The organism is Vibrio sp. CDRSL-10 TSBA, assembly GCA_039696685.1.
Taxonomy (GTDB): Bacteria; Pseudomonadota; Gammaproteobacteria; order Enterobacterales; family Vibrionaceae; genus Vibrio.
On sequence record CP155565.1, the window covers coordinates 1,381,978 to 1,439,648 of the forward strand.

Annotated in this window: 45 protein-coding genes and 16 pseudogenes (2 of these 61 only partly in view); 31 read left to right on the top strand and 30 right to left on the bottom strand. The window is 50.9% G+C overall.

The window, feature by feature from the left end; all coding sequences use genetic code 11:
• Positions 1 to 477, bottom strand: partial view of a mannitol-1-phosphate 5-dehydrogenase gene (locus tag ABDK09_06770; GenBank protein ID XAW87827.1) — the 5' portion only. 669 nt of this gene lie to the left of the window's left edge; the window shows 477 of its 1,146 coding nt (coding positions 1–477); it begins with the start codon at positions 475 to 477; its stop codon lies beyond the left edge, outside the window.
• A 97-nt stretch (positions 478 to 574) separates the two neighbouring features.
• Positions 575 to 2,469: pseudogene (locus tag ABDK09_06775) on the bottom strand (PTS mannitol transporter subunit IICBA).
• A 932-nt stretch (positions 2,470 to 3,401) separates the two neighbouring features.
• Here ABDK09_06775 and ABDK09_06780 point away from each other — a divergent pair.
• From ABDK09_06780 to ABDK09_06790, 3 genes and pseudogenes are all read left to right on the top strand, one after another.
• Positions 3,402 to 4,350 (top strand): annotated as a pseudogene (locus ABDK09_06780) (M23 family metallopeptidase).
• The gene (locus ABDK09_06785; protein XAW87828.1) at positions 4,254 to 4,664 is read left to right on the top strand and encodes a polymer-forming cytoskeletal protein; all 411 of its coding nucleotides are present in this window, start codon (positions 4,254 to 4,256) and stop codon (positions 4,662 to 4,664) included. The pseudogene ABDK09_06780 and the gene ABDK09_06785 overlap by 97 nt, the downstream one beginning before the upstream one ends.
• A 125-nt stretch (positions 4,665 to 4,789) precedes the next feature.
• Positions 4,790 to 6,119 (top strand): annotated as a pseudogene (locus tag ABDK09_06790) (IS4 family transposase).
• A gap of 113 nt (positions 6,120 to 6,232) precedes the next feature.
• Here ABDK09_06790 and nagB read toward each other — a convergent pair.
• Complete coding sequence (nagB, locus tag ABDK09_06795; protein XAW87829.1) at positions 6,233 to 7,033, bottom strand: glucosamine-6-phosphate deaminase; 801 nt, start codon at positions 7,031 to 7,033, stop codon at positions 6,233 to 6,235.
• Positions 7,034 to 7,355: 322 nt separating this feature from the next.
• Here nagB and ABDK09_06800 point away from each other — a divergent pair, with 322 nt between their 5' ends.
• Positions 7,356 to 7,607, top strand: a complete 252-nt coding sequence (locus tag ABDK09_06800) for a DUF3081 domain-containing protein (GenBank protein ID XAW87830.1) — start codon at positions 7,356 to 7,358, stop codon at positions 7,605 to 7,607.
• A gap of 185 nt (positions 7,608 to 7,792) precedes the next feature.
• On the opposite strand, the pseudogene ABDK09_06805 reads toward ABDK09_06800, so the two are convergent.
• Positions 7,793 to 9,785, bottom strand: a pseudogene (locus ABDK09_06805) (flavohemoglobin expression-modulating QEGLA motif protein).
• A 73-nt stretch (positions 9,786 to 9,858) separates the two neighbouring features.
• Positions 9,859 to 10,218: a DUF413 domain-containing protein gene (gene maoP / locus ABDK09_06810; GenBank protein ID XAW87831.1), complete on the bottom strand. Its 360-nt coding sequence runs from the start codon at positions 10,216 to 10,218 to the stop codon at positions 9,859 to 9,861.
• A 150-nt stretch (positions 10,219 to 10,368) separates the two neighbouring features.
• Here maoP and ABDK09_06815 point away from each other — a divergent pair.
• Positions 10,369 to 11,254 (top strand): annotated as a pseudogene (locus ABDK09_06815) (LysR family transcriptional regulator).
• Between the two features lie 99 nt (positions 11,255 to 11,353).
• Here ABDK09_06815 and ABDK09_06820 read toward each other — a convergent pair.
• Together ABDK09_06820 and ABDK09_06825 are read right to left on the bottom strand one after the other, a co-directional pair.
• Positions 11,354 to 11,584, bottom strand: coding sequence for a DoxX family protein (locus ABDK09_06820; GenBank protein XAW87832.1), 231 nt, complete (start codon positions 11,582 to 11,584; stop codon positions 11,354 to 11,356).
• Positions 11,475 to 11,792: a DoxX family protein gene (locus ABDK09_06825; protein ID XAW87833.1), complete on the bottom strand. Its 318-nt coding sequence runs from the start codon at positions 11,790 to 11,792 to the stop codon at positions 11,475 to 11,477. The genes ABDK09_06820 and ABDK09_06825 overlap by 110 nt, the downstream gene beginning before the upstream one ends.
• 271 nt (positions 11,793 to 12,063) lie before the next feature.
• Between ABDK09_06825 and ABDK09_06830 the strand changes: the two are divergent.
• Both ABDK09_06830 and ABDK09_06835 read left to right on the top strand, forming a co-directional pair.
• Positions 12,064 to 13,435 (top strand): annotated as a pseudogene (locus tag ABDK09_06830) (AlkA N-terminal domain-containing protein).
• 34 nt (positions 13,436 to 13,469) lie between these two features.
• A complete protein-coding gene (locus ABDK09_06835) occupies positions 13,470 to 13,955 on the top strand; it encodes a methylated-DNA--[protein]-cysteine S-methyltransferase (protein ID XAW87834.1) in 486 nt (161 codons plus the stop codon).
• On the opposite strand, the gene nhaD is transcribed toward ABDK09_06835, so the two are convergent.
• From nhaD to hisC, 9 genes and pseudogenes are all read right to left on the bottom strand, one after another.
• The gene (nhaD, locus tag ABDK09_06840) at positions 13,937 to 15,376 is read right to left on the bottom strand and encodes a sodium:proton antiporter NhaD (GenBank protein XAW87835.1); all 1,440 of its coding nucleotides are present in this window, start codon (positions 15,374 to 15,376) and stop codon (positions 13,937 to 13,939) included. The genes ABDK09_06835 and nhaD overlap by 19 nt on opposite strands.
• Before the next feature lie 142 nt (positions 15,377 to 15,518).
• Positions 15,519 to 16,818: pseudogene (locus ABDK09_06845) on the bottom strand (dicarboxylate/amino acid:cation symporter).
• Positions 16,819 to 17,301: 483 nt separating this feature from the next.
• Positions 17,302 to 17,646, bottom strand: a complete 345-nt coding sequence (locus tag ABDK09_06850; GenBank protein ID XAW87836.1) for a hypothetical protein — start codon at positions 17,644 to 17,646, stop codon at positions 17,302 to 17,304.
• 234 nt (positions 17,647 to 17,880) lie between these two features.
• A pseudogene (locus tag ABDK09_06855) lies at positions 17,881 to 19,195 on the bottom strand (alpha/beta fold hydrolase).
• Between the two features lie 168 nt (positions 19,196 to 19,363).
• Positions 19,364 to 20,407: a DUF2955 domain-containing protein gene (locus tag ABDK09_06860; protein XAW87837.1), complete on the bottom strand. Its 1,044-nt coding sequence runs from the start codon at positions 20,405 to 20,407 to the stop codon at positions 19,364 to 19,366.
• Positions 20,408 to 20,419: 12 nt separating this feature from the next.
• The gene (locus ABDK09_06865) at positions 20,420 to 21,481 is read right to left on the bottom strand and encodes an HlyD family secretion protein (protein ID XAW87838.1); all 1,062 of its coding nucleotides are present in this window, start codon (positions 21,479 to 21,481) and stop codon (positions 20,420 to 20,422) included.
• A 15-nt stretch (positions 21,482 to 21,496) separates the two neighbouring features.
• A complete protein-coding gene (slyA, locus tag ABDK09_06870) occupies positions 21,497 to 21,973 on the bottom strand; it encodes a transcriptional regulator SlyA (protein XAW87839.1) in 477 nt (158 codons plus the stop codon).
• Between the two features lie 399 nt (positions 21,974 to 22,372).
• Entirely contained in the window at positions 22,373 to 23,146 is a 774-nt protein-coding gene (locus ABDK09_06875; protein XAW87840.1) for an ABC transporter substrate-binding protein, read from the bottom strand.
• A gap of 23 nt (positions 23,147 to 23,169) precedes the next feature.
• Positions 23,170 to 24,244: pseudogene (gene hisC / locus ABDK09_06880) on the bottom strand (histidinol-phosphate transaminase).
• Positions 24,245 to 24,397: 153 nt separating this feature from the next.
• Between hisC and ABDK09_06885 the strand changes: the two are divergent.
• Positions 24,398 to 25,313, top strand: a pseudogene (locus tag ABDK09_06885) (LysR substrate-binding domain-containing protein).
• A gap of 432 nt (positions 25,314 to 25,745) precedes the next feature.
• Here ABDK09_06885 and ABDK09_06890 read toward each other — a convergent pair.
• From ABDK09_06890 to ABDK09_06900, 3 genes are all read right to left on the bottom strand, one after another.
• Positions 25,746 to 26,366 (bottom strand): triacylglycerol lipase, encoded by a 621-nt coding sequence (locus ABDK09_06890; GenBank protein ID XAW87841.1) that lies wholly within the window; start codon positions 26,364 to 26,366, stop codon positions 25,746 to 25,748.
• A 315-nt stretch (positions 26,367 to 26,681) separates the two neighbouring features.
• A complete protein-coding gene (locus ABDK09_06895) occupies positions 26,682 to 26,993 on the bottom strand; it encodes a hypothetical protein (GenBank protein ID XAW87842.1) in 312 nt (103 codons plus the stop codon).
• A 524-nt stretch (positions 26,994 to 27,517) separates the two neighbouring features.
• On the bottom strand, positions 27,518 to 27,829 hold the full coding sequence (locus ABDK09_06900; GenBank protein ID XAW87843.1) for a hypothetical protein: 312 nt from the start codon (positions 27,827 to 27,829) through the stop codon (positions 27,518 to 27,520).
• A 248-nt stretch (positions 27,830 to 28,077) separates the two neighbouring features.
• Here ABDK09_06900 and ABDK09_06905 point away from each other — a divergent pair, with 248 nt between their 5' ends.
• From ABDK09_06905 to ABDK09_06970, 14 genes and pseudogenes are all read left to right on the top strand, one after another.
• The gene (locus ABDK09_06905; protein XAW87844.1) at positions 28,078 to 28,479 is read left to right on the top strand and encodes a TonB-dependent receptor plug domain-containing protein; all 402 of its coding nucleotides are present in this window, start codon (positions 28,078 to 28,080) and stop codon (positions 28,477 to 28,479) included.
• Between the two features lie 16 nt (positions 28,480 to 28,495).
• The gene (locus ABDK09_06910; GenBank protein ID XAW87845.1) at positions 28,496 to 29,632 is read left to right on the top strand and encodes a TonB-dependent receptor; all 1,137 of its coding nucleotides are present in this window, start codon (positions 28,496 to 28,498) and stop codon (positions 29,630 to 29,632) included.
• Positions 29,523 to 30,236, top strand: a complete 714-nt coding sequence (locus ABDK09_06915) for a TonB-dependent receptor (GenBank protein ID XAW87846.1) — start codon at positions 29,523 to 29,525, stop codon at positions 30,234 to 30,236. Before ABDK09_06910 ends, ABDK09_06915 begins: the two co-directional genes overlap by 110 nt.
• Positions 30,237 to 30,460: 224 nt before the next feature.
• A pseudogene (locus ABDK09_06920) lies at positions 30,461 to 30,916 on the top strand (Fe(3+) dicitrate ABC transporter substrate-binding protein).
• 94 nt (positions 30,917 to 31,010) lie between these two features.
• The gene (locus ABDK09_06925; GenBank protein XAW87847.1) at positions 31,011 to 31,301 is read left to right on the top strand and encodes an ABC transporter substrate-binding protein; all 291 of its coding nucleotides are present in this window, start codon (positions 31,011 to 31,013) and stop codon (positions 31,299 to 31,301) included.
• Complete coding sequence (locus ABDK09_06930) at positions 31,301 to 32,302, top strand: iron chelate uptake ABC transporter family permease subunit (protein XAW87848.1); 1,002 nt, start codon at positions 31,301 to 31,303, stop codon at positions 32,300 to 32,302. Before ABDK09_06925 ends, ABDK09_06930 begins: the two co-directional genes overlap by 1 nt.
• A pseudogene (locus ABDK09_06935) lies at positions 32,299 to 32,880 on the top strand (iron chelate uptake ABC transporter family permease subunit). The gene ABDK09_06930 and the pseudogene ABDK09_06935 overlap by 4 nt, the downstream one beginning before the upstream one ends.
• Positions 32,881 to 32,935: 55 nt before the next feature.
• On the top strand, positions 32,936 to 33,262 hold the full coding sequence (locus ABDK09_06940) for an iron chelate uptake ABC transporter family permease subunit (GenBank protein XAW87849.1): 327 nt from the start codon (positions 32,936 to 32,938) through the stop codon (positions 33,260 to 33,262).
• Between the two features lie 3 nt (positions 33,263 to 33,265).
• Positions 33,266 to 34,033 (top strand): Fe(3+) dicitrate ABC transporter ATP-binding protein FecE, encoded by a 768-nt coding sequence (fecE, locus tag ABDK09_06945; GenBank protein ID XAW87850.1) that lies wholly within the window; start codon positions 33,266 to 33,268, stop codon positions 34,031 to 34,033.
• A 586-nt stretch (positions 34,034 to 34,619) separates the two neighbouring features.
• Entirely contained in the window at positions 34,620 to 35,075 is a 456-nt protein-coding gene (locus ABDK09_06950) for a (2Fe-2S)-binding protein (protein ID XAW87851.1), read from the top strand.
• A gap of 27 nt (positions 35,076 to 35,102) precedes the next feature.
• Positions 35,103 to 36,404 carry a molybdopterin cofactor-binding domain-containing protein gene (locus tag ABDK09_06955; protein XAW87852.1) on the top strand — a complete coding sequence of 434 codons (1,302 nt, stop codon included), beginning with the start codon at positions 35,103 to 35,105 and terminating at the stop codon, positions 36,402 to 36,404.
• Entirely contained in the window at positions 36,331 to 37,299 is a 969-nt protein-coding gene (locus ABDK09_06960) for a molybdopterin cofactor-binding domain-containing protein (GenBank protein ID XAW88482.1), read from the top strand. The genes ABDK09_06955 and ABDK09_06960 overlap by 74 nt, the downstream gene beginning before the upstream one ends.
• Positions 37,300 to 37,362: 63 nt before the next feature.
• Positions 37,363 to 38,355, top strand: a complete 993-nt coding sequence (locus ABDK09_06965) for an XdhC family protein (GenBank protein ID XAW87853.1) — start codon at positions 37,363 to 37,365, stop codon at positions 38,353 to 38,355.
• Positions 38,356 to 38,394: 39 nt separating this feature from the next.
• A complete protein-coding gene (locus tag ABDK09_06970; protein ID XAW87854.1) occupies positions 38,395 to 38,994 on the top strand; it encodes a nucleotidyltransferase family protein in 600 nt (199 codons plus the stop codon).
• A 27-nt stretch (positions 38,995 to 39,021) separates the two neighbouring features.
• On the opposite strand, the gene ABDK09_06975 is transcribed toward ABDK09_06970, so the two are convergent.
• Positions 39,022 to 40,308 (bottom strand): hypothetical protein, encoded by a 1,287-nt coding sequence (locus tag ABDK09_06975; protein ID XAW87855.1) that lies wholly within the window; start codon positions 40,306 to 40,308, stop codon positions 39,022 to 39,024.
• A 251-nt stretch (positions 40,309 to 40,559) separates the two neighbouring features.
• Positions 40,560 to 41,277: pseudogene (locus tag ABDK09_06980) on the bottom strand (NUDIX hydrolase).
• A 302-nt stretch (positions 41,278 to 41,579) separates the two neighbouring features.
• Between ABDK09_06980 and pncB the strand changes: the two are divergent.
• The 4 genes and pseudogenes from pncB (at position 41,580) to ABDK09_07000 (ending at position 45,482) form a co-directional block, all read left to right on the top strand.
• Positions 41,580 to 42,888: pseudogene (pncB, locus tag ABDK09_06985) on the top strand (nicotinate phosphoribosyltransferase).
• A 322-nt stretch (positions 42,889 to 43,210) separates the two neighbouring features.
• Positions 43,211 to 43,973, top strand: a pseudogene (locus tag ABDK09_06990) (DeoR/GlpR family DNA-binding transcription regulator).
• Between the two features lie 7 nt (positions 43,974 to 43,980).
• On the top strand, positions 43,981 to 45,021 hold the full coding sequence (locus tag ABDK09_06995; protein ID XAW87856.1) for an oxidoreductase: 1,041 nt from the start codon (positions 43,981 to 43,983) through the stop codon (positions 45,019 to 45,021).
• Complete coding sequence (locus ABDK09_07000; protein XAW87857.1) at positions 45,018 to 45,482, top strand: heme-degrading domain-containing protein; 465 nt, start codon at positions 45,018 to 45,020, stop codon at positions 45,480 to 45,482. The genes ABDK09_06995 and ABDK09_07000 overlap by 4 nt, the downstream gene beginning before the upstream one ends.
• Before the next feature lie 108 nt (positions 45,483 to 45,590).
• Here ABDK09_07000 and tyrS read toward each other — a convergent pair whose 3' ends face one another.
• Both tyrS and ABDK09_07010 read right to left on the bottom strand, forming a co-directional pair.
• Positions 45,591 to 46,868 carry a tyrosine--tRNA ligase gene (tyrS, locus tag ABDK09_07005; GenBank protein XAW87858.1) on the bottom strand — a complete coding sequence of 426 codons (1,278 nt, stop codon included), beginning with the start codon at positions 46,866 to 46,868 and terminating at the stop codon, positions 45,591 to 45,593.
• 137 nt (positions 46,869 to 47,005) lie between these two features.
• On the bottom strand, positions 47,006 to 47,806 hold the full coding sequence (locus ABDK09_07010) for a LuxR C-terminal-related transcriptional regulator (GenBank protein XAW87859.1): 801 nt from the start codon (positions 47,804 to 47,806) through the stop codon (positions 47,006 to 47,008).
• Between the two features lie 184 nt (positions 47,807 to 47,990).
• Between ABDK09_07010 and ABDK09_07015 the strand changes: the two are divergent.
• Positions 47,991 to 49,137: pseudogene (locus ABDK09_07015) on the top strand (amidohydrolase).
• A gap of 314 nt (positions 49,138 to 49,451) precedes the next feature.
• Here ABDK09_07015 and ABDK09_07020 read toward each other — a convergent pair.
• Genes ABDK09_07020 through ABDK09_07030 form a run of 3 tightly spaced genes read right to left on the bottom strand, consistent with a single transcriptional unit; the run spans position 49,452 to position 50,785 of the window.
• Positions 49,452 to 49,880: a hypothetical protein gene (locus tag ABDK09_07020; protein XAW87860.1), complete on the bottom strand. Its 429-nt coding sequence runs from the start codon at positions 49,878 to 49,880 to the stop codon at positions 49,452 to 49,454.
• The gene (locus ABDK09_07025) at positions 49,864 to 50,223 is read right to left on the bottom strand and encodes a hypothetical protein (GenBank protein XAW87861.1); all 360 of its coding nucleotides are present in this window, start codon (positions 50,221 to 50,223) and stop codon (positions 49,864 to 49,866) included. Before ABDK09_07025 ends, ABDK09_07020 begins: the two co-directional genes overlap by 17 nt.
• Before the next feature lie 22 nt (positions 50,224 to 50,245).
• On the bottom strand, positions 50,246 to 50,785 hold the full coding sequence (locus tag ABDK09_07030; GenBank protein ID XAW87862.1) for a hypothetical protein: 540 nt from the start codon (positions 50,783 to 50,785) through the stop codon (positions 50,246 to 50,248).
• Between the two features lie 1,037 nt (positions 50,786 to 51,822).
• Here ABDK09_07030 and ABDK09_07035 point away from each other — a divergent pair.
• The 3 genes from ABDK09_07035 (at position 51,823) to ABDK09_07045 (ending at position 53,193) form a co-directional block, all read left to right on the top strand.
• Complete coding sequence (locus ABDK09_07035; protein XAW87863.1) at positions 51,823 to 52,074, top strand: hypothetical protein; 252 nt, start codon at positions 51,823 to 51,825, stop codon at positions 52,072 to 52,074.
• Entirely contained in the window at positions 52,049 to 52,795 is a 747-nt protein-coding gene (locus tag ABDK09_07040; GenBank protein XAW87864.1) for a hypothetical protein, read from the top strand. The genes ABDK09_07035 and ABDK09_07040 overlap by 26 nt, the downstream gene beginning before the upstream one ends.
• Before the next feature lie 101 nt (positions 52,796 to 52,896).
• The gene (locus ABDK09_07045; protein XAW87865.1) at positions 52,897 to 53,193 is read left to right on the top strand and encodes a hypothetical protein; all 297 of its coding nucleotides are present in this window, start codon (positions 52,897 to 52,899) and stop codon (positions 53,191 to 53,193) included.
• A gap of 342 nt (positions 53,194 to 53,535) precedes the next feature.
• On the opposite strand, the gene ABDK09_07050 is transcribed toward ABDK09_07045, so the two are convergent.
• Together ABDK09_07050 and ABDK09_07055 are read right to left on the bottom strand one after the other, a co-directional pair.
• Positions 53,536 to 53,910: a rhodanese-like domain-containing protein gene (locus ABDK09_07050; GenBank protein ID XAW87866.1), complete on the bottom strand. Its 375-nt coding sequence runs from the start codon at positions 53,908 to 53,910 to the stop codon at positions 53,536 to 53,538.
• Positions 53,911 to 54,274: 364 nt separating this feature from the next.
• On the bottom strand, positions 54,275 to 55,057 hold the full coding sequence (locus ABDK09_07055) for a helix-turn-helix transcriptional regulator (protein XAW87867.1): 783 nt from the start codon (positions 55,055 to 55,057) through the stop codon (positions 54,275 to 54,277).
• A gap of 112 nt (positions 55,058 to 55,169) precedes the next feature.
• Here ABDK09_07055 and ABDK09_07060 point away from each other — a divergent pair, with 112 nt between their 5' ends.
• Complete coding sequence (locus ABDK09_07060) at positions 55,170 to 56,123, top strand: DMT family transporter (GenBank protein XAW87868.1); 954 nt, start codon at positions 55,170 to 55,172, stop codon at positions 56,121 to 56,123.
• A 190-nt stretch (positions 56,124 to 56,313) separates the two neighbouring features.
• Here the strand turns inward: ABDK09_07060 and ABDK09_07065 are convergent, their stop codons facing one another.
• Together ABDK09_07065 and ABDK09_07070 are read right to left on the bottom strand one after the other, a co-directional pair.
• Complete coding sequence (locus ABDK09_07065; GenBank protein XAW87869.1) at positions 56,314 to 56,790, bottom strand: nucleotidyltransferase family protein; 477 nt, start codon at positions 56,788 to 56,790, stop codon at positions 56,314 to 56,316.
• Between the two features lie 235 nt (positions 56,791 to 57,025).
• Positions 57,026 to 57,671, bottom strand: the 3' portion of a protein-coding gene (locus ABDK09_07070; protein XAW87870.1) for an MFS transporter. It continues 536 nt past the right edge of the window; 646 of the gene's 1,182 nt are visible here — the last part of the coding sequence; its start codon lies off the right edge, out of view — the gene reads right to left on this strand; the stop codon is at positions 57,026 to 57,028.

Here is a 57,671-nt window from a genome sequence, read left to right on the forward strand (position 1 = left end):
GCGGTCTACGGCCGAATCGACAAAGCCAACCAGTTTTTCCACGTCGGCTTGTGCTTGTGCGGAGAGTTTTTCAAACACCGCCTCTTTCAGCTGGCTGGTACCACGTACCATGTTTTCACAGGCGATGATATTCAGCGGCGTAGTCACCCCCTGACTGAGGCGTTTTTCCAGCCCCTGAGCCAAGGTGCCAGCAATGATTTTCAGCACGGTCGGCCCGACAGCGGTGGTAATGATATCAACTTCTGCAATGGAGTCGACAATCTTTGCGTCAGTTGAGTTAATCGCATCCACACCGGTCACGGTTTCCACTACGCAAGTTTCACCCACTACTTTGACCGGATATTCGTGACGCTCGCTCAGTGCCTGAACCACCACGTCGTTGACATCGGCAAAGGTGACGTGAATATTTGCGTCTGCCAGTAGCTTACCAATAAATCCCCGGCCAATGTTGCCGGCGCCAAAATGTAACGCTTTCATAACTGTTCTTCCACCCAATAAAATTAGCAATCTAATAAATAAGGCCAGTCGGGGGAGACCGGCCTTCGTCTTAAAGGAGCATGGCTGTGGTTAGGGGTTAGCCATTCAGAATCCGCAGCACATCGTCCGGATTGGTTGTGTTTCTTGAGTAACTCGACGGCTTCTTCATCATCCAGTGCGTTGGTGATGGCAGTGATAACCTGAATATGTTCATCACCCTGAGCGGCGATACCAATCACCATTTTGGCGATATCGTCTTCGTCTTCACCCCACTGGATACCATCCGGGAACTGGCAGAAAACAATGCCGGTTTTCTTCACATACTGTTTGGCTTCGATAGTGCCGTGAGGGACCGCAATAGATTCACCCAGGTAGGTCGACACGAGTTTTTCGCGCTCCAGCATACCTTGTACATATTGAGGCTCGACGTTGCCCAGTTTCACCAGTTGCTCACCCGCAAACTTGATCACTTCTTCTTTGCTCTTTGGTTGCAGGCCAAGGAAGATGTTGTCGTTGGACAGTTTCAGTGTTGCGCCTTGCTCGGCTGCGTTTTCTTGCACTACCTCTTCCTGCTTGTTACCGCTGTCCATGGCTGTCATCAGTTTGGCAACCAGGTTGTCGTACAGTGAGTTGTCGAGGAAGTTGGTCAGCGAAATATGGTACGCGTTGGCGGCATGCTGGCGGGCACGGTCCGTCAGATCGCGGTGGGTGACAACGATGTCCACATCGCCAGGCAGGCTGTTGATCGCCAGATTAGTGACATCAATGTTGAGGTTAGCGGCCTGTACCTTCTTGCGCAGCAAGCTGGCACCCATTGCACTTGACCCCATACCTGCGTCACACGCGACGATGATTTTGCGTACGTTTGCCATGTCGATGTCTGCTGCCGGAGCGTTCTGACCTTTCGACGTTGCTTTCATGTCCTGCATCTGGTTGGTCGCTTTTTCCAGCGAGTCATCATCGTCCGCTGTCTGTTTCTGAGTTTTCAGCAGCAGAGAGGCAATCACACACGATACGGCTGCAGAGCAGATAACCGACAGAATCACACCAACGAAGGCTGACTTAGGCGTCATGAGCAGAAACGGCGAAAATAGAGCCCGGTGATGCAGGTGAAACCAGACCAGAGTTGAACATCACGTTGACGAATACACCGGTCATACCGCCGCCAATCATGGCCAGAATCAGACGCGGGTTCATCAGCACGTATGGGAAGTAAATTTCGTGGATACCGCCCAGGAAGTGGATGATAGAAGCACCGGCTGCTGATTGTTTCGCACTGCCTTTACCAAACATCATGTAAGCCAGCAGCAGACCTAAGCCAGGACCCGGGTTCGCTTCAATCAGGAAGAAGATAGATTTACCCATTTCTTCAGACTGCTGGATGCCCAGTGGTGAGAAAATACCGTGGTTGATCGCGTTATTCAGGAACAGAATCTTCGCTGGCTCAACAAAAATGGAAGTCAGAGGAAGGACACCAGTATCAACCAGAACGTTTACGCCCGCAGCCAGTGCTGTTGACAGCGTTTTCACCGCAGGACCGATAACCAGGTAGGCGATGATCGCACACAGCATACCGATGATGCCTGCTGAGAAGTTGTTCACCAGCATTTCGAAGCCGCTTTTCACTTTACCGTGGATAGCCGCATCGAATTTTTTGATCGCCAGACCGCCCAGAGGGCCTGCAATCATTGCACCCATAAACATAGGGATATCGGTACCGACAATGACACCCATAGTGGTGATGGCACCCACGACCGCACCGCGATCTCCGCCGACCATCTTACCGCCGGTATAACCGATCAGCAGTGGCAGCAGGTAAGTGATCATAGGACCCACCATGGATGCCAGTGTTTCGTTTGGCCACCAACCCGTTGGAATAAATAATGCAGTAATGAAACCCCAGGCGATAAACGCACCAATGTTCGGCATTACCATGTTGGAAAGGAACCGGCCAAAATTCTGTACCTTGACCTTCGCTTCTGGTGATAACATATGTTTTCCCCGTTCGATGTTCTGATTAAATTTTGTTGTTGTAACGGTTTCGCCAAAAACCGTTGATTAATGAGTACACAATTAATCTAACACACAAATTTCAGTCGGAATGCAGAACGGGTTTTTAGTGATCCTGATCACCAACTTTGGGTTGTCCAAATTATTTTTTAGTGATCGCGATCATTTAATTATGATGTAATTTTGCTACAAAATGCTGTAATTATGTTTTTCAACATATTTTTAATGCTTGATGTCACATTTTTATGAATCTATAAAATAAAAATAAAGTGACAAAGATCACGAAATGATTTGATTCTTAGTCTGGTTAAAAACGCTAAGTGATCTACATCACTCATTACTATTTATTTCAAAAGTCGAAATAAATAGGCAATAATCCTGTTGATGAAAGTGTAATTTAGATACGAAATTACGACAGGCAAGTTACAGTGATCGCAACCACCATGCTTAGGTGCTCAATAGTCCATTATTGGCCTATGGCAGGCTCTCTGAGCCAGCATGAGCACAGCGAGCAAAAAGCCAGAGGCTGTTTGACCGCATGGAATGGTTTCGGCTCATTTTCCGATAGCTTGCCAGTATCGGCAGGCGATTAAATCTACGCCCGAAACTGGTCGCCTTTAAAAGAGTGGCCGCAAGCTCTGCTTAGTCGATGCATATCAGATCACCATGAACCCTAACCCAGCCAATGCCGGTTGGGCGGGCAGGAAGCGGGTCGTAATATCAGTAAGAGTGTTAATCAGTTATTAATCTGAATTTAAAGGGTTTGGTTGACGGTGTGATCGGTTTTTGCGCTGCTTCTCAAACTGAACAATAACAGCGGAAGTGGCCTAGTACGGCAGGGGTAAAGAGTTCAGTCAATGACCGTTCCTTGCTAGTATTCTGCCACTTTCAATAATGACAATTAGAATTTGCACATGAAAGAAAACGTCATTGTTTCGGTTTCGTCTATTCACGGAACACGACACTTTCATCTTGGCAAATGGTATCGACACTGCCTCAAAGGGGCAGGTTACGCTCTACTCTGTGGCGCGTTGGCGACCGGCGGTGCGATTTACTATCTGGTCGGCGAAGTCGATTTTGCCAAATTGAAACAACAGGAGCTGGAAAGCCAGTCGATGTCTCTCAATGAAGAAGTCGTCTCGCTGAAATCGCTCAAACATAATCTGGAAAGCGACCTGCTGGAACGTGAAGAGAAAATGCAGCTGGTTTCTGACCGTCTGGGCGAAACTGGAAAAAGTCCTCGGCGTTGATGACAGTGGTGCTGAGCTTGAATCACGTCTCGACGCCGCCGCTATCACTTCTTCGGTCAGAATGGTGATGTTAACCCAAATCCCAAGTGGTGCGCCTGTTAACGAAGCAAGAATTTCGTCAGGATACGGTAAACGGGTCCATCCGGTAACGGGTAAAGTGAAGTTTCATCGTGGCCAGGATTTTGCTGTCAACATCGGCACTCCGGTGTATGCACCTGCGGATGGCGTCGTGTTGGTCACCCGGCCCAGCAATAAAGGTTCGGGTAACTTTCTGCGTCTGCAACACTCCTATGGCTTTACCAGTTCCTATTCACATCTGAGTAAGTTCGCAGTCAAAAGTGGTGAGTTTATCCAGAAAGGTGACCTGATAGGTTATTCCGGTAATAGCGGCCTCTCGTCGGGCCCGCATTTACATTATGAAATTCGATTTGTCGGCCGCTCATTAGACCCGAGACCTTTTGTGGATTGGGGCGTCAATGAGTTCGAGTCGGTCTTCAGCAAAGTAAGAGGTATCCGATGGGAATCTTTAGTAAACAAAGTCGAGCTAAGAGTCAGCACTCAGCTACAACTCTCATCGCAAAGGGTTGCTCAATTAGCGGACAACTCCGGTTAGAAAGTAATATTCAGGTTGATGGTTCAATCGAAGGTCAGATCCAGGTTGAGAAATCCCTGGTCATCAGTGAGTGTGGCTACGTCAGCGGCGATATCATGGCCGAACATGTCATCATTAATGGTGAGTTTGAGGGAACCTGCCATGCTGACAAAATCGAGATCCTGAGCAAAGGACGTGTCAACGGCCATATTTACAGCGATGATCTCAGTATTGAACAGGGCGGCCGTTTTAATGGTGTTACCCATTCGGCTTCCCAGCCGAGAGTGGCTGAGCTGGTCGATATCAGCGAAGTCAAAGTTGCTGCAGAGGGTTGATAAAAACAAGCCCCGCTTTGGCCTGTCTTTCCTACACAAATCCCTCGATGAAAGTTGAGGGATTTTTTTTTGAATTTTTGTCGATTTTTATGATCTCAACAAAAAACAAAGTGTTGAGGTAAAGTATGGTGTTTTTAACAGATGCAGAGCAATGGGCGACTGAGACTTTTTCACAAGCTAATCTCGGAGATCTTAGACGAACCAAACGTTTAGTTAAACTCACCGCATCTCTTGCTAATCACGTAGGGCAGTCTATTGTGCAATCTTTAAAATCTCCTTCTGACATTGAAGCCGCTTACCGTTTTACCCGCAATCACGCTATTGACTCTCAATCGATTGCAGAAGCAGGCTTTGCCGCAACGGCCGAACTGGCTCAATCTTATGACTGTCTACTGGCTTTGGAAGATACAACCTCACTGGACTTTACCCATCGAACCGTCAGGGATGAAATGGGATATACCACCTCTAGGAAAAGCGCCAAAGGCATGCATGCTCACTCCGTGTTGCTGTTTGCTCCCGAGGAGAAGCAGGTTGTGGGGTTGATTGAGCAGGAGCGCTGGATAAGGGACATGAGCTTATATGGAAAGAAAGCTCAGCGAGGTAACCGAGCCTATGAAGAGAAGGAAAGCTTTAAATGGGAACGTGCGTCGAGAGCCATGGAAAAACGTCTCGGCTCAGTGATAGACAAGGTTATCTCCGTCTGTGACAGAGAAGCCGACATCATTGAATACCTGACCTATAAAATGACCAACCGACAACGCTTTGTCGTCCGATCGATGCAAAGCCGGTGCATCGAAGAGAGTACAGACAAGCTGTACTCATTTAGTGATGCCTTACAGCCCGCAGATGAAAGAAAAGTTCAGGTTAAGCAACGAGGAGGACGTAAAGCTCGAGAGGCTATCTGCGAAGTTCGATATGCCCCAATCACCATCAAAATGCCAGCAAACAAACGAGGTGAACCCGTCTCATTGTACTATGTGGGCTGTCAGGAAACGAATCACGAGCAGGCCCTTTGCTGGCATATTCTCACGTCAGAGCCAGTGTTGAGTAAAGAGGATGCTAAGCGTATCTTGGATTACTATGAAAAACGCTGGTTGATTGAGGAGTTCCACAAAGCCTGGAAAAGTGGAGGAACACAGGTTGAGGAGCTCCGTATGCAAAATAAAGAGAATTTAGAAAAGATGGTCGTCATCCTAGCGTTCATAGCCGTTTCGTGTTCATCAACTGCGTTATCTTGGTCTGAACAAAAAAGAAGCGGAAAAACAGAGTTGTGAAACGCTCTTGAGTCCGGTTGCTTGGAAGCTACTTTGGTCAAAACAGGAAAAGACGCGCCCCCCTAAAAGAGCACCAAGTGTGTACTGGGCATACATCAATCTCGGCAAGCTCGCGGGATGGTATGACTCGAAACGTAATGGTCGTGTGGGTTGGGAGCGGTTATGGGAAGGATGGTTCTAATTACAAACCATCCTTGAAGGTTATCTGTTAGCCAAGTCTCTTGACCTATGAGATGTGATCAAGAGACAGGCTTTGGCGGGGCTTGTTGTATCTGCAACTGTCATCTGTCCGGCTTAAAAACCTTTAATGTTTTCCGCTTCCAGTTCAGAGAAGTATTTGACCGTTTTCACCTTCAGCTCCTGAGTCGCCGGCTCGTCACAGACCATGATGGCTTTGGCGTGCAGTTGCAGCGCGGATACGGTCCACAAGTGGTTGACGCAGCCTTCAACGGCGGCCTGTAGTGCCAGTGCTTTGTTGTGGCCGGTCACCAGAATCATCACCTCTTTGGCATCAAGCAGCGTGCCGACACCGATAGTCAGCGCATACTTAGGTACCTGTGAGACATCCCCGTCAAAAAAACGTGAATTGGCGATTCGGGTATCATGGGTCAGGGTTTTGATCCGGGTACGTGAAGAGAGCGATGAAGCTGGTTCGTTAAATGCGATGTGACCATCATTACCCACGCCGCCCATAAACAGATCAATCTTGCCGTAAGATTTGATCTTCTCTTCGTAACGCTGACATTCCAGATCGTGGTCATCGGTATTGCCGTTAAGCAGGTTGATGTTTTGTGGCTGGATATCAACATGATTGAAGAAGTTGTTATACATGAATGAGTGATATGACTCAGGATGATCTTTTGGCAGACCCACATACTCATCCATATTGAAAGTCACCACATGTTTGAAGCTGACATCGCCGGCTTTATACAGCTCAATCAGTGCCTGGTAAGTCAGTAGTGGTGTGCCGCCGGTTGGCAGACCGAGAACAAAAGGACGCTCCGCTGTCGGCTGGAAATCATTAATGCGTTTCGCAATGTGTGCGGCTGCCCATTTACCGACCTGGGCTGCGTTGTTTAATGGAATCAGTCTCATGTTGTAACCCTTACTGCAAAAATTTAGCTGTGATGAACTTGGTTAATTCACAGTATAAAAAAAGTATCGGGTTTTCGCTATCCTTTTAAGTAATTTTTGTCATTGATGTTTTGTTTTCTACCTTTCATCTCGCGAACAGCGTTATTTTTGAACCTGATTATCGGATTTTTTGCATTGATTTTTGTTTTTAATGTGTAAAATTTTACAGGTAAAAATAAGTAAGATTAAATGTGCGTGTTGTGACTGTTTTGCTGGCTTGGATTGGCGAAGCGCACAATCGTTATCCATACTTGATATGAACCAGGATAACGGAGCGGTAGCGATGAAAAATGAACTAGACCCGACCAAAATTTTGCACGCTTATGAAAAGGTTATGGCGAACGGAACCCCGACCGAATATGGCAAAATCTATGAGGGAATTGAAGCGTTCTCGGATTATGACGGCTACAACGTCTACATGCGCGGTAACGGGGTAGAGCTGAAAGTCGGCTTCCACAATACCTATCATCTTGAGTACGATCAGGAGCATTTACGTGACTCTTTCCTCAAGAAAGTTGCGATGCTGGGTAAGTGATGTCGGAGCCGTAAAACGGGGCAATGCTTATTCTCAGAAGAAAAGTGCTGATAAGCAAAAATGAGTTTTGGGCAGTAAAACAAAGCCCCGGGCACATTGCGCTCTGGGGCTTTGGGAGAAAGATTCGGTACACGGTGATTATGCCTGACGGCATCCTGCTGAACTGCGTTTAGCAGCCACAGGGATTAACGGTGGCGCAACGAGTCAATCAGATACTTGAGAATCGGTTCCGGCTCGACGCCTTTATCGTCGTAGCGATGTTTGGGCTTCAGTAACCAGCCACGCTCAACCAATTCATCAATCAGATCCAGATATTCGTGGCTGCATTTACCCACCAGCAAGTTATCTATACTGCGTTTTTGTGACTGAGACAGGGTATGCAGAAATCCTTCCAGATACAGGTGGTCTTTGGTAAAGCCACCTCCGCGATACACTCGTGTCGTGGTGACAAATGCACTGTCACGATCCTGGCCCAGTTCATCGACCAGATAATCAAAGGTCTGATAGAAATTCTGTTCCTTGAGCATAGAATCCACTGCCAGCACGCGGGTAGCAAGTGTTTGCAGTCGATCATGTGACATGTAGCCCGCTTTGTACTCCGCTAAAATCGCCAGGCCTTCCTGTGACTCCGTTGCGCCCGGCAGACCAATCGAAAAAATACGCAAAGGCTGGCTGCGTGCATTGAACGTGGTCGCCATATGTACGCCCAATTCGTGCTGGATCAGACGCTGCACTTCCGCATGCGAGAAGGTCACCTTACTGTTGAGATACAGGGTCGGCGGCTTCTGACCGCTCACCATAGCACGCGCGGCGAGCGAAGCGGTCGGCGTGACATTGCATTTCATGCCCCACGCTTTTGCTGCCTGCAGCATAATCTCAGCAGCTTGCTCTGCGTTATACATTGGGCCTTTTTCTTCCGGCAACGTTTTGGCATAGAGCAGGAAACTGGGCATTACTGATGGCATTGGCATCCGGCCGGCCATAGAAACGCAGCGAGTTATACAGAAAACTGTCCTGACCGATACTGGTCAGCAGGTCTATTTTTTCACTGAGTTTATTCACCACTGAGCTGTACAGCTGTTTCAGATCGGGATCGGAAATGGTATCGATCGGTAACTGATAGAGCTTGTGTTTAAACTCATTGGCGTGAATCGGTAACTGCTTGTAGCGAAAGTCCGGCTGATAACGGCTTGGCGCAGCGTCAAAGCGTTTGCGCTCTCCGGTCATATTGGTCGGGTTGATGTACTTGAGCGTCTCCACTTTACGCGTCAGCTTGGACAGCGCTTTGTCGATAGCCAGTACCGCCGGTTCAATCGACGAGCTGAGCATTTTCGCTTTGGTGGTACGGCGCCGGTTATGGCGGCGCTGGAAATAGGCGCTGGTTTCGCTGAATGCCTGCTTGAGGCCGCTTTTCATTGCATCGAGTACCAGGGGATACACGGTGCCGCTGTCGGGATCAAGAAAGACTTTTTTCACTTCGGTCGGCAAAACCAGAGTGCGGTCAAAATGGGCATTGGTATGCGCGATCAAATAGCCGCGCCCTTCAAACACCGCGTCGACTGCCGCATCGCTCTCGATGTGCGGCAACTGGATTTTACCGAGTTCAGCGGTAAAGCGTTTGACCACATTACCCCAGCGCTGCATATCGATTTGCGCGCTGCCGATATTAAATACCGGTGCAGACGGCTCGGTCGACGTCGGCTGGTAAGTGTAAAGGTCAAACACAATCACCATACCAAACATGGATTCCAGCTTGGCAATCAGAGCTTCATACAGGCGGTAAAACTGGGCGTGCTTTTCGTGACTGATGGCACGCTGACGATCATTGAGCGGGCGCTTCCAGGCCGACTTATAGCGTGTACTCAGCGTGCGGGCACGATTGAGGTCGTACTCAAAACGCGAGTCGAGACTCCAGAGCGTGATCGGCTGAGAGGCGATAAGCTGGTCGGAAAACGGCGCCTCTTCCAGACGACGCTGCGCAGCGGGAAGCTGGCACAGGGGCTGCAATTCGGCACGAAGGCGGTTACCTGCATGAATGGCGGTGCACACCACAGGCAGATATTGTTCTATCTTGATAAAACAGCCGGCGGAGTCGAGCTCGCCGGAAAAAGGCTGCCCTCGCTGAATCAGCGAGAGCATCTCTTCCAAAGTGTAAACTTTAGAAACCGGGTTGGCCATGGGTGACCCTTAAAGAAGACGTCAACGTCGGTGAGAAACAGGGGCTGCTGTAACTGGACAAAGCCCCGCTAAATTAGTCTTCTTCGGTCAGGCTTGGCTCATCATCGGTATAGTCGTCTGCCGCATCTGGCTTGTTACGACCGTTCAGCGTGTGGAAACGCTTACGACCGCGTGACAGACGGACATACTTCATCCATACCTTTTCAATTTTGCTTTCGGCCAGATCCGGATTATCCAGTACCTGAAGGAAACGCTGCTCTTCGGCGTTTTCTGGTTGTAATACGCCAGATTCCAGACCAAGCATGGTGTCACCATATTGGGTCAGAAGGGTTTCTTCACCCAGAGTGAAATCACCAGATTTCGCGAAGCCTCGTGGGAATTTCTTAGTATCGAAAAAATGTTTTTTTCCTAGACGAAATACTGTCTCAGACATGTCAACCTCGTGTGTCTATTGGCTACCATTACGTTGCCGTGGTTCACGGCGAAAGTTAGGCGTAAAATCCAGAAAAGAAAAACAAAAATTTTTTATCGTCATTATTGTACTTCCTTGTTAATCTTCACGAGGAATATCAGAGGATTCAATATGGACGTAAAAGTCTTTCGCACCTTTCTTGAATTGGCCAAAGTACGCCATTTTGGCCGGGCCGCAGAGAATCTTTATCTGACTCAGGCGGCGGTGAGTGCACGAATTAAACAACTCGAAAATTATTTCGATACCCAACTGTTTACCCGTGACCGGAACAACATCAAACTGACCTCAGCAGGTGAACGATTGGTCAGCTACGCTGAAGTCATGGTCGCGACCTTGCAACAGGCTAAATTTGAGTTGTCGCTTGATAACGGTAAAGCGCTGCAACTGACGATTGGCGGCACGCCCAACATCTGGGATGCTTATCTGCAAAACTGTCTGAGCGTGATCACTGACGCTTTCAGCGGTTATGGCTTTATGGCTGAAGTCATGGGGCGCGAGCAGCTGAGCCGTAATTTGCTCGAACGTACCCTGGATATGGGCTTTGCGTTTGACCAGATCAAAGCAGAAGAAACTGCAGTGCAAGAAAGTGGCCGATTTGGTGCTGGTGATGGTTTCGACCCGTCCGGACACCGCAGACAGCGTGTTTAACAACAAATACGTCTATGTCGACTGGGGTTCGCGTTTTGCGTCAGAACACGCTGACAGGCACCCTAAAGCGCCTGCGCCGTTTCTGCGCACCTCAACGGCGCGTATTGCACTGGATTTTATTCTGGAAAAAGGCGGCAGCGCTTACATGCCCGCTTCGGTGGTGGAGCCGTTCCTTAATTCAGGCCAATTGCATCGTGTCGCCGGGGTGGAAGACTGGTATCGTCCGATCTACCTGAGCTATCGTAAAAACAGCTCATCGGTTGAGGCGATTACTCAGGTCGAAGGTTTGGTGAAAAACATTGATCCGCTCACCGCATTCAGCTTGCAGAAAGCGGGTGAAGTGAATTAGCCGGTCGGATTGACAGAAAGAAAACGTGTAAACAGAAAAGGGGCGAGTTAACAACTCGCCCCTTTTGTTATTGTTCAGCCAAAAACCAGTTGTCCAGCCTTATTTTTGGCTGATGCTTGAGTCTAGGCTCGCTTTACCAGCGCCTGAAATCAGCAGTGATACACTTGCCGCCAGCAGAGCCAGACCAAATTCATAGCCGTTGTTAGCAATGAACAGACCGTTACCAATGTGAACGCTCAGGATAGCAACAATCATCGCAAAGGCAGTAACAAACGCTGCAGGGCGGGTCAGCAGACCGATCAGCAGCAACAGACCACCAAAGAAACTCACCGCTACCGGCCAGGAACGCCATCAGAACGCCAGGTTCAATACCGATTGAAGCCATCCACTGACCTGTACCTTCCAGGCCGTAACCACCAAACCAGCCAAACAGTTTCTGTGAGCCGTGAGCCATGTAAATGATACCGATTGGAATACGCAGTGCCAGTGGGGCAAAACCTGCAGTAGTGCTCATCAGTTTTTTTAATAGTGCGTTCATTGTCGTGTTCCTTAACATTCGATAATCTGAAATAAGTGGGTACAGCGCTAAAGTCTGTCTTCGTGTCGATGGAGTAATTGTAGGTGAGTCAGAAAATTTTGATAATGACTTTAGCTCGACATACTTGTTCAAAAAAATCGAATGACTTCCAGTGGCAAATAAATTGCAGCTGAGATAGGTAATTTTCCGCTTTGATCATTCAGTACCGAAAATGGCTAGTTTTCCGCGTGGTGCGTCGTACACTGGACATATCGTATCAGGAAGCCGAATCATGACACTGCACAGCCAAACTGAACTGACTCCTCAGCAATGCCAACGGGCACGAATGAGCCGCGATGCGCGTTTTGACGGCCGTTTTTATATCGCGGTGAAATCTACTGGTATCTTCTGCCGGCCGATTTGCCCGGCAACGTTGCCGAAAGAAGAGAATGTGGAATATTTTGCCCATCAGGCACAGGCTCTGCAGGCCGGTTACCGGCCCTGTTTGCGTTGTCGCCCGGATAGCGCGCCCGCGTCATGGGCGTGGAAGGGAACCGAAACGACTTTCCAGCGAGCGGTCAGCCTGATTGATAATGGCGCTTTGCAGGGCAAATCGCTGGGGGATCTAGCCGAGCGGCTCGGGATCAGCGAACGCTATTTGCGTCAGTTGTTTAAAACCTATTTGGGGATGTCGCCGAAACAGTATGCCCAGTATCAGCAACTGATGTTTGCCAAGCAGTTGCTCCATCACAGCCATTTGTCAGTGACGGATATCGGGTTTGCCTGTGGTTTTAACAGCACCCGGCGCTTTAATGATGCGTTTCAAAAGTTTCTGCGCCTGACTCCGAGTCAGGTGCGGCGTGAACCGGGCAGCGTCAGTGCCACTAATACGGTGTCGCTTGCTTACCGTGGTCCGTTTGACTGGCAGCATATGCTGGCATTTTATCAGCTTCGGGCGATAGACGGCATCGAGCAAGTGCAGGCAGATCGTTATCAGCGCCATGTTATGCTCAATGACAGCCGCGCCTGGTTTTCTGCCCGTTGTGCATCCGAGACCCATATGGAGATTGAATTTGAACTCGAATCGCTGCGGAGTCTGCGTTATCTAGTCAGTATCTGGCGGCGGGTGTTTGACCTCAATGCGGATATGGTGGCGATAGAAGCTCAGCTTGCCGAGGCAGCACCGGAGTTAGTGATTCACCCCGGACTGCGAATACCCGGCGTGTGGAGTCCCTGGGAAGCTGGTGTACGTGCCGTTTCTGGGGCAGCAGGTATCGATCAAAGCAGCGATCGGGCAGCTCAATCTGCTGGTGAGTACGCTCAATCAGCATCAGCCGCGTCCGTGGTATTTTCCGGATGCACAGCAAGTGGCGAGTGCGGATTTAAGTTTTCTGCGTATGCCACAAAGTCGCAAAGAGACGCTCTTCCGTTTAGCTCACTTTGTGCAGCAAAATCCGCACGCAGCCATCGATGAATGGCTGACGCTGAAAGGCATTGGCCCCTGGACGGTGGATTATGCGCGCTTGCGTGGTCAGTCCGACAGTAACTGCTTTCTGAGCGGTGATCTGATTGTCAAAAAAGCGCTGGCATTGCATCCCGGACTGACCGCGGAGCGGGTTGCTCCCTGGGGCAGCTACGCTACTTTCCAATGCTGGAACCAGTGATTGTCTTATTTTATCTGATGGCAGGAGCCGTAACATGCATCAATATACCTATTATCAAAGTCCGCTCGGGACGATGACATTGCAAGCCTGTGATAAGGGTCTGCTCGGTGCCTGGTTTAGTACCCAGACCACTCAGCCGGATGAACTGGGCGAGTATAATCCGGCATTTCCTCTTCTGGTGGAAACCATGCGTCAGCTCGATGAATATTTTACCGGCCAGCGCCGTGAGTTTGATTTAGCGCTGGCCGCGACCGGAACGGAGTTCCAGCGCGCAGTCTGGCGGGCGCTCGTTACGATACCTTATGGCGAGTCCTGGAGTTATCAGCAACTGGCTGATGCGATCAATAATCCGAAAGCGGTACGGGCGGTCGGGCTGGCGAATGGAAAAAATCCGCTTTCGATTATTGTACCGTGTCACCGTGTGATTGGTAAAAACGGCAAACTGACCGGTTATGCCGGGGGCGTGGAGCGTAAAGCGTATCTGCTTGAGTTAGAGGGGGCTCAGATAAACAGCGCCTGATTAAGCCACAAATGCACGATAATGCTCACTACATAGCCCAGCGCAATAACCGGCGACCATTTTAAATGGCTGATAAAGGTGTATTTTCCGTGTGACGCGCCCATTAAGGCCACTCCGGCCGCAGAGCCGATAGAGAGCAGGCTGCCGCCCACACCGGCTGTGAGCGTTACCAGCAGCCAGTTTCCGAGCGACATGGTCGGTTCCATCGTCAGGACGGCAAACATGACCGGAATATTATCGACAATCGAAGAAAGTACCCCGACACTGATATTGGCCCACATCGGATCCCACTGGCTGTACATCAGCTCTGAGATCAGCCCCAGATAACCAAGCAGGCTCAGGCCGCCAACACACATCACCACGCCATAGAAAAACAGCAGGGTGTCCCATTCGGCATGGGAGATCCGCCGGAACACATCGAACGGCACCACTGAGCCCAGCCTCCGCAATGCAGCTTCATCGCCGTTGGCAATCGCCCGTTTGGCTTTTTTAGCTAATGAACCGGCCAGTGTTTGACGCAGGAAGTAACCAAAAAATTGCAGATAGGCCAGGCCCATCATCATGCCCATCACTGGCGGGAAGTGGAACAGGGCATGAAAACTCACCGCGGTGATGATGGTCAGAATAAACAAGCCGACAATACGCCGTGCGCCGCGTTTTAGCTCGACATGCTCATGGATAACATCCGGCATGCCGGTTGGCAGAAACCAGGACATCACCAGCGCCGGCAGCAGATAGTTGATGACCGAAGGCAGAAACAGATCCATAAACTGCATAAACGCCACGTGACCAGCCTGCCACACCATCAGGGTCGTAATGTCACCAAACGGGCTGAATGCGCCACCGGCGTTGGCCGCGACCACGATATTAATACAGGCCAGATTGATAAACTGAGTGTTTTGTCCGCCCACCTTCATCACCACTGCGCACATCAGCAGGGCGGTGGTCAGGTTATCGGCGATCGGTGAAATGAAAAAAGCGAGCCAACCAGTGAGCCAGAACAGGGAGCGAAAGTTAAATCCTTTGCTGGTCATCCAGGCTTGCAGGGCATCAAACAGGCGCCGCTCTTCCATAGCACTGATGTAGGTCATGGCGACCAGCAGGAACAGCAGCAACTCGGCGTATTCGAGCAGGTTGTATTCTAGTGCTTTCTGGGCGACTTCAGTGGCGCCATGCTGTTGGTAAACATAGCCAATCATGGCCCAGATAATCCCTGCTGCCAGCAGCACGGGTTTAGATTTGCGCAGCTGCAGGTACTCTTCCAGCATCACCAGAATATAAGCGACGGCAAACAGCGCCAGAGCAGTATAACCAATCCCGGATTGAGTGAGGGCGAGTGGAGTGCCGGGTTCGGTGAAGGCAAGGCTTTGGGCAGAGAACAGGACTGTCAACAGAATCAATACCGGCCTGAAAAGGGACATGGCAGCTCTCCGGCTAATAGAAAGTAACCAAATTTTAGAAGCAAATTTTCAGCTTGAGTGTGAGATAGCTCTATCTGTCTGATGTAAAGCAATAAAAAACCCCGCGTATGCGGGGTTTGAGAGATGAACTCACGTTGATTGATCAGGCACCTTTAAGGTGAACCTGCTCCTCTTTTACGCCAGCTTGTGGATCGTTGAAGCGGGCTTCGTCCAGCGCGTTTTCTGATTTCGCCACAATACAGGTCACACAGCTGTCACCGGTAATGTTAACTGCAGTACGGATCATATCCAGCAGGCGGTCGACACCCATAATCAGCGCAATACCTTCCAGCGGCAGGCCAACCTGGTTCAGAACCATGGCCAGCATGACCAGACCCACACCCGGAACACCAGCTGTACCGATAGAAGCCAGCGTCGCAGTCAGAATAACGGTCAGGTAGTCACCCATCGACAGGTCAATGTTGAATGCCTGAGCGATAAATGCTGTCGCCACACCCTGCATGATGGCGGTGCCGTCCATGTTGACGGTTGCACCCAGCGGGATAGTGAACGAAGCCACTTTATTATCGACACCAAAACGGTTTTTCGCTGTCTCCATGGTCACCGGAATGGTGGCATTAGACGATGCGGTTGAGAAGGCGAACATGATCGCATCTTCCATTTTACGGAAGAAAGTGATCGGGCTCAGGCCAGAGAAGCTCTTCAGCATCACACCGTAAGTCACAAAACCGTGGATCAGCAGTGTCGCGGTCAGAACCACGAAGTACTCCGCCAGGTTCATGATCGCGCTCAGGCCTAAACCTGTGAACAGTTTTGCCATCAGGAAGAACACACCGTAAGGTGCGATGTTCATCAGCAGAGCAACCAGCTTCATGATGACCGCGTTCAGGTCTTCAAACAGAGCCGCAATGCGCTCACCTGGCTTACCGGCAGCACTGATAGCGATACCGAACAGAAACCGCGAACACGATGACCTGCAGAGTTTTGCCTTCTGCCATCGCATTGATCGGGTTAGTCGGGAACATATCGATGATCACCTGACCCAGTGACGGCGCATCGGCAGATTTAAAGCTGCTTGCTGCGGTCAGGTCTGCACCGGCCCCAGGCTGGAAAATGGCACCCATAGTGAGAGCCAGCGTGATTGCTACAGCAGTGGTGGTGATATAAAACGCCAGTGTTTTGCCGCCCATGCGGCCCAGCGTTGACAGATCTTTTAGTGAGCTTGTACCGCAAACCAGTGAAACAAACACCAGTGGTACGACAAGCATTTTCAGGCTGGCAATAAAGATCTTACCGCCAACGTCAAATAGTCCGTTAACAATGTATGCGTCGACAAATCCGTTGTCAGCAAATAGGGCGCGAATCGCAAACCCGGTCAAGATACCCGCGACCATACCCAGAATGACTCTGGCAGTCAGCGACATTGGTTTCTTGGTATTCATTAAGAACACTCCTTATAGTTATCCACTTCGACATCATTTCAAAGCGAGCGGGAGAGTAGCAGCCAGAAGTGAAAATAAAAAAGCAATTTCACAATAACGCACCCTTTGCGTGATCTGTGTCACTCTTTGTGCAGTGATTTTTACTGGGATATAACAAATAAGTAGTTAAAAAATGCAATTAATTCCGTTCTGTTAACATATAAGTCTATTAATGCAACAGTTTTCAATCTGGTAAAGCGGAGATTTTTTCTGCAGTTGATAGGTTTTTAGCTGGTTTATCAGTGGATTGGAATGCTGACAAAAACAGCCATCTGCGTTCGAAATCATTCGGTAAGGCTGATTTTAGCTATTTGGCGTACAAAAAGACCTCATCTATTGATGAGGTCGATGTATTTGAGGCACTTAATCAGAGCGAACGGCAGGGAGAAATCGAGTCGTAAGTGGGCGGGCTATACCTTGATACTATCTATACCGGAATACTATCTATACTGTAATGCTATCGAGGCTTTCGCTGACCTGATCGGCGTACTGGATAATAGTATTGATGTTCGGGCATTGCGCAGTACGGTATTGTGTATGACGGTGATGCAGCTGACCACATAGGCGGTGGCTTTCGTCACACAGACATTCCATGGTCTGCAACAGCCCCTCAATACGGCTGGTATCGTTGACGGCACTCACCACCAACTCCGAATACTGGCTGCGTAGCACCGCCTGCTGCTGGCAAAGTTGTTGATATTGCGGGCTGTTGATATCCATCACCGCCAATAAATCATCCAGTTGCATCAGCGATAAGTAGAGCTGCTGGGTCAGTGATACCTGTTCCATGGCTTCCTCCTCTGGTTCCCTGTGCGGCTCCCGGATAGAAGCCGCCTTATATAAGTGTTAACCAGAATTCGTGAGGATGAAAAATATTTATGTGATCCTCTGGCGCGAAGTTGATAGCGCTAAATATTTATTCCCATATTATCCCCTTCCAACTTGAAGCCACATCGGCGTTGGCTGCAACGCCAAGTTGTTTGGGTATCGTGACCGGCAGACGATAGTTGCTCTGTTTACCCATTACAGCAGATCAATATTGAGATTCGCGGCCGTCTGTTCACCCATTTCAATCAGCCGATCCAGAATATGTTCACCGTCGGCGCGCAACCCATTGTGTTCATATTGGTTAGTGATCCAGGCGCGCGAATTTGCGATTTGGCGTAACGTTTCCCGGCTGATATCCATGTCGACAAACATATCATCCGCATAAACTGCGCAGCTGACCGGAAACCGCGTTGTGCGCCAGTACCTCTTCATTATACAGAGGGCCCCAATCCACTTTTTCTGCCAGCAGATTGGCGGTTTTACGCAGTGGCTTAAGATTGGTGTATTGCTCAAACATCCACGGAAACACCATTTCTCCGGTGAACAGGAAAGGTTTGCCCGGCTGATAGTGAAATTCAGCAAAAGCATCGCGCATACGATGGGCGGACCAGCTTGATGCAAATCCCTGGCAGTAAATCGCTTCATGTAGAAGCGCGTAGATAGGATTGGTCTGAAATCCTTGTTCCATCATCATCTGTTGCAGAAACTCGTAGCGCAGGGCGGGTTTACCATCAACCTCAATCAATGCATTTTCCAGACTGAAGTAAGTGGGCATAAACGCGTCACTCATCCCGAAACGAATACCGATTTGCTGGAACTGTTCGACGGTAAAACGCTGGCCATTTGGCAGCAGTACTTCGTGATTGTGCAGGTGATCGGCGATACGTTGACATAACTGCTGCGCCTGGGGAAACTGGGCGAAGAAGGCAGCGTTCTTTTCTTTAGTGCGCTGAAAAGTCGCGCGGTAAACGCAGTCGGAATGGCGTGATAATGAGGGGACTCCACCGGTGATATAGCTGCGCAGCAGACTGTCCGGAAACAGCGAGAGATAGGTCAGGGAGCAGAAGCCACCAAAGCTCTGGCCTAAGATTGCCCAGCGCTCAATTTTCCATTGCTGACGAATAAATTCGGCATCACGCACGATATTGTCAGCGCGGAAGTGACTTAGGTAGTCAGCCTGCTGGCGCGGTTTGAGACCAGCCAGAGTCTGATGATTGACCACACTACTCTGCCCGGTACCACGTTGGTCGAGCAGCAAGACGCGAAACTGCTGCAGGGCCCGTTTCATCCAGCCGCTGCTGGCACTGGTGCGAGGCGAAGGAAAGCCGGGCCCGCCCTGAAAGTAAACCAGCCAGGGTTTTTTCTCATCACTGCCATTGGCGGCGGTCACCGCACGGGCGAAGATTTGGATTTGCGCCGCTTTCGGTTGCTGGTAGTCCAGAGGGACAGAAAAGGTGTGAGGCGTATAGCGCACGCCAGCTTCCACGAAGCTTTGGGTCGGATGCATCATGACGAACCGGGATCCTTGTTGGTCATCGGAATAGAAGACCTAGTATAGCTGAGCGCGGTTTTAAGATGCCAATGGCGGGTTAAGAAGCCGGAACGGGCGCAAAAAAATGATGCTCTGAGCACAGGCTGCAGAGCATCATGGGGGTGTTTGGCGCAACGTTGCTTAGGTCTAGCTTTCTACCGGACCGAAGCTGGTCGCTTCAAAACGGTTCAGAATACGGTGGACAGCATAGGCAACCGTCAGGGTGATCACGATCGCCCCGAAAATACTGCTGACCCGGTACAGGGCACTGAACACCAAATCGCCATCCGGAGCCAGGTACTGTCCGAAAAGAATACCGAGTGTGGTCATACCGCCGAAACCGGCGCCGGATCCACTCGACTCTTTACAGTGCATGTAACCAAAAATCATCAGACCAATCCACAACAGCGGGATCACGAACAGCAGGGTATCTGACCAGTCATACAGTATTATTTGTGTCAGCAGGCCAAAGGTCACGCCCATAATGGTACCCATAGCTCGCTTGCGTGCGTAACCCATCGCGCCGTTCCAGTGCATCGGAAACAGCAGCAGAACAGTGGTCGCCTGAGCAGACAGTGAGTCCTGCAGATCGGCGACCTGAAATACGACAAATGACAGTGTGGCAATCACTGAACCCATCAGTGCTTCATGGCGCATACGGTGCGACTTTTTCGGCACGGTCGGACGCGGTGGCGGCTGACGCGGTTCCACATCCGGAATCAGGAAAGTCACCAGATAGGCTACAAGCACGGATAAGAAGGTCGCCACCAGGTTATCCTCAATTAGGATATTGAGGTTCGTAGTCGGGTAACTGGCAAAGTGCAGCATGATACTCAGGTTAATCACACTGTTTGCACCAAACAGGAACAGCGGGCCCTTGGACATGCAGGCAAATTTACTCAGGAACAGGAAGAACGCGATGATGGTCATCATGCCCGGATGGTCACCAAAAATACCGCCTAAAATACCCACTTCCAGTGCAATCACTACCGATGACGCTAAGATCTGTCGTGCTGCATGCGCGTTGATCACAGGTATCATGCCGAGCAGCAGAATCGGGGTGACGGTAAAGAACACCCCGTTGTCCCAGCCCATCACTTTGTTAAAGGTGAATCCGAGCGTGGCGCCGGTCGCAATACGCAGGCACTGGCGGAAATCATTGTTGGATAATGGATGATCCCAAAGTCTCATACCAGCCCCCGGTTAATAGATGTAGTGCAGGGTGCTGAGGAAATGAATCTGCGCTTTAGCCAGGAAATTCAGAACCGGAGACTCCGGCAACAATTGTACGGTGGCACGTGCACCGGCCGGTAGTTTTTGCAATTCTTCATCATGCATAACAAGGTGCAGGCGCATACGTTGCGCATCACGTACCCAGCGGTTGGATGAGGTCGGGGTTGCCAGACGGCCGTCAGCATCAAACTGGCCTGAGCTTACACCAGCGTCAATAGTGCCGACTTCAGCCGTAAAAACCTGTCCAGGTTTGCTGTCGAATGCAACCATAGCCTGGCTGTTGTGACCGAAATGACGCAGGCTCTTCTCACGGAAGTCCGCAATCACATCCACTTCATTGTCAACCAGCGCCAGCAGCGGGTTGCCCGCGGCTGCGTACGTGCCGCTATCTAACTGCAGGTTGGTCACGATGCCGTCGTTTTCGGCCACCACCCGGGTGTATGACAGGTTAAGCTCAGCCTGATCAAGTTGGTTCTGCGCAACGCGAATGTTGACGTTTTTGTTGTCGTCAATGTCACCGCGGCTGACTTCCAGCTCTTTCAGACGAGCACGGGAAGCAGCAAGGCTGGCTTTGGCCGCGGTAGCATCACTCTGGGCGTCGTCACGTAACTGTTGTGAAGTGCCATTGCGCAGGAAAAGAGTGTTCAGACGGTGGTATTCACGTTCACGTTGTTCAAGGACGATTTTGGCTGCATCTACATCCGCTTTAGCTGCATTAATAGAGGCATCTAGTTGGTCGTTGTCCTGCATTACTCGCTCAAGATTGAGCTGTGCCTGATTAACAGCCAGTTGATACTGTTTCGGATCGATTTCAAACAGGATGTCGCCTTTTTGTACCACCTGGTTGTTTTTTACGTTGATCGCTGTGATCTGGCCGCTGATACGCGGTGCCACTTTAGTTACAACTCGGGTCGCCATCGCTTGCGGTGTCAATGGCATAGCAAGGTCAGCGATGAGAAAATACGCAAAGACGAAAACAAACCCAATACAGGAGTATTTGATCCAGCGAGCGAATTTTTGATCGGGTGTCATAGAATTGAATGTCTCTTAAATTGAAGGTTGGTCTGACAGAGTGCTAAGGGCTTCGAGAGCGTTTTCAGAGATCTGTTCCAGGATCTGACTTAACTTCATCAGTTCATCGTCATTGATCGTGCTCAGCAGCTGGCGGCGGACCTGAAGAATGCGCGTCTCCATTTGCTGAATCATCAAACGGCCTTCATCTGTGAGCGAGATGATGCGTGCCCGTTTGTCGCTTACGCAGTGATGTCTGGTGATCAGTGATTGCTCTTCGAGCTGTTTCAAAGTGCGCATTAATGAAGCAAGTTCAATCTCGAGCGCATCCGCCAGTTGTTTCTGACTGATGTTGTCCCCCAGACGCTGTAGCTTCCATAAAGCCGTCCAGCGCGGGTGAGTTAACCCCAAAGGAGACAGTTCGCGATCCGCCACCATCTTCCACAGACGGGATACGCGGGCGAGCTTTTCGGCCAGGGTCAATTCATACAGATTGTTGATGTCTTGGATCATAATGAGCCTTAGATACTTAGCAGGCTAAGTAATATAATTTAGTTAGCCTGCTAAGTAAATATTTTGTGAGTAAAATCACAATAAAAAGTAAGACCAATTTGACTGCAGAATACGTAGATTGAGCTGAAATCTTGCCGGGGTGATGGATAAGCCTTGCTGAAGGGAAATAAAAAAGCCACGCAGTGCGTGGCTTCATCATCATCGATAAGGTCAATATAATCTTAGTTATGCTGATAACTTCTTCTTATATACCCTTCCTACTTGAAGCTGCAGCGGTGTTGGCTGCATTCGTTCACCCCAATCACATAGTGTCTCTATGCTCTTGGGGATTCACTCATTTGCCGCCTACCTGCAACTCCAAGTTGTTTGGGTATAAACCGTTCTGTAGCGCCGTGGCGATTACAGGTCTGCACCATAGATATCGAAGTTAAAGTATTTAGCAGCAATCTTGTCGTAAGTACCGTTGGCGCGGATCTCCGCGATCGCTTTGTTAAACTTCTCTGCCAGCGCTTTGTCCTGCTTTCTCAGCGCCAGGGCGGTACCGAAGCCGATGTAAGCCGGATCAGTCACAGCTTCGCCTTTGAACTCAAATCCCTGACCTTCTGGTTTGTCGAGGAACGCCAGACCCAGTTGGTCCGCGTTTGCCATCGTCACATCCAGACGACCGTTTTGCAGGTCGATGTAAACTTCATCTTGGCCGCCGTAACGTTTGATCTCTGCCACATCGGCAAATTTGTCTGTGACGTAACGGTCTACTGTGGTACCACGTTGCACACCGATCACCTTGCCTTTCAGACCTTCTTTATCAATGGTGAAGGTCGCGTCTTTGCTGGCGGCAAAGCGGGCCGGAGTCTGGTAATACTTGTTAGTGAACAGCACTTTCTTTTTGCGCTCTTCGGTAATACGCATCGATGCCATGATGACGTCAACCTTACGTGCCAGCAGGCTAGGGATCAGTGAATCCCAGCCTTGCGATACCCAGGTACACTCCAGTTGAGCTTGCTTACACAGCGCGTCTGCGATTTCGATATCAAAACCAACCGGCTGACCTTCGCTGTTTTTGTAGTTAAACGGCGGGTAGGTAAAGTCGGACGCCAGGCGCACTTCTTTGGCAAAAGCACCAGAGCAGAACAGGGTGGCAATACAAGCCAGACCAGCAGCAAATTTTTTCATGAGTAAATTCCTTTTCTGTACATCTATGATTGTGACGAATATTCGTTAAGTGCGGCAACAACTTCTTGCATGCTGTGCTGACTACCAATAGTGATACGCACACAGTCTCTCAGCGCCGGGTCATGACCTTGATTACGGGTCACGATACCTTGCTTGAGCAGATACGCAAACAGACTTTCTCCGGCGCGGGTGCGCAACAGGACAAAGTTGGTCGCGGACGGGTAAATTTTTTCAATAAAATCGTACTGACCCAGCTGGCTGATAAACCAATCGCGGGTTTCAATCAGTTGGTTGGTCACGGTACGCATTTTATTCAGACCTTGTTCGGACAGGGCTTCCAGTACGATCGTGGCACTTGAATCCGGCATCGGATATGGTGGAATCAGTTTGGCGACGTATTCCATCACGCTCTCATCGGCGATGATAAAACCGCAGCGTACCGCCGCCAGGCCAAATGCTTTGGACAGTGTACGGATAACAACCAGATTCGGATAACGTGCAATCAGCGCTGCGACACTCTGGTCGATTTCGAACTCAATATAGGCTTCATCAACCACCACCAGGGCATCTTGCTGAGTGCCTTCCAGAATATCGATGATCGCCTGTTGCGACAGCGGATTACCGGTCGGGTTGTTTGGTGAGCACAGGAAAACCAGGTTGGCTTGCTTAGCCGCCGCGATAACGCCCTGAGTATCCAGCTCAAAAGCATTGCCGATCAGTGGCACGTGCAGAGTTTCAATCGCCAGTGCATCGGCACAGAATTCGTACATGGCATAGGTCGGCGAGCAGACGACGATTTTGTCTTTGCCTGGCTGACAGAAAGTACGGATCAGCAGATCGATCGCTTCATCGGCACCACGCACTGCAACCACAGGTGAGGTGACCTGGCAGTAATCCTGATAAGCCTTGGCAATGTCGTGCGGCAGAAAATCCGGGTAACGGTTGAAATTCTGTGACGATTCACCGTAGTGCACTGCGTGCTCCAGTTTCGTTGGCATTCAGCCAGACCCGACCTGCGCCACCAATCCGGCGAGCAGACTGGTAAGGTATTAATTTTTTTATGGCCTCTGGTGCCAGTGTAGATGCGATGGATGACATAAATGCCCTCTGGCTGCTATTATTTAGTCGCAGTAAATGATTTTTTATGCTGTTAATTGCATTTAATCTGAGTTTATTTGCAAATTAATCAACAGATGATTCATTCAAACAAAAAGTATTTGTAAAAAGAATCGAAATAAACACATACTAGTCATGATAAAAATTCATGGCTTGAGGCTAACTATGCACCTTCCTTCCACCAAAACCCTGCAGGCCTTTCTGGCCACGGCTGAGTACCTTAATTTTACCCGTGCTGCGGATGCGCTGAATCTGACGCAGGGAGCGATCAGCCGCCAGATTCAGTCTCTGGAAGAGATGCTGGGAGTGAAGTTGTTTTATCGTCATGCTCGCGGGTTAAGCCTGACTCAGCAGGGGTTGAAATTTGTCCCTCACGCTGAAGATGTATTACGCCGCTTACGCATGGCCATTGATGATGTCTCCAGCACGCCGTCGAGCATTAAACTCAATGCGCCCAGCTGTGTGACTTCGTGGTTACTGCCGCGGCTGATGGCATTTCAGGAGGCGCATCCTGAAATTGATGTAGCACTGACCTCGACCATTAAGCATCATCCGGAGCCTGACTTTGACCTGTATGACGCCGTTATCCTGTATGGTAAGGCAACCAAGATGCCGAACATGGTCAGCCATTTACTGTTTGAAGAATGCCTGACGCCGATTTGCCGGCCCGAAACTGCTTGCCGCAGGGCAGGAGACTATGTCGTTAGAACAACTTACCAAAATGACTTGGCTGCATGCTAACAGTGAGCAAAGTGACTGGAAGTTGTGGCTGGCCCATCATGGTGAGCGCGGATTATCAAGCCGCAGTAACCAGCATTTTTCTACCTTGGATCAGGCGATGAATGCCGCGCAGCAAGGCTTTGGTATTGCAGTGGGGGATGTGACACTGGCGGCGCAGGATCTGGCGATGCACCGTTTGGTCTCACCTTTTAGTGATGCAGTGCCGTCCGGCTACAACTACTCGATTCTGTTTCCTAAGCAGAGTGATAACCCTATGCTCGATTTGCTCCAGCACTGGCTGGTGGAAGGTTATCAGGCGACGTTAAGTTAAACGTGCCTTACGTCGCAGAGGCGGTTTGTGCCCTTCTATCAATGCACTATCTTATCAAAATACTATCTTATCAACGTATTACCTTATCAAAGTAGCACCTCATCAATCAGCGCCCGCGTATTAACCCGTGGGCGTTATCGTTTTTCTCTATCAGAGTAATAGCCAAAAGCAGCCTGCTTGACCGATTGAAGACGGTTATAGTAGCTGCGTCCATTGATAACAGCAGCAGAGGTCATAACTGCCGCTGTTCCAGTCCGGCAAGTGCTTACTGGCTAATTGCTAAACGCGGATAGCCTGCAGGCCTTTGCGCCAAAAGATGTTGGCGCTTTACAGCTTTTTTAGACGATAAGGCGCAAGCCAATCACCTGGTTACCGGATAAGCGATTCACTCCATGCTCGCTTATCCGGTTTTTTTTTGGTGATTAGGTAATGCTAGAGGTCTGGGTTGAATGTATCGCTGCGGATAAAGTGATCGATCTGGCGGGCAATATAGTCGTTATAGATCATACTGGTGTGCGTGGTGCGGGTTTCAATATGGTCAGTCATGCCATCAATTTTGGTCTCTTCCACCGTGACAGTACCATCCGACAGCGGGTCATTGCCCATCAGCAAACGCCGCATCCCGATAGGCACAGTACCCGCAATGCTGCCCAGTTTCTGCGGAAATCGCCACTTATCTTCATGAGCTAGCAGACCATAACGGGCAGAGTTGCCAAGCAAAGCACCCAAACCGAGTTGCTGAATTTTACCGACGATAGAGGCGCCTTGCAGCGGGGAGCCAATCGCCAGCACATGGCTAATCTGTTGCGCTGAAGGCTGACGTGAAGCGAGATAATGTTTAATCATCAAGCCACCCAGACTATGGCCAACCAGAATATTTGGCTGCTCGTGGTCGAGCGCAGCATCAATAGCGCGAAATACTTTGCCTTCATCAATCGCCACACTGTTATAACTGAGGACTTCGGTGCGATAGCCGAGCTTGGTGAGACGCTGGCTCAGTGGCTGCATAACCACGCCGTGCATATACAAACCGTGCAATATGATAATTTTCATCGCGAATTCAATGCCAAGGATCAGATGACCAATTTAACCACTGCCAGCATAAAAGGAAAGCACAAGCGGGGTTGAGTGAACGAGAGCAGATTGCCGTGAACTGGCAGCATTAACGCATTGAATCGGATTGAAGTCTGGTGTGAAAGGGAAATGATATTATTGCTGGGATGCCAAATAATGACATGGCAGTCGGAGTGAAATTACTGTTTGGGGTGAAAAATCGGCAGCCGGACCGGGAAGTCCTTAGCTGCCGAAGGTAAATAATCTTATTCAAATTTATTGAATATTACTTCCGTTTTTCTCATAAATAATGGCTTAGCCGTCATCGCGAGCAACGAAACCTTGCTTCACGATCATATTGCCGTTCTGGTCTTCAGCGGTGACTTTCAGCGTACGTGCAGTGGTCTCGTGGTTGCTGTAAGTGACTGTGCCGTCGGTCGCGGTCAGGTACGTATCACCCTGAATTTGGATTGGGTATTGCGCCATTGCCTGGCCGTCTTTAGTCACAGAAATTTTAGCAATGTGACCTTTGGTTGAGATGTCCATGGTCAGATCGGCGGCCATTGCGCCTGCTGCAAATGTGGTAGAAAGCAGGGTCGCAGTGATGATAGAAGTGAGCTTAGTCATAATGATTTTCCTCTTGAGTTCTAGTTGTTTCATATCTTGGTGCTTGAGATAAATAATAGATCCAAGTCACATCACAATCGACGTTATAGATTTGCTCAATATGTTCAAATAAATTGAATGAACAATAAGGAAACTCATCAATGGCGGAGATAAATGTCTAATTAAACACAACTATCTTTGTGATCTGTACGGGTGAAATTAGGTGCAAAAGTGCATATTCAAATTTGTTAATAACTTTTTCAGCCGATCGTCAGATGCGTTTAGTCCTGCAAAATGAAGGTATTACTATTTACCGAAAATGGCTGTTTTTGTCGGATTTTGACGTTATTTTTTAGCAAAAATGCGAGATGTTGTTTTGGGTAAAATGCTGAGGCAGTATGAATGTGGCTGAGAAGTGTTTAAAACCCACCAATTGAGTCTTGGTGTTGAAGTAAATAAAACGGCAGCGGTGGTCAATTTCAACTCGCTGCCGCGCTACAAAATCTTATTCAGTTCCATTGAAGTTCTATTCCAGGATTTAGTGATTATCCGTTATCGCGAGCAACGAAACCCTGTTTTACGATCAGATCGCCTGAGTTGTCTTCAGCGACGATTTTCAGAGTACGTGCTGTCGGTGCGTAGTTTTTGTAGGTCAGGGTACCATCTTCAGAAGTCAGGTAAGTTTGACCTTGAATTTGGACCGGGTAGTTTGCGACAGCCTGACCATTTTGAGTCAGAGACACAGTTGCCAGGTTATCTTGAGTAGCGACATTCATGCTCAGATCTGCAGCCATTGCACCAGCGGCAAAAGTGGTTGAAAGAAGAGTAGCTGTGATGATTGAAGTGACTTTAGTCATAGTTCATTTCCTCTTGATTTAATTTTGTTGTGCACCGTAGTGCCTGGAAGAAATATTAGATCTATATCACACTTTTATCGATGGGATAAATTTGTCCGACTTCTTCAAAATTATCGAATAAATAATCACCCTTTCTATTTTGCGTGGCGAAATAATAAGCACAATCAATGTATGTACCATTTGTAATGCAAATGAAAATTAGTTACATTTCTGCACCTGTTTTTGCGAACCACATCATAATAAATTTAATGAAAGCCCCAACAAAACTTCATCCTCTTTGCCTGGCTATTGTTGCCGGGTTAGGTGCGCCAGGATTCAGCACCGCAGCGTTTGCTGCAGATAATGCGACTTCAACCGAGCTTGCCACAGAGTCTGTGACTCCTTCTGCAGCGGCTGAAACCAGCTCTGCCGATCAAGACACCATTACGGTTTATGGTCGTGCGCTCTCTTTATATCGCGCTAATGAAACCAGTCTGGCGACCAAAACGCCGACCGTGATTGATGATACGCCCCAATCTATTCAGGTGTTACCGCAGCAACTGATCGAAGATCAGGGCGCACGTCAGGTAACGGATCTGTATCGCTCTATTAGTGGTGTCAGCCAGTATTCCTATTCCGGGGTGACGTTTCCGCGGTTTTCGTCAGGATGAAATTCTCTATGATGGTGTGCGCGGCGACCCGTTTAACGGCTTTGCCATTCCGCAACTGTTCAATATCGAGCGGGTGGAAGTGCTCAAAGGGCCATCCTCTGCTGTGATGGGCAGCGGTGAACCGGGTGGGGTGATTAATTATGTTACCAAGAAACCGACTTATACTACCCAGCGCCGTGTCTCTGTGACCGCGGGCAACCAGGATTTTGTCAGTGGCGGCGTTGAGCTGTCCGGCCCGGTGAATGATGATGCCAGCCAGCGCTATCGCGTGGCGATTTACCAGGATCATGAAAATCCGTCCCGCAACAATACCGATGTGCGCAACCGTATCATTGATCTCGGCTACAGCTGGGACATGAGTGAAGACAGTACAATCACGGCCCAGTTTACCGATATTATCCAACATTACGGCGGTGCCCGTTTGCGTGGTATCCCGACCGATGATGCCGGTAACTTCCTGGCCGATATCGACTGGAACGCCAACGAAGCATCCGATTTTCAGGATCTGGAAGCCCAGGTGTATCAGCTGCGTCTTGACCACAGCTTCAACGACTGGCTGAGCGGTGATGTGACATTACGTTACTACGAAAACAGCGAAGATCAGAAGTACCATGAGCCGAACGGGCTGGAAGATACCGATGGTGACGGCGTGGCTGACTGGAGCAAACGCCAGTTCCGCGATCAGGTTCGCGATAATAAAGCAGGGTCGGTATCGGCCAATCTCGTTGCGTTACTGGGTGACCACACGCTGCTGTTTGGCGCAGATTACTACCGCATCGATGAAGACTATATCTATTACCGCGCCAAAAGTGTTGGCGGCCTGAGCCTGACCAATCCGGTGTATGGTGCCGATACTTCTGCCTATACCTTAAGTTTGGCTAAACAGACCGATTCACGCTCTGAGCGTTATGGCGCCTATGCGCAAGATCAATGGCAGATTACCGAGCAGTGGAATGTTCTGGCCGGCCTGCGTATTGACGGCTTTAAAGATGAAGTGAACGACATCAAGAAACTCGACCCAGGATCACTACACCGGCTCTGGCATGTCCTACCGTCTTGGCTCGACTTACAAAATCAATCCGCAATGGCATCCGTATGCTGTGGTCGCGACCGGATTTGTACCTCAGGATGCTGCAGATCAGGCATCGGCTAACGGTGGTCCGTTTGATCCGGAAGAGAGCCTGATGTTTGAAACCGGGGTACGCAGTTACTGGCTTGATAATGCCCTCAACGTGAATCTTGCGTTGTACCACATTACCAAAGAGAACATTCTGCAGGCAGACCCGGATGACGACACCCGCTCAGTGGCGTTTGGTAAGGTGCGCAGCCAAGGTGTTGAAGTGGATATGCTGGCCGATGTCACGGACAACTGGACCGCAAATCTGAGCTATGCCTACAACGATACCCGGGTTAAAGAAGCTTACGATGGTATCAGCGGCACAGTGGGAACCCGCTTTGCTAACGCGCCGCACCATCAGTTGGGTCTGTGGACCCGTTACGACCTGACTGCGATTGATTCGTCGGTCGGCTTTGGCGCCGACCATGTCAGCGAGCAGTACAACCAGAGCGGACAGACGGTGAAAGCGTATACCGTGTTTGATGCTTCCTGGCAGACGCGCTGGCAGGACTGGTTATTCCAGCTTAATGTCAAAAACCTGTTTGATAAGAAGTATGCGGTCAGCGGCTTTATTGACCGTACCGGCCACTTCCCGGGCGAGCAGCGTCGGGTTTACCTGACCGCGAGCTACGATTTTTAACCTAAGTCCGGCATTAGCCGGACTTTTTTATGGCTGATTGAGAGTAAGTTAAGCCATTAACTAAAAATAATTCTCACTGCAATTTACGTTTCATCTGAAACCGAAATCAGTACAATCGAGATCAGCATTGAGGTGCTGATGATCACGAAAATTAGGAAATAGATATGAAATGGTCTTGTTGGATAGCACGTAGTCTGGTGCTAATGGGATGTTGGTTTAGCTTTATGGCCTCTGCCGTGACCGTAACGGACAGTCAGGGTAAATTCACCTTAGATTATGTACCGCAGCGCGTGGTGACGCTGGAGTTCTCTTTTGTTGATGCCCTGGCGGCGGTTGATGTCAGTCCGGTCGGGATTGCCGATGATAATGATCCAAATCGCCTGTTGCCTGCGGTACGCGATAAACTGGCGCAGTGGACATCGGTCGGTACCCGTTCTCAACCGAGCCTGGAAGTGATTGCTTCGCTCAAGCCAGATCTGATTATTGCCGATGTCGATCGCCACTCATCGGTGTATCGTGATTTGCAAAAAATTGCGCCGACTCTGCTGTTGCCTTCGCGACGTGAAACTTACCAGGACAACCTCAAGTCAGCAGCCATCATAGGTAAAGTGCTGGGTAAAGATGCGCAAATGCAGCAACGACTGGCGGAACACAAACAGACCATGCAGGGGTATGCCAAGCAGTTGTCTGAACTGAAACAACCTGTGGTGCAATTTGGCGTGGCACGTGAGAAACGGCTTTTATGCTCACTCGGCGGACTCTTACGCCGGTGGTGTGATTCATGCACTTGGTCTGACGTCTCCGGCCGGACTGAAAAACGAAAATGCGTCACGTCAGATAAGTCTGGAACAACTGCTGGCGCTCAATCCCGGTTATCTGGTGGTAGGCGATTATACCCAGAACAGCATTATTACCCGCTGGGAGAAGCAACCGTTGTGGAAACTGCTGTATGCAGTGCGTGCCAAACATCTGCTGCACGTTGACGGCAATTTGTGGGCGCGTTGCCGCGGTATCCTGGCGGCGGAATATATGGCGGCCGACCTGGTTAAACTGGTTAACGCCTGATGGTCGGGGTGGACAAGCTGAAACAGACGAGCGTGGTTGCCACGCTCGTTGTGTTTTTACTGCTGGTGGCATGGTGGGCGCTGTTTGCCTTTTCGGCTGTGCCGGTCTCGGGCGCCGAAGCACTGACCGCATTGTGGGCGCCGGATGAGCAGGTGATGGCGCACATGATTGTGCGCGAAATCCGCCTGCCCAGGGTTCTGGAAGCGGCGCTGGTTGGTGCCAGCCTGTCATGTGCCGGCACTTTAATGCAGGGGCTGACCCGTAACCCGCTGGCTTCACCAAGTCTGTTTGGTGTTAATGCCGGCGCTGCGCTGGGCATGGCCTTGGTCAGCACAGTGTTTGCAGCTTCTTCGACCCTGACTACGCCTGTTGCTGCCATGATCGGCGGCTTGAGTGCCTGGAGCCTGGTGATGCTGCTTGGTGGTGCCTGGAAAATGGGCTCAGAGCGCGGTCAGTTGGTGTTAGCCGGGATCGCGATTTCCGCCTTGTGCGGTGCGCTGACCAAAGCCAGTGTCATTCTGGAAGAAGATCAGGCCGCCAGCGTGATGGCCTGGCTGGCGGGCTCGTTTGCTCATGTCAGCTGGGATACCTGGCAGATGAGCTGGCCGGGTCTGAGTGCAGCCCTGGTGCTCAGTATGTTGCTGGCCCCCAAGGTTAACGTGCTGGCGATGGGCGATGAGCGGGTCAAAAGTTTGGGCGTTAATCTGACCCTGCTGCGAGTGCTAATTGGCCTGGCAGTGCTGGTGCTGGTTGGCTTGTGTGTCAGCACGGTCGGAGCGATCGCTTTTGTTGGCCTGATTGTGCCGCATATGGCGCGTTTACTGGTGGGGTATGATCACCGGCGTCTGCTGCTGGTGGTGATGCTGATTGGCGCGATGCTGACCCTGCTGGCCGATATCATCAGCCGGGCGGTGGTCTTTCCGACTGAAACACCGGCTGGCGCTGTGCTGGCACTGATTGGTGCGCCTTGTTTTCTGTATCTGGTGAGAAATCGCGCATGAATTCGTTACTTAAAACTCAATGTCTGCTGCTGGGCGGGATTGCTGTGCTGGCTGTGGCCAGCCTCAGCCTAGGGGCAGTGCATGTGCCTCTGCCTCAGGTGTGGGACGGTCTGTTTTCCGGCAGCGAGCACTATTTCACCATTCATGATTATCGCCTGCCACGGATTGTGATTGCGATTCTGGTCGGTGCTATGCTGGCCAGTGCCGGGGTGCTGATCCAGGGTGTGATTCGTAACCCGCTGGCATCGCCGGATATTCTCGGTGTCAGTCATGGCGCCGGTTTGGCAGCGGTTGCTCTGATGACCTTGTGGCCGGCGGTTTCGGTGTACTGGCTGCCGCTGGCCGCTTTGTCCGGCGGTATTGCCTCGGCACTGGTGCTGGCTTTGGTGTGCGGCGGCAAGACCGCTCCGGTCAAACTGGCCATCACCGGTGTGGCACTGGCTGCTTTGTACGGCAGCGGAATAGACTTTCTTATCCTCACCCAGCCACTGGAAATCAATAATGCCCTGCTGTGGCTGACCGGCAGTTTATGGGGACGCGGCTGGGATCAGCTCACTCTGTTGTGGCCATGGTGGGCCGCATTGCCTGTGGTGCTGTGGCTCAGTCATGCTCTGAATCTGCTTACTCTGGGCGATGAAACGTGCGCTCAGCCTCGGTATTTCGGTCAACCGGGTTCGCGCTGCGGCGCTGCTGGTAGCGGTCATCTGGACCTCCGCGGCTGTGGCGGTGTGCGGCCCGATCAGTTTTCTTGGTCTGGTTGCCCCGCATCTGGCGCGGCAACTGGTCGGCGGACGTCATCAGAACTTACTGCCGACCGCGATGCTGGTGGGGGCTTTGCTGCTGCTGGTCGCCGACCTGGCGGCGCGCATTATTGATCCGCCCCTTGAGCTGCCGGCCGGAATCATGACGGCGATTATCGGCGCGCCGTACTTTTTATACCTGTTAACCAAAATGAGATAACCGATGCGTTTAAGTACTGAAAATCTGACTGTCGGCTACGGCAAAGGCCCGATTGTGAAAGGCGTCGATGTCGATATTCCGCCGGGAAAAATTACCGCACTGCTCGGCCCGAATGGTTGCGGAAAATCGACCTTGCTCAAGACGTTGTCGCGCATTCTCAAAGCGCAGAGCGGGCAGGTATTGTGGCAGGGTGAACCGATTGAACAGGTGGCATCGCGCACATTGGCGCAGCATCTCGCGCTGTTGCCGCAGTCACAGGAGCCGCCGGAAGGCGTGACGGTACGCGAAGCCGTCGCATACGGGCGCAGCCCTTACACCGGTTTCTGGGGCCAGCTCTCGGCACAAGACAAGCAGATCGTTGATGAGGCGATGCAGGCAACAGGTGTTGCTTCTTTTGCGGATAAAGCCGTGTCAGATCTGTCCGGTGGCCAGCGTCAGCGAGTCTGGCTGGCGCTGACTCTGGCTCAGGATACCGATTTTATTCTGCTTGATGAGCCGACTACTTATCTCGATATCAACCATCAGGTTGAACTGATGAAGCTGATGCGCAGCTTAAATCTGCAGGGCAAAACCATTGTGACTGTACTGCATGATATCAATCAGGCCTGTCGTTACTGCGATCATCTGATCGTGATGCAGGATGGTCACATAGTCAGTGAAGGCAGCCCGGCGCAAGTGATGACCCCGGACTTGCTGGCCCGGGTGTTTGAGCTCGACGCGGAAATTCATCTGGATCCGATCGCCGGCACGCCTATGTGTGTAGTGCGCTAAGCGCGCGTTAGCTTATGTTTCTGCCGCTCTGCAGCTTTTGTTTGTAATGTTTTGTCGCTTAGGTGTGTACTGCTCTGCATGGCAGTGCACGCCTCCTGCCTCTGATAAGTTTTTCTTCTTTCTTCTTTCCTGCCAAATCGCGCTCTGAATTAATAGCTTACGTCTTGAATAAATAACTCACGTTTTGAATAAACAAGCTTTGCACAAACTCGTGTGCCGGATGAATAGTTTATACTCTACTTAATTCATATTAATGGGCAATGTTTTCTATGGGAAGGGAACACTATACGCTAATCAATCCGCTCACTTTTTAACGGTAATAATGATTAAATTTCAGTGGGTTGAACTTATGTTTTACGCATGCCGATATGATTCACTTTAGCTATGTTTAGGTGCTGGCGTTATCCTGAATATCAATGTTTTGGACGATCAGGCAAATAACGTGGATTATTGTCCTAACACATATTTACCGTACTTCTATAATTACTGATGCTCAATAAGACCATTTACAAAACAGGGTGCCGAAAAATTCTCCATCCGGGGAGTGTGCGCCCTCTCATTTTATTAAGAGAGCAGGAGAAGCTCCATGTCAGTAACTTTGAATGTGAACGGTGTCGATAAAGAAATCGATGCAACTCCAGATATGCCGATTCTATGGGCGGTGCGTGATCATCTTGAAATGACCGGTACTAAATTCGGATGCGGTATGGCGCAATGTGGTGCCTGTACTGTGCATCTGAACGGCCAGCCGATTCGTTCTTGTGTCACTCCTATCCAGGCGGCTGTCGGCCAGAAAATTACCACGATTGAAGGTGTCGAAAGCCGCGCGGCCAAAGTAGTTCAGGCTGCGTGGGATGAACTGCAGGTGCCGCAGTGTGGTTACTGCCAGTCGGGTCAGATCATGTCCGCGGTGGCGCTGCTTGAGCGTAATCCTAAGCCGAGCGATGAGGATATTGATGCCGCGATGTCGGGCAATATCTGTCGTTGTGCCACTTATGTGCGTATTCGCAAAGCGATCAAAGACGCGGCTGCTCAGCTGTAAGCTGGCAGAGACAAGGAGTGAATCATCATGCGTAAAATGTCTTTTTCTTCACCGGCTGAAGAAGTGGTACCCGGCCGTCGTAAATTTCTCAAACTGATGGGTGGTGTCGGTGCCGGGTTAACCCTGGGTTTCTCGCTGCCGGCATCACAAAAAGCGCAAGCGGCAGCCGCGGAATCTGCATCGGCGCCGTTTGCACCCAATGCGTTTGTTCGTATCGGCACCGATAATCAGGTGACGGTGATGATCAAACATATCGAAATGGGGCAGGGTACTTACACCGGTTTGACCACTCTGGTCGCTGAAGAGCTGGATGCTGACTGGAGCCAGATGGTGGCTGCCGGCGCACCGGCTGACGCCAACCTTTACAACAATACCTTGTGGGGCCCGATGCAGGGCACAGGCGGCAGTACTGCGATTGCTAACTCTTACATTCAGATGCGCACCGCAGGTGCGGCGGCCAAAGCCATGCTGGTTGCAGCTGCAGCGCAGCGCTGGGGTGTGGATGCCAGCCAGATTAAGGTTAACGCGGGCGTTATCAGCCACGGCAATAAGCAGGCGACCTTTGGTGAGCTGGCCGAAGCTGCCGCCAAACTGCCGGTGCCGGATGAAGCCGGCGTAACGTTGAAAACGCCGGAGCAGTTTGTCTTTATCGGCAAACAGAAAGTGAGCCGTAAAGATATCGGTAAAAATGACGGTACAGCGATTTTTACTCAGGATATCAAACTGCCTGGCATGCTGACTGCCATGGTGCTGCACGCTCCTAAGTTTGGTGCCAAGCTGAAAAGCGTGGACGATAAACAGGCCAAAGCATCGCCGGGTGTGGTCGATGTAGTGACCATTCCGACTGGCGTGGCTGTGCTGGCGAAAGATTACTGGAGTGCGAAAAAAGGCCGTGATCTGCTGGCCGTGACCTGGGATGAGAGTGCCGCGTTTACTAAGAGCTCGGCGCAGGTAATGTCTGAGTACACGGCACTGGCCCAGAAAGACGGCATCAAAGCGCGCAGTGAAGGTGATGCGGCCGCGAGCCTGCAACAGGCTGACACCGTGATCGACAACACCTACCAGTTCCCGTTCCTGTCCCACTCACCGATGGAGCCGATGAACTGTGTCGCCCAGGTGACCGATCAGGGCTGTGAGATCTGGAACGGCGAACAGTTCCAGACCGTCGACCAGAACAACATTGCCCAGGTGCTGGGCATCAAACCAGAGCAGGTTAAGCTCAACATGTTGCTGGCGGGTGGTAGCTTTGGTCGCCGTGCGAAACCCGCATTCGGATTACCTGCTGGAAGCGGTCGAGATCGCGCGCCAGAAAAAAGGCACTCCGGTTAAGATGGTGTGGAGCCGCGAAGATGATACCCAGGTCGGTTACTATCGTCCGGCATACGTACACCGTATTCAGGCGGGTCTGGATGCAGACGGCAATATCTCGAGCTGGAAACAGCACATTGTCGGCCAGTCGATTCTGACCAATACTGTGTTTGAACCTTTCATGGTTAAAGACGGCGTTGATGCTACCTCAGTGGAAGGGGCTTCCAACATCCCTTACGCGATTCCGAACCTGTCGGTAGAACTGACCACAGTCAAAGAAGGGCCGACCGTTCAGTGGTGGCGCTCGGTAGGCAGCACTCATACCGCTTTCGCAGTGGAAACCATGATCGATGAACTGGCGGTCAAAGCCGGAAAAGATCCGGTGGAAATGCGCATGCAGTTACTGGCCAAACATCCGCGCTGGCAGGGCGTGCTGAAACTGGCAGCAGAAAAAGCCGGTTGGGGTAAAGAGCTGCCGCCAGGCACGGGTCTTGGTGTGGCCGTGCACGAGTCTTTCGCGACGTTTGTTGCTCAGGTTGCTCAGGTCACAGTAAAGAACGGTCAGATTTCGGTTGATAAAGTGGTGTGTGCGGTAGACTGTGGTGTCGCTGTGAACCCGGATGTGATTGCCGCGCAGATGGAAGGCGGGATTGGTTTTGGCTTATCTCCGACTCTGGTCAGTGCCATTACCCTGGGTGAAGGTGGTATGGTTGAACAGTCTAACTTCCATAACTACCAGGTACTGCGTATGAACCAGATGCCGGAAGTGGAAGTCCATATTGTACCGTCAGCGGAAGCGCCAACCGGCGTAGGTGAGCCGGGTGTGCCGCCGATTGCGCCGGCAGTCGCCAATGCGGTCGCTGCGGCCACCGGTCAGCGTTTACATGCGCTGCCACTGAAACTCGCAACGGCATAAGCCGCTGGCTTGGAATGAGCCCGGATTCGGGCTCATTGTTATTCACAACTACAGGTGAGAGCAATGTCCAATCATTTGTTGTATTTGCTGACGCAATGGTTTGATCTGAAAGAGGAAGCGAACTGGGTGCTGGGCACGGTGTATAAAACCGAAGGTCCGGCCTATCGTAAATCCGGTGCCATGATGTTATTCAGCGATGTCGGTCATCAGCTGGGAATGCTCAGCGGCGGTTGCCTGGAATCTGACATCCACCTGCATGCGCGCAAGGTGATGCTCAGCCAGTCGCCGGTTACCCTGACCTATGACGGCAGCGACGAAGACGATCTGGCGTTTCAGCTCGGGATTGGCTGTGGCGGCACGGTGCATATTCTGTTGCAACCACTTAACGCCGACAATGCTTATCTGGGATTGCCTGACGTGCTCGACGCTCTGCGCCAGCACCGTAAAGGCCACTATTTCCAGAAAGTCTCCAACCAGGAAGTGGTTGCCCGATTTATGACCGAAAACCTGCCGTCTCAGCGCTCGCGTGCCGAACTGATTGAGCAGCAGGATGGGTTGTGGCTGTGTACGCCGATTGAAGCGCCGCTGCATCTGCTGGTGGTCGGCGGCGGGATTGATGCCCGTCCTGTGGCACAACTGGCGCATCAGCTCGGCTGGACGGTCACTTTGTGGGACTCGCGCCCGGCCAATGGCCGCATGGAATATTTCCCGAATCTTGCCTGTCGTCTCAATGGTAACGCGAGTGAGTTAACCGCCTACTGCCAGCAGCATTCAGTGCAGGCGGCAGTGCTGATGAGTCACAACGTGACCATGGACGCCGCCGCGCTGGCTGCTATGGTGGGTGTACCGCTCAATTATCTGGCCCTGCTCGGGCCGACCAACCGCCGTGAACGGGTGATTGCCCAGTCGGGGATTACGCTGGAGCAACTTGCTGTCCCGCTTTCCGGCCCGGCCGGTCTGGATATTGGTGCCGAGCTGCCGGAAACCATCGCCTTGTCGATTCTGGCGGAATGCCAGGCGGCTGCCAGCCGCACTACGGCGCGTTTCGCTGAGTGATGTGTTGCTGGTCGATAACTCCGGGAGAGAATCGGCGGCATGAGCACGGCAATTATGATCATGGCGGCGGGCGAAAGCAGCCGCTTTGGCAGTTGTAAGCAGCTGAGTGAGCTCGATTCGCAGCACAGTTTGTTATCACACGCAGTCGAAGAGGCGCTTAAAAGTGAAGTCGGCCCGGTGTTTGTTATCACCGGACGCTGGCATGAGGAAATTGAGCAGGCACAGCACCGCGGTCAGCTGGCGAGCGTGCCTCTGCTCTGCTGTTCGCAATGGGCACAAGGCCTCGGTAACTCCATTGCCTACGGTACCCGTATGCTGGCGGCGGAGCATGAAGCGATTCTGATCACTCTGGCGGATCAGGTCGCATTGCAAGCCAGCGACTTCAGACAGTTGGCGGCGCAAGCTCATCCGCAGCGGATCATTGCGGCCCGATATAATGGTAAACCTGGTGTTCCGGCGCTGTTTCCGGCGGCGTGTTTTGCGGATCTGATGTTGCTGCATGGTGAGCATGGGGCGCGGCATTTATTGCGCGGCGGGGTGTTGGCGGTGGAGGAAATCCCGTTGGCCAATGCGGCCTGTGACATTGATACGCCGCAGGCCCTGGCGCAGTGGCAACAGCAAACCCAGATCCTCACCTGAGCTTGCAGTTTTCTATCTAATTCTGACTCACAGGCTGTACCAGCCGATCATTGCGCAGCAAATCAGATACATCACGCCGATATAGCGCCAGTTTGCGCTCAGCAGCGCTTTGGTGCCCACTTCATAGCGTGATTGGATACTGAGCTGAATGCCGGAAAACGGCGACAGTGTGATCCCCAGTGACCAGCCCATCAGCAGTGTCATGCCCAGCAGGTTGGCATCAGTGACTGACGGCGCCAGAATGCTGCCAGCCAGCACCACACTGGTCACCGGGTGCATGCCGGTCATGGCGAGAACAATCAGCACCAGCACAGTTATACAGGCTTCAAGCGCACCGAAATGGGCCGGCGCGAGCTGAATATCCAGCGCCATCAACGTCGCGGCAACACCAGAGGCGAGCATGGCCGCCGCGGCAAACAGCACCACTTCGCCACACGAACTGGCGATGCCGAGGTTGATGTGATTGCGGGCAATGCGTATGCCCGGCTTACCTTTTTTCAGCAGTAACCAGCCGGCGGTAAAGGTAATCGCCGTCAGTGTCACCAGCGACAGTACGCTGACGTCCGGAAACAGCTCATGGGCACAAATCACGATTACCGCCAGCAGGGCCGGCATCCACAATGAATACAGCGTGACCGGATAACCGGCCAGCGAATGGCTGTCAGGCTGGCGCAAGATCTGCCAGGCACTCAGTCCCAGCGCGACCAGAGCCACCGGAATGCCATAGGCGACCAGCGTCCCCAGCTGAGCGCCTGGTGCACTGATCAGTGCCAGACCCATAGAAGCGAAAAACGGCGACCAGAAGGCGCAGGCAGCAAAAGCACGCAGCAATACCAAACCCTGTGTGGTGGAAAGTTTACCCTGGCCGGAAATCTTATCGCCGACAATGATCACCGACGACATATTCAGCACTGAGCCAAACAGGTGGGTACCAAACAGGGTACGTATCAGGGCGGATTTACCTTTGGGCAGCGTCTCGCCGCTGCGTACACTCTCCACCGCAAAAATACGCAGAAAGCCTACCCCGATCAGCATGGTGACCACGTTCTGGTTCGCTTCCAGCGCTTTTCGCACATACAGCATATCGGCGCCGTGCGTCATGCCGTAAATCAGTCCGGCCAGACCAATCACCAGCAGCAGGACAATCTGTTTTTTCTGTGCCGGTTTGATGTAGGGGAGAAATAGAGCGGCGGCGATCCAGATCGGCACACCGGCCCAATAACCGCTGATAAGCCCGGTCATCTGGGCACAAAGGGACATTACCAGGCTGATCATCAGCAGCCAGCCGCCGGATGCGGCGATAAAAGGCGTCATAGCGTTCTTAATGTGAGTGAGTGCGGAAAGTCGGGAGAATAAGAGACTTGCTGTCTGAATCCGGCTTCGTGTTTGCAGCCGTTGAAGTTTAAATTCGGATGGCGATCAAAACTTCAACAACGAATGTGATCATTATCAAAGCTTTTCGAGTTGCGCAATAGCCAAGGGCTGAATTTTAAGCAAGCTATTGCGCAAAAGTTTAGTGGCCAAAGTACAGCCAGGCGAGATTGTCTGTGGCAGGTGAGATAGTGTCAGCCGCGCAGACAGGTCTGGAAGTAGGTCACTTCATTGCTGGCCAAACGATAAATCGTCGCCGGTTTGCCGCCTTTACCTTTGCAGGACGCGGCGATTTTGTTGGCGCTGACAATCACGCCGGTATCGATCAGGCGGCGTTTGACCGTCATGCGGTTCATTTCAACCCCGAACTTGGCGTAGGCCTCGATAATGTCGGCGACCAGAAATTCTTTTTCCAGAGAAAACAGTACCACAGATGTATATTCCACCGCCGCGCGCAGCTTCTTCCAGGCGTGCTGAATCTGCGCCACATGGTCAAAGGCGAGATCTTTTTCACCGCGCAGCAGCGGGGCTAAATCGAACCAGCCGGCGCGTTTCGCTGTCCATGCCAAAGTCTTCAATCTGGCGTACGTTGGACGGATTAAGCAGCGCGTAGTGGGAGATGCTGACACTCCAGCCATCCGGATCGCGTTTCGGGTTACCGTCTACCAGCGGGTCACTGATGAAGTTGGGAAAGGTATGCACTTTCTGACGACAGATACGGCGCCGCGCCGATTCAAAATCTTCGTCAGCCGGTTCGCCGCCGCTGGTGGTCATATCTTCATCGTACACCAGACCGCCCGGTACCGCCCATTTGCCGCAGTCCGGGCGATTGGGGTTACGGCGTTTGACCAGCAGGGTTTGGATCCCGTGTGGTGCAAGACGGAGACAAATCATATCTATGGTGACGATCATATTAGCTTTCCTGGCAAACAATGAGCCACATTCTAGGCAAGGCGGGCGATATGGTCAAATGTAAATAACGGATTGTGACAAACTGATATTGCGCAAGGTTACGTTCCGGCATTCGATGCATAGAGCGCTGTAAACACATTGATTACCTGTTATTCCCGCACAAAGTGAATGGATAAATGTGAGGTGTTAGGTTTGTCACAAAAGTTGACAAACAGGGTGTGCTCATTTATTGTTCCGGGATTAGTTAAGCACACAATGTTACTAACATGACTTACTCTTGCCGTGAACCAAAGGAAAGCATTATGAACGCTGGCCTGTTTTCTCCCCACATTATCCGCAGTTTGTTGGATCTCGATGCCTACAAAATCAATATGATGCAGGCAATTCATTCGCTTTATCCTGATGCTCAGGTGCGCTACGAGCTGATTGTGCGTAGTGATGAAGACGTCAGTGAAACTGCTGGAAGAAGTGCGGGATGAGATTGCGCATCTGGCGTCGCTGCGCTTTTCTGATGCGGATATTGTCTATCTCAAACAGAGTTCACCGCATCTGAAAACGTCTTTCCTGCAGTCGCTGCGTTATTTCCATTTCCAGCCTGAACGCCAGGTCGAAATGGGGGTGGTTAAGCAAGAGGGCAAACATCAGCTGCGGATTGCGATTCAGGGCAGCTGGCGCGATACCATTCTGTACGAAACCATCATCATGTCGATTGTGTCTGAAGTGCGTAACCGTCGCCGCTGGGCAGAGGTTCCGGCTGAGCTGCCAATCGAAGTGCTGGCAGACAAAGTACAGAAACTCAAAGCGGAAATCGCCAAACGCGGCATCACCAATTTTTCACTGACAGAAATGGGCACCCGACGTCGTTTTTCCGGTCAGGTGCAGCGTGACGTGATGGCCTATCTGCAGCAGGAGATCCCGGAGCTGCTGCTGGGTACCAGTAACTACCACTTTGCGCGTGAGTTTAACCTCAAGCCGATTGGCACCATCGCCCATGAGTGGTTTATGGGTCATCAGGCGCTGGTCAATGTACGCGACTCTCAGCGTGTCGCACTGGAGCAGTGGCTGACGGCCTTTGACGGCCAGTTGTCGATTGCCCCGACCGATACCCTGACCATTGATGCATTCCAGCAGGATTTCAACATGCATCTGGCGAAAGCATTTGACGGTATCCGCCATGATTCCGGTTGTCCGTTTAAATGGGGCGATCGCATGCTTGAGCACTACGCCAGCATGGGCATCGATCCAAGCTCGAAAGTGTTTATCTTCTCCAACGGCCTGAACTTTGATGAAGCGCTGGAGCTGTGCGAATACTTCGCCGGCCGGGTGCGGATTTCATTTGGTATCGGCACCTTCCTGACCAACGATCTGGCAGGCTGGAAAAATGCCGCCGGTAAAGCGTATCAGCCCCTGTCGATTGTGATTAAGCTGACCGAGTGTAATGGTCGTCCGGTGGCTAAAATCAGTGATGAGCCGGAAAAAGCCATGTGTGAAGACCCTATTTTCCTCGCTAACCTCAAACGTCGCTTCAATATTGATTTGGATGTCGATGCACTGGTTGAGGAGCTGCGCCGGCAAAAGCAGGTTAAGCGGCAGTACATTGCAGCCGCGTGATCTGACTTTGGTCAGGGCTTAGGTTATGAATAGCAATACTATCAAGGTATTAGGCAGAATATACGGTGGCTGAGTGCTAACAGAGCGACACAGAAAGTGAGTCACGGCTATTAATTCAGCGACCAAACCAGAAAAAGATCCAGCAATAACATCAGCAACTAATTCAGCAAAAAGCGGCGTTTAACGCCGCTTTTTTTATGCTCGAAATATGCCGTTCAACTTGTCTCCTCACAACACATAAACGATGTACGGTATATTTTGCGTGCACCAAATCGCTAAACTGGGCATAATGCATTAAAACCACTTACGTGATTATAAGTAAATGACCCAAGAAGAACGCCTGATTCACTTAACGACGCTGCTTGAGCAGCAGGGCAAAATTACCCTGAACGAAATCTGCGAGCAGTTTGGTGTATCACGCGATTCAGCGCGGCGCGATCTGGTTAAGCTCACCCAACTGCCGGGTATTCAGCGCATCCGCGGTGGTGCGATGACGGCGCCGGTTTCGGCCCAAAGTAAACCTTACTCAGGTAAAACCATCAGCGCAGCCAAACATGCCATGGCGTTGTGCGCCGCTGAGCTGGTGGATGAGCAGGATTATCTGGTGCTCGACACCAGCACCACGTTGTCGCTGATGGCGGGTTACCTGACCGTGCCGGTCACCGTAGTGACCAACTCAGTCAACATCGTCGTCAATACTGAACAGAGTAGCACTCTGAACGTGCATCTGCTGGGTGGTCATTTTGATCCCTACAGCCGCGCGGTCCTTGGCGCGCAGGCGCAGCAACAGATGGCCGGCTATCATGTCAATAAAGCCTTTATTGGTGTGTGCGCCTTATCGGAAACGCGGCCTGACTACTAACTATGAGCAGGAAGCGGCGATGAAAAAAGCCATGATGGCTCAGGCAGAGCAGGTGATCCTGGTGTGCGAGCATCAGAAAATGGGCGTCGAAAATTTCCATCACGTGTGTGATATCGCCGCGATCGATATGGTGATCACCGATGCCGAGCCAACGGCCGCACTACAACAACTGTTTGAACGTCACGATATTCAATGCATCGTGGCAACCCCACAAGAAGGATAGCTTTAATATGACTTACGCCCCGGTAAAAACAGCCGTGATTGGTTACGGCTTCTCAGCGAAAACCTTCCATCTGCCATTTATTAAGACTCTGCCAGAGCTGGAACTGACCGCCATCAGCTCAAGCCAGCAGGACGCGGTGAAAGCCGACTGGCCGGAAGTGGAGTGGTTTGCCGATGCCAACTCACTGCTCGACAACAGCGACGCAGAGCTGGTCATCATCACGGCGCCGAACGATGTGCATTTCTCTCTGGCCAAACGTGCGCTGGAAAACGGCAAAAACGTGATTGTTGAAAAGCCGTTTGTAACCCGCATTGAAGACGGCGAAAAGCTGATTGCGCTGGCGAATGAAAAAGGCCTGACCCTGAGTGTGTTCCACAACCGCCGCTGGGACGGTGACTTCCTGACTGTGAAGAAGCTGATCGAAGACGGCGCACTGGGCGAAGTGAAACTGTTTGAATCTCACTTTGACCGTTACCGTCCGGAAATCCGTCAGCGCTGGCGCGAGCAGTCGCAGGACGGCGGCGGCATCCTGTTTGACCTGGCTCCGCACCTGCTGGATCAGGCGCTGATGCTGTTTGGTCTGCCACAGGCGATCAATGCCCAGTGCCGTATGATGCGCCCGGGTTCGACCACGATCGACTACTACAACCTGATCCTGCACTATCCGGAGCACATTGTGCACCTGCACTCTAACCTGTACAGCCCGGAGCCGAACCTGCGCTATAAAGTCTTGGGTTCAAAAGCGAAATTTGAAAAATACGGCCTGGATCCGCAGGAAGGCTACCTCAAAGAAGGTCACCTGCCGGAAGCGCCGGAGTGGGCGGCTGAAGATGCGGCTCTGTGCGGCGTGATGTACAGCGAAGAGGGTTCTGAGCCGGTGAAAACCGAGCTGGGCGGTTACCAGTTGTACTTCAAAGCGGTGGCGGATGCGATTCGCCTTGGCACAGCCAACCCGGTTCCGCCACAAGAGGCGCTGCACAATATTGCGCTGATTGAGATGGCACTGGAAAGCAGCAAAACCGGCCAGACCATTCAGGTGAATCTATGAGTCTGACTCTGGAGGATGTGCTGGCGCAGGAAGCGAGCATTGAACTGAAGCACTTTAACAATGAGACCGCGTGGCAGCTTGGTTGCGAGCTTAAGCAGGCAGCAGAGCAGCTCGGTGCGGCGGTTGCGATTGAGGTGTACGGTTTCGGTCAGGTGCTGTTCCAGTATTCGATGCCGGGCACCGCGGCTGACAAGTTTGACTGGGTGCGCCGCAAGCGTAACTCGGTGCTGAAGTACAATCACAGTACCTATTATCTGTCGCTGTACAACGCGCAAAAGCAGCGTGAGTTTGAAGCGCAGCTGCACGTTGATGCTAACGAGTATTGCGGCCATGGCGGCTCATTCCCGATCCGCATCAAAGGCTCCGGCCTGGTCGGCGCGCTGACGGTGTCCGGTTTGCCGCAGGAAGCCGACCACCAACTGGTGGCCGATGCGCTGCAACGTGTGCTCAGCCAGCAATAAGCTTGGTAGAACTCAAGCTTGTGCAATAAAGCTTATACAAGACACTAAGTGTAAAGCCCCGCGAGGGGCTTTTTGTTGCGTTAAGCAGCGGGTGTTTACAGTGTAAACTTAGCCCAGCTTCACCAGTGCAAACTGCTTTTTACCCCGTTGCAGCACATAGTAACGGTCGAACAGGGCGAATTGGTCGGCAATTTGCGCGCTTGCGCAGCGCTCTCCGTTGAGCCGAATCGCCCCTTGCTGCAGCCATTCTCGCGCCTGACGTTTCGACCCCGCCAGTCCGCTGCTAAGCAACATGGCAACCACTTCCTCGCCGGGTGTCATCTCGCTGCGTGTTATGCTGACACACGGTAATCCGTCTTGCTCTAACTGACCTAACTCGGCTGCGCTGAGCTGATTCAATTCACCGCTGAATAGGGCTTCGCTGATGCGCTGCGCACTCGCCAGTCCGTCATCGCCATGCACAAAACGGGTCACTTCACTGGCCAGAATCTGCTGCGCCTGCGGTTTGCCCTGGCGCTGTTTATCCTGCTGCTCAATCTCGGCAATCGCTTCGACGGACAAAAAGGTGTAGTAGGCGAGGAAGCGGTACACATCGCTGTCATCACTGTTGAGCCAGAACTGGTAGAACGAATACGGCGACGTTTTGCTCGCATCCAGCCACACCGCGCCGCTCTCGGTTTTACCAAACTTGGTGCCGTCGGATTTGGTGATCAGTGGCAGGGTCAGACCGTGTACTTTGTTTTGGTTGAGGCGGCGCGTCAGGTCGATACCGCTGACAATATTGCCCCACTGATCGTTGCCGCCGATCTGCAGCTGGCACTGCTGGCTGCGGTTGAGATGAGCAAAGTCATACGCCTGCAGCAGAGAGTAGCTGAATTCAGTAAACGAGATGCCCTGATCCGGACGCTGCAGACGCTGTTTCACAGACTCGCGGTTGACCATGCTGTTGACGGAAAAATGTTTGCCGATGTCGCGAAAGAAGCGAATCACATCCATATCTTTCATCCAGTCGGCGTTGTTAACGCACTGCAGCGGCTGGCTGAGCTGCGGATTCATCAGCGCGGCAATTTGCCCGCTTAAATCCTGCACCCATTGCTGCACCGTGCCGGCATCATTGAGGCTGCGCTCGCTGGCTTTAAAACTCGGATCGCCGATCATCCCGGTGGCGCCGCCAATCAGGGCAATCGCGCGGTGTCCGGCGTCCTGAAAGCGCTTGAGCATCAGCAGCGGCACCAGATGGCCGATGTGTAAACTGCCCGCTGTCGGGTCAAAGCCGCAGTACAGGGTTTGCGGCGTGGCAAAGGCGCTGCGCAGCTCTTCCAGGTCGGTGCTCTGCGCAATCAGTCCGCGCGCAATCAGGTCGTCAAATAAAGTGTCTGAATTCATACTGCCTCCGTCAAATGATATCTGGCAGGATAAGCAAAGGCCCGGCGCAGGGCGATGTCCCTAAAGGGACAATCGGGCCAGTTCAGAGATTAGAGATCAGATGTTAAGGAAGGAAAGCAGGGAAGTAAAACCGCCGCTCAGCGCGAAGCCGCGCCAATCAGGTGATTTAAAAACAGCTGAAACAGCTCGCTCAGCGAAGCGACATTGAGCTGCGCATAAATCCGTTTGCGGTGATTCTTCACTGTGCCGTGGCTGATCCCGAGCTGTTCGGAAATGTCCTGTGAGTCGAGGCCCTGAATCAGCAGCGCCGTGATCTGCTGCTCGCGCGGGCTGAGCCGGGCATGTCCGAAACTGGCAATCGCTGCTTCAACCCAGTGGCGCAAATCCTGCGGCGCCTGGCCGCTTTCGGCCAGTATTAGCGGCTGCGGGTTCCAGTGCTGACGGCATAACGCCGCCAGCGTGGCAAAACGTTGCTCTAACGCGTGCATCTCTTCTTTAGTGACGGCATTGTGCGATGACAGAAACCCGAGATGAATCACGATGCTGCGCTGGCCTTCAAGATTAACCGCCAGAGTGATTTCATCTTGCCAGCCGGTGGCGGCATAAAACTGATGTTGATATTCGCGCTGCGCCGATTCACTGCCCGCCACCTCGCGCCAGTGAAATACCCCTTCGCTATGCTCGCGCGCCACTTTGAGATAAAACGGGTCATGCTGATAAGCGTGGGTCAGGTAATGCTGAAACAGCAGCTCACGTCTGGCCGGCAGGGAGTCATACAGATAGATCGGATGTTTATCCAGCCGATGACCAAGAATCACCGCGCAATCGAAGCTGAGCACGCTTTGCAGCACGTCAATAAGACGCGAGCTGAACTGCGGGCTGTGCAGCGCGCTGATCGCTTCACCGAGTGCGTGATATTCCTGATAACTGACCTGCATGAGTATCCCTTGCGTGTGACTGACGCTGTGATTTTAGCGCAGTATGCACTCTGGCGGCGGGCAAATCGAGCTTCAATTTCCAGCGCTGTCAGCAATAAATTGTGAACTCAATCAACCTATTGTCAACACACTTACGGCACTCTGGCCGGATGCACTTATGCCATGGTCACGGAGGACATTATTTATGGAAGAGATTTGCTGGACCGAGTTTCGTCACACCCTGCATCAGTTTCCGGAGTTATCCAATCAGGAGCAGGCCACCGCGCAGCGCATTGTGGCGCAGTTTGCCCATTTTCATCCTGATAAAGTCATCACCGATCTGGGCGGCAGCGGCGTGGCGTTTGTCTATCAGGGCAAGCAACCCGGGCCAACCACACTGATCCGCTGTGAGCTTGATGCGCTGCCGATTGCAGAAACCAACACCTTCGCCCATCGCTCAACCCACAACGGCATATCGCACAAGTGCGGTCATGACGGCCATATGGCGATTGTCAGCGCGCTGGGTGAACAACTGAGTTCGCAGCGCCCGGCCAAGGGGCGAGTTATTCTGGCTTTTCAGCCCGCTGAAGAGACCGGCGAAGGCGCGATCAACATGGTCAATGACCCTAAGTTTGCCGACCTTATGCCCGACTACGCCTTTGCCCTGCACAACTATCCCGGCCTGGCACTGGGCCATGTAGCGGTCAAAGCCGGATCGTTTAACTGCGCCTCGCGCGGCATGATCATCCGCCTGCACGGTAAAACTTCCCATGCGGCGCACCCGGAAAACGGCGTAAGCCCGGCAATGGCGATGTGCGAGATTGTCACTAAGCTCACCGCGCTGCCGCAGTACCTCAGCGAGCGTTGCTGGGTGACGGTGATTCACGCAAACCTGGGCGAAGTGGCCTTCGGCACCGCACCCGGCGAAGCGGTGGTGATGGTAACCCTGCGCAGCGAAAGTAACGAAACCATGCACAGCCTGGTGGAGGCCGCCAGCCAACTGGCCCAAACCAATGCGGAGAAATACGGTTTAGGCTGGCAACTGGAATGGCAGGATGTATTTCAGGCCAGCGTGAACTCTGAGCAGGGCTGCGAAACGGGTAGTGCAAGCCTGTCAGGAGACCGGCACTCCATGCACGATTTTAGAAGAACCAATGCGCTGGTCAGAAGATTTCGGTCAGTTTACCGCGGTCGCGAAAGAGGGCGCAATGTTCGTCCTCGGATCCGGCCAGCAAAGCCCGCAACTGCACAATCCGGATTATGATTTCCCCGATGCCCTGACCCCGGTCGGGCGGGATATTTTTGCCAGTATAGTGAGGGGGCTTCATGGTGTGGAGGAAGCTGCGCTTTGAGGGTGGTTATTGATAGTGTTCGCTGGTGATTTGTTGGTTCCTTTAAGCTCAGCGGGGTACGGTGGGCGGATTTATACTAGTAGGATATGTATGTCACGCTTTGGCTTTCTCGGCTTCTTTGAGCTTGGTGCAAGCGTGCCAGTCACTCTTTGTCTTGCCAAAGAGTAACCAGAAAGGCGCTTGGTTTCTTTGGCGCTGGCCAGGCCGGTTTTAGGCGTTCCCTACGCCAAGAATCTAAAATATCGTCCTGATTTTTTGCCCTGATTTGGTGGTTTCAAAAGATTAGCCAAGCGCTACACATTATGCTTGATTTGTTATCTCGCTAGAACATAGACTAAATGAATGCCTGTAGGGGTGAACTTAGTTAGATCTGAGCTATAAACGTAGCCATAGCGATCGAGCAGGTCCAGAGAGTGATAGGTCCAACCTGCGGCAAAGGCAATTCCGGCTAATGCGAAATAAATACACACTCTGTTCGCCAATTTCATCCATTTAGCGTCAATAACCAACCGCGCTTGTTTGCCGGTATAAATGGCTACGCTTCCCAAAAACATCAATGATAACAGTGTGCCTAAAAAGCCTACTGGAACCCATAGAGATAAAATTGACAGTGTGACTTCCGGACGTCGGTTTAGAATGTCTATATAGTCTGCGTATAAGCCAGTAGACATCCACAGCCAACCACCTAAGGTAAAAGTCAGCATTAAAACGGATAGTATTCGGATTTTAGTTTTCGATAACATCTTTTAGAGCCTTAACGACATTTTGGTTTACATGCACTTCTGACCAAGTCCATTCAATAATCAGATAAGTAAATGCAACTGCTGCTCCTGCGGCTATAATTGACCCAGTTGTTGCGATGACGGTAAGTAACATAGCTTCTCCTGCACCATATTGTAGAAGTGCTTTAAACATGTCTGCCCCGACATTACCAAACCAATCTACTAGATGGTAATCATCTTTGAAAATAAGGTCTGTTGTTGCAATGCTTGCTGATACGATAAAAGTAAGAGCAGCAGCTCCTCGAAAATTAGAAGCTCTCGCTTTTGGGCTAAAGCCTGCTTGACTTACTTTGAACGAATTCAATGGATACTTTTTACCGTCTAGATTAATTCGAGTTTCCGTTGACTATTGCATGTTTTAGCGATGTTCCATTCTTGCTTCCTGAAAAGGCGATGAATGTACGTCCTTTACTTTCAACTAGATCTGCTTTAACTCCCATATCACCAAATTGCTTTGCAATGGAGTGGGCGTTAAACATCGGCTCTGTATGATTAAACCAAGACTTTGCCGTGTTAATGCTTGCTGATATGGCAGCTGTATCACGACCAGCCTCAACCCAAAGATTGTGCAGTATTTTATGTGCATCGTCTAAGTCAGCAATTACAACATGTTGATGATTTTTTTCCATTTCATCTTCAAGAGAACACTGTTCGTCCATCGATAATTTTAAACGATCATTAACGCGTTGACCCGCCGGAGAAACATCATATTCGCCATTTTGTTGGCGTGCTTGAATTTGCTTCCAGTTTTCCTCACTAGCTAAATGATTTTCTTGCCGTTGTTTTGCTAGTCTTTCTTTGATGCTTAGCGGTTTTGCTTCTTCGACAGGGCGGGGATCATCTTCGATCCAGCGCAGGTTATTCATGGCACAATTCTCTAAAAATAGTCATTACTTTTAACTAAGAAGTGCATCATAACTGCATTTTTGCCGGGGCAAAAACTTGCTCACTCAGGCCATAATTTGCCTGAAGAGGGGAACTATCTATGTTCATTCTTTCAGATAGAGGTGTGTTTGATTTTCGCTCTATATTAATTGGTAATTATTCATAAGCTTTGGCTGTCAGTCTTTGCCTTACTAAAGAGTAACCAGAAAGGTGCTTAGGTTTTTTGGCGCTGTTCGGGGCGGTTTTAGGCGTTCCCTACGCCAAAAAGCGAAAATATCGTCGTGGTTTTGCGCTGTTTGTTAGGGTTAATGGCTTCGTGGCGTTGTATGTCACGCTTGGATTTTTGTGATTTCTTTTAGGCTTGGTGCAAGCGTGCCAGTCACTCTTTGTCTTGCCAAAGAGTAACCAGAAAGGCGCTTGGGTTCTTTGGTGTCGGTCGGGCCGGTTTTAGGCGTTCCCTACGCCAAAAACCTAAAAAATCGTCCTGATTTTTTGCCCTGATTTGGTGGTTTCAGGTGAGTTATAAGTCGCTTTTGCCTCATTATTTGGTAGACCTTTTAATCAATCACATCCTGTTCATGGGTTTTTATCCTACTAAAATTTATCTATTATCCTAGTGGTGTTCGTTGTAAATCCCCGTGTGGTACCATGGGGAGAAATTCCATGTAACCTCATAGCATTGACGGGGCTAAGATAAAAGAAAACCTCCCTTTTCGGACGGTTAGCTTAAAGCAAGCAAAGGTTTTTCGATTGTGATCTAACACAATATTCGGCTTACTGTTTCTGGTTCACAGGTCTGAAATTACTTTGCGATTCATTTGAATCGGATAACTGAAATTTACTGATTACTCAGTATTAGGAGTTAGGTCGGTACTACAAAGCTGTGAGCGTATCGCATCCGATTGGGCAAGGCAGGGTTAAAGTCTTCATGTTTTAAATCATAAAAAACACAACGTGAGTTCTACCTAGATGAAATCTATGATATTTTTCAAAAAAAACACAACGGCAATTGGTTTCTATGGCTACTAACAAAAACAACGCTCAAATTGATCTCGACTTTGTTCGTTCTCAGTTCCAAGACTCTCTTCACAAGGATGAGCAAGTAAAAACTCGTTCTTTGATTTTGAAATATAATAATTCATCTAGTCGCACTGGCGCACAAACAGAGGTGTTACATTCAGTAGCCTATTACGCAGAGGCATTGGAAATGTTTAACCATCATCTCTTGTCTCGTATTGACCCTGATGCAAACTACGAAACTCGCTTTTAAGCGTCTAAGTGAAGGATCAATTCGTGACCATCTTTGTGAACGGATTTCAAGCTTTTTAACCACAGTAAATACGCTGTTTAATGGTGATCAGTTTTTATCTAAATTAATAGATACTGGGGATGTAAATGACATTCCTACATTCTATGAGAAAAAATCCACTCTAGAAAAAGAGCTAAGTGAACTATTTGATGTTCATGGGATTACGTTAGATGATCAAGTACTAGCTAGAGTTTTAGAATTGGTATCCAAAGCGGGAGAAGGTGTTCAAAAAGATGAAACTGTTCAATTATATGAAGTAGTTGATGATACTGATGACTCAGTTATACCTGATAATGTTATTAGATTTAACCCTGCTTTTAGGTCTAGCGTTAAACCAAAGGATTTAGAAAAACCGAAAGTTTTGAAGTTTGATGGTGTAGATACCGTAAGAGTTTTGGTAATTAAAGTATTCGGCAATAGTAAGTGGAAGTTTAAGAGTATAATTACTGGTGATACCTATGAAGCATCATTCAAGAATATCGAGTGGCTGAGAGATTATCAACTTGGTAAGAAGCAACAAATAGATGCAAGGCACCTATTGCAAATCAATATCAAGTATACTAAGTACTTATATGCCAGTGGAAACTATGTCATTAAAGGTGCTGTCATTGACTCTGTGGGCAAGTACTTGATAGATGACAATATAGATAACAATGAGATAGTAGCAGATGATAGAATCTAGAACTCAGTTTCTTATTGATTGTTGCACCTTTCATCTTAATGATAATGGTAAAGGTTAGTCACGGTAGTTATAGCGATGTCTTCGCAGTACCAGATTGGTCAATGGCTGCTGTTGTTATATATTTTCAATCATTTCTTATATTACTACCTCCTATTTTCGATGTGGCAAAAAAAGGAGTTGGAATAAATAGCTTCTTCCTTCTTTGGTATTTGTTAATAATGATACTTGTCGGATTGTTGCCTTCCTTTTATGTCTACACTCAAATAATTGGTTTGCCTCAAGGTAGACTCCCTTCGGTAAATTATCAAATAGCCCAAATGGGGCTATTTATATTTGCTTGTGTTAAGTTTTTTCATGATCATAATGTGGTGAGAAAACTTAGAGAAGCAGTAAAATAGAAGGGGCTAACGCCCCTTTTGCCCCTTTTTTAAATGTTACTTAGAGATCAAGTTAATTTAATTAACTTGGTTGAAGTTCTTTAGAATGAGTTGATAATAGCTCGATCGCTGTATATAGTTCTTGGAATGGAATAAGTTGGCCAGTATTAAAAACAAGCAAATAAAGTGCGTACTGTACGAATGAGTATTAACTGGCAATATTTGACTTACAAAAAGCTATTAATTAATTGCTAATGTTCGATTTTTCGTAACGCATTTTGTCCAAAGCTGAGCTAGTAGAAGGAGCTCAGCCCTTTGTATCAGCGCGGACAATTCCGCACGTAAACGCAGGTGGAAGCCACCCTAATTCAACGGCTCCATTTCCATCTGTGTTTCCTGCATCTCATTCAATCCGCCGCCGTTGTGCACATTGCTAAAGCCCTGCTTTTTCAGTGCGTCCATCGCCATGGCTGAGCGGCTGCCGCTGCGACAGTAGACCACAATCGGTTGCTGTTTATCGATATCATGAAAGCCAGTGCCAACGTCACTGAGCGGAATATTTCGTGCGTCCGGTAAGTGACCATCAGCGTATTCTTGCGGTGTGCGCACATCAATCACCAAAGCGCCATTATCTATCATCCGCCAAGCCTGCTCAGACCGCTCGCTCGCCAAAGCCTGACCCACAGGCAGAGCCAGCACTAACGCCAGACCAGCCGCTTTCCAGTTAACTCCAAACATAACTATCCCTCAGAATCGAAACTCAAATAAGTATGGTTGAACAAGTGCGAATGCTCTAGAACATGTGTAGTAACAAATTGTGTAATGGGGCAAATCGAATTGAGGTTTTTTCAAATATTGCAAGTGGAGTGCTTCAGAAACTCGAAAACCAGGGAAAAAAATCAGGACGATATTTTAGGTTTTTGGCGTAGGGAACGCCTAAAACCGGCCCGGACCACACCAAAGAAACCCAAGCGCCTTTCTGGTTACTCTTTGGCGCAAGCAAAGAGTGACTGGCACGCTTACACCAAGCTAAAAGAAATTACTGAATTTAAAGCGTGACATACAAAGCCACGAAACTGTCGAGAACCAACAGAGAACAACATTAACTCTTCCGATACTCATCCGGCGTCACCCCTGTTAACCGCCGGAACATCGCGATAAACGCTGATGCACTGGCGTAGCCGAGATCGTGAGCGATATTTTCCACTTTGGCGCCAGATTGCAGCATCGGCATCGCGTTAACCACCCGCAGGCGCTGGCGCCATTCTGAAACTGAAATCCCCAGTTCGCGTTGGGCGCGGCGCATCAGGGTGCGCTCGGTGGTGTGGGCGCGCTGGGCCAGCACGCGCAGGGGCTCATTACTGGCCGGATCCTGTTCCAGCCAGCCGAGCACTTTACTCAGCAGCGGGTCGCCGGAGGTCGGTAGGTAGCTGCCAATCGGAGTGGCGTGCGTCAGCTGTTCAGCCAAAACCTGCAGCAGGCGATATTCGGCTTCGCTGTAGGGCGGGGTGATTAAACTCTGGCGCAGGTGCTCCAGCAGGGCAATCACCAGAGGGCTGATCTCCAGCGCGCAGGTTTGCTGTGGCATCGCGCTGCACAGGCTTTCGTCGACATACAATGAACCATGGCAGGTTTCATAGCGGTTAAGGCCCTGATGCTCGACATTGGGCGGCAGCCATAAACCGTATTGTGACGGCGTCAGGTACTGACGGCTGCCGACTTTCACTTCCATCACGCCACTGAACGAATAAACGAACTCGCCCCAGCGATGGCTGTGGCGCGGATAGGCGGCGTCGGCGGGCATACAGGCGGAGCGAAACACCAGCGGAGCCGGCAGTTCGGTACTGAACGGCGGGAAATGAATCTGTTTGCCTGGAATGCTCATGCTGACTCTGTCATATCATCGCTATGGGTTGTCAGATTTTAGCTATATGTCTTAATGACGACAACGCATAATGTAAACATAGCGATAACAAAATAACAGTTGGATAACGAGAATGACGACACGCAAACCAATCGACGCCACGGCGCTCGGCATCATGGTGGTGTTTTGCTTTGCCATGGGCTTACAACAAATTGCACTCAAAGCGACCGGCGATGATATTGCGCCGATCCTACAAATCGGCCTGCGCTCTGCCATCGCGGCGGTACTGGTGCTGGCCTATGTGATGATACGCGGCAAAAAACTGAGGTTTGCGGACGGTAACTGGAAAGCCGGTATCCTGGTCGGCACTCTGTTTGCGCTGGAATATCTGTTTCTGGGCGCGGCGCTGCATTATACCTCGGCCGCTCATTCGGTGATCTTTCTCTACACTTCCCCTATTTTTAGCGCTCTGATTCTGCATTTTCTCGTTGATACCGAGCGGCTCAAAGTGGTGCAATGGGCCGGGATTCTGCTTGCGTTTTCCGGCATTGCGGTGGCTTTTTTGTGGCACGGCGAAGGGGCAACAGAAATGCAGCCCAATATGCTGTGGGGCGATTTTCTGGCTCTGCTCGGTGGTGTGGCCTGGGGGCTGACTACGGTCCTGATCCGCAGCTCGAAACTGGCCAATGTCTCGTCCGAGCAAACCTTGTTGTACCAACTGGTGATGGGTGCGCTGATTTTGCTGGGTGCCGCGGTGTGGAGCGATCAGCTGACCATTAACCCGACACCGCTGGCGCTGGCCAGTGTTGCGTTTCAGACCCTGATTATCTCATTCGGCGGTTTCCTGCTCTGGTTCTGGATGCTCAATACCTATATTGCTTCGCGCCTTGGCGTATTGTCGTTCATGACGCCGCTGTATGGTGTAGTGCTCGGGGCCTGGATTCTGGGCGAGCGGATTGAAGCCGGATTCTTGTATGGTTCGGCGATGGTGATTGGCGGCATTGTGCTGGTCAGCGGTCATGGCTGGCTCAAGCAGTTGCTAAAACGGCGCCGCTCTGAGCTTAAACCCAGCCTGAAAGCGGAATAAAACCTGGCTGGCATCATCCAATCAATGGCTAAGCAATAATCTCTGCCTTATTAATGACTAAGGGCTGCTCTCTGAGCAGCCCTTTTGTATCGATGAGGTGTATTAAATCAAGTGTAAGTGCGGCCACAGCTTGAGCCATTTCTTTTCCAGAATGCGGCGCTGGACGATCTCCGGCTGGCGGTTACACGGGTTAATGGCAATAGTCAGTGACCAGTTTCTGGCGCAGGCCATACGGTGCGCAGAAGGTCAGGCGGCCGTCATGTTCCAGTCGCACGCCGACACAAGTTGGCACTTCCACCCACTGGGCGATGCCGTGTGCGGTGCTGCGATAAGGTGCGTGACCGTGCTTTTCATGCATACGGGCCTGATTACGTACTTCCCAGTTGATTTCCGGCATGCTGGCGATGAGTTGTTCCTGCAGCGCCTGTTCACGCTCGGGTGAGACATCTGTCGGATCAAAAAAGACCAGATCGACGTCGTTGAGCGGGGTCATCTCGGTTTTATGGTGCAGGTGATCCCAAATCGCGTTGCGCACAAAGCCCGCCCCCAGATACCAGTCCGGTAAATTGAGCGCCTGAGCGGTCAACAGACAGCGCATACGTAACGAATCATTGCGCAGCAATGCTTCCGTTTGTCCCAGGTAAAGAAGTTCAATATCACTTGGCATGTATTGCGAATAGTTATGTTAGTGACTGATGATATTCAGTATAACGGCAATCTGAGCGGATGGGAGCGTTAAAGTGATATCTGTTCATCAAATTGAGAAATTGATGCCTGCAACGCCAGTAAATAACAAACTAGTTAATAAGCATCGGCCAAAGTCATTAATCAGCCCTCATTGACTTTATTTCGTCAAGTGAGGGCTGAATGGCCTCGGGCCAGAGCAGAGCTTTGCGAGTGGTTTACAGTGCGTCGGCCAGTTGTGGCTGACGCTTATCCAGGCGCTGGCTGATGCGGGTCAGCAGCAGGGCCAATGCCACCACAATCGCACCGACCCACGGCGTGGTCATCAGGCCGGACTGTTCGACCACCCGGCCGCCGCCCCAGGCACCGAGTGCGATACCAATATTAAAGGCGGCGATATTGAGCCCCGATGCCACATCTACTGCGTTGGGGGTGTAGTGCTCAGCCAGTTTCACTACGTATACCTGCAGTCCGGGCACATTACCAAAGGCAAACATGCCCCAGATAAGCATGATGATCACCGCTGTTACCGGGTTGGGCGCGGCAAAAGTCAGCAGCAGCAAAACCAGACTCAGGCCAGCGAATATCAGGCTCAGCGCGCGGGTTGGTCCGTGTTTGTCGGCCAGTTTTCCACCCCAGATATTGCCGAACGCCACCGACACGCCGTACACCAGCATCAGAATACTGATGGTGGAGGTGGCAAAACCGGACACTTCATGCAGGATGGGCGCGATAAAGGTAAAGGCAGTGAAGGTGCCGCCGTAGCCGAGTGCAGTAATGGCAAACACCAGCAGCAGGCGGGGCTGGGTCAGCACTTTGGCTTGTTCGGCCAATGAGGTTTTAGCGGCTTGCGGCAGGGTGGAC

Excerpts from the sequence above, each read along its gene's own strand:
- ABDK09_06785 (XAW87828.1), top strand. The coding sequence starts at position 4,254 with ATGGGAATCTTTAGTAAACAAAGTCGAGCTAAGAGTCAGCACTCAGCT.
- nagB (XAW87829.1), bottom strand. The coding sequence starts at position 7,033 with ATGAGACTGATTCCATTAAACAACGCAGCCCAGGTCGGTAAATGGGCA.
- ABDK09_06800 (XAW87830.1), top strand. The coding sequence starts at position 7,356 with ATGAAAAATGAACTAGACCCGACCAAAATTTTGCACGCTTATGAAAAG.
- maoP (XAW87831.1), bottom strand. The coding sequence starts at position 10,218 with ATGTCTGAGACAGTATTTCGTCTAGGAAAAAAACATTTTTTCGATACT.
- ABDK09_06825 (XAW87833.1), bottom strand. The coding sequence starts at position 11,792 with ATGAACGCACTATTAAAAAAACTGATGAGCACTACTGCAGGTTTTGCC.
- ABDK09_06835 (XAW87834.1), top strand. The coding sequence starts at position 13,470 with ATGCATCAATATACCTATTATCAAAGTCCGCTCGGGACGATGACATTG.
- nhaD (XAW87835.1), bottom strand. The coding sequence starts at position 15,376 with ATGTCCCTTTTCAGGCCGGTATTGATTCTGTTGACAGTCCTGTTCTCT.
- ABDK09_06850 (XAW87836.1), bottom strand. The coding sequence starts at position 17,646 with ATGGAACAGGTATCACTGACCCAGCAGCTCTACTTATCGCTGATGCAA.
- ABDK09_06860 (XAW87837.1), bottom strand. The coding sequence starts at position 20,407 with ATGAGACTTTGGGATCATCCATTATCCAACAATGATTTCCGCCAGTGC.
- ABDK09_06865 (XAW87838.1), bottom strand. The coding sequence starts at position 21,481 with ATGACACCCGATCAAAAATTCGCTCGCTGGATCAAATACTCCTGTATT.
- slyA (XAW87839.1), bottom strand. The coding sequence starts at position 21,973 with ATGATCCAAGACATCAACAATCTGTATGAATTGACCCTGGCCGAAAAG.
- ABDK09_06875 (XAW87840.1), bottom strand. The coding sequence starts at position 23,146 with ATGAAAAAATTTGCTGCTGGTCTGGCTTGTATTGCCACCCTGTTCTGC.
- ABDK09_06890 (XAW87841.1), bottom strand. The coding sequence starts at position 26,366 with ATGAAAATTATCATATTGCACGGTTTGTATATGCACGGCGTGGTTATG.
- ABDK09_06895 (XAW87842.1), bottom strand. The coding sequence starts at position 26,993 with ATGACTAAGCTCACTTCTATCATCACTGCGACCCTGCTTTCTACCACA.
- ABDK09_06900 (XAW87843.1), bottom strand. The coding sequence starts at position 27,829 with ATGACTAAAGTCACTTCAATCATCACAGCTACTCTTCTTTCAACCACT.
- ABDK09_06905 (XAW87844.1), top strand. The coding sequence starts at position 28,078 with ATGAAAGCCCCAACAAAACTTCATCCTCTTTGCCTGGCTATTGTTGCC.
- ABDK09_06915 (XAW87846.1), top strand. The coding sequence starts at position 29,523 with ATGTCCTACCGTCTTGGCTCGACTTACAAAATCAATCCGCAATGGCAT.
- ABDK09_06930 (XAW87848.1), top strand. The coding sequence starts at position 31,301 with ATGGTCGGGGTGGACAAGCTGAAACAGACGAGCGTGGTTGCCACGCTC.
- ABDK09_06940 (XAW87849.1), top strand. The coding sequence starts at position 32,936 with ATGAAACGTGCGCTCAGCCTCGGTATTTCGGTCAACCGGGTTCGCGCT.
- fecE (XAW87850.1), top strand. The coding sequence starts at position 33,266 with ATGCGTTTAAGTACTGAAAATCTGACTGTCGGCTACGGCAAAGGCCCG.
- ABDK09_06950 (XAW87851.1), top strand. The coding sequence starts at position 34,620 with ATGTCAGTAACTTTGAATGTGAACGGTGTCGATAAAGAAATCGATGCA.
- ABDK09_06955 (XAW87852.1), top strand. The coding sequence starts at position 35,103 with ATGCGTAAAATGTCTTTTTCTTCACCGGCTGAAGAAGTGGTACCCGGC.
- ABDK09_06965 (XAW87853.1), top strand. The coding sequence starts at position 37,363 with ATGTCCAATCATTTGTTGTATTTGCTGACGCAATGGTTTGATCTGAAA.
- ABDK09_06970 (XAW87854.1), top strand. The coding sequence starts at position 38,395 with ATGAGCACGGCAATTATGATCATGGCGGCGGGCGAAAGCAGCCGCTTT.
- ABDK09_06975 (XAW87855.1), bottom strand. The coding sequence starts at position 40,308 with ATGACGCCTTTTATCGCCGCATCCGGCGGCTGGCTGCTGATGATCAGC.
- ABDK09_06995 (XAW87856.1), top strand. The coding sequence starts at position 43,981 with ATGACTTACGCCCCGGTAAAAACAGCCGTGATTGGTTACGGCTTCTCA.
- ABDK09_07000 (XAW87857.1), top strand. The coding sequence starts at position 45,018 with ATGAGTCTGACTCTGGAGGATGTGCTGGCGCAGGAAGCGAGCATTGAA.
- tyrS (XAW87858.1), bottom strand. The coding sequence starts at position 46,868 with ATGAATTCAGACACTTTATTTGACGACCTGATTGCGCGCGGACTGATT.
- ABDK09_07010 (XAW87859.1), bottom strand. The coding sequence starts at position 47,806 with ATGCAGGTCAGTTATCAGGAATATCACGCACTCGGTGAAGCGATCAGC.
- ABDK09_07020 (XAW87860.1), bottom strand. The coding sequence starts at position 49,880 with ATGTTATCGAAAACTAAAATCCGAATACTATCCGTTTTAATGCTGACT.
- ABDK09_07030 (XAW87862.1), bottom strand. The coding sequence starts at position 50,785 with ATGAATAACCTGCGCTGGATCGAAGATGATCCCCGCCCTGTCGAAGAA.
- ABDK09_07035 (XAW87863.1), top strand. The coding sequence starts at position 51,823 with ATGGCTACTAACAAAAACAACGCTCAAATTGATCTCGACTTTGTTCGT.
- ABDK09_07040 (XAW87864.1), top strand. The coding sequence starts at position 52,049 with ATGCAAACTACGAAACTCGCTTTTAAGCGTCTAAGTGAAGGATCAATT.
- ABDK09_07045 (XAW87865.1), top strand. The coding sequence starts at position 52,897 with ATGGCTGCTGTTGTTATATATTTTCAATCATTTCTTATATTACTACCT.
- ABDK09_07050 (XAW87866.1), bottom strand. The coding sequence starts at position 53,910 with ATGTTTGGAGTTAACTGGAAAGCGGCTGGTCTGGCGTTAGTGCTGGCT.
- ABDK09_07055 (XAW87867.1), bottom strand. The coding sequence starts at position 55,057 with ATGAGCATTCCAGGCAAACAGATTCATTTCCCGCCGTTCAGTACCGAA.
- ABDK09_07060 (XAW87868.1), top strand. The coding sequence starts at position 55,170 with ATGACGACACGCAAACCAATCGACGCCACGGCGCTCGGCATCATGGTG.
- ABDK09_07065 (XAW87869.1), bottom strand. The coding sequence starts at position 56,790 with ATGCCAAGTGATATTGAACTTCTTTACCTGGGACAAACGGAAGCATTG.